Source organism: Pantoea sp. C1E2 (assembly GCF_056491465.1).
Genome location: NZ_JBSZHT010000004.1, coordinates 572,050 through 629,720, shown reverse-complemented (window position 1 = coordinate 629,720; position 57,671 = coordinate 572,050). Strand labels below are relative to the sequence as shown.

Here is a 57,671-nt window from a genome sequence, read left to right as displayed (position 1 = left end):
TATCCGCTCAACCCGCAATTTTGATTGATCCGCGGCGCGGCACTCCTTGTCGCGCCGTTTGAAGGAGTCAAACCATGAATTATCAATGGCTCACCTTATGGCGCTATGCCGATACCTTTCTGGAAGCCGCATGGCTGACATTACAGGTGACGCTATTGGCCTTCGCGCTGGCTGTAGCTCTGGGGCTGTTATCGGCGTTGGCAAAATCTTCACCCGTCGCGCCACTACGCTGGATCAGCCACTGCTACGTTGAATTCATTCGCAACACCCCGGTGCTGCTGCAGATTTTTATCATCTTCTTTGGCCTGCCCTCTCTCGGCATCACCATGAGTGCATTTACCGCGGGCGTATTGGCGTTAGGCGTTAACGTGGGCGCGTATTTATCAGAAACCTTTCGCGCCGGGATTCAATCGGTGCCAAAAGGCCAACTGGAAGCTGCTTATATTCTCGGCATTCCGCGTCGGCAGATCTTTCTCAGCGTGATATTGCCGCAGGCAGCGCGCGCCGTATGGCCCGCAATTATCAATAACCTGATTCAGCTGCTGCTCGGCACCTCGCTGCTCTCCGCTATCGCGCTGCCAGAACTAACCGGCACCGCGACGGTGATCAACGCTCGTACCCTGCTCTACATTCAGACGTTTAGCGTGGTGGCGCTGGTGTATCTGGTGCTGAGTAATCTGTTCTCCTGGCTGGGCACAATAGCAGGACGGCATATGTTCCACCCGCCGCTGGTGACCCCGGTAAAAAAGTCCGCCTGGTGGTGGGCAAAAAAATGGCTGACTAATCCAGTGAAACGGGAGAATGCGTTATGAGCGAGTTAATCATCAGCTCTTTCCCCATCCTGCTGAAAGGGTTGGGTATCACGCTGTTACTGTCTATCGCCGCCATTATTGGCAGTACTTTGCTCGGTCTGCTGACTGCTGTGCTGCGCACCAGCCGTCTGCCGGTCGCCAAACAGATTGCTGTGATTTATACCGAACTGTTTCGCGGTACGCCGGTGTTGATCACGCTGATGTTTATCTACTTCGGCGTGGCTTACTTCGGTTATGAGATCAACCTGTTTGCCGCCGGGATCCTGGGTTTGAGCATTTACCAAGGCGCTTATATCGCGGAAGTGTTCCGTGCCGGGATTGAAGCGGTGCCAAAAGGGCAATGGGAAGTGTCGTGGATTCTCGGCCTTTCCAAACGTCAAACCTTTATGAGCGTGATTCTGCCACAGACCCGCGGCATCGTGTTGCCCCCGCTGGCTGGTCAGTATCTTTCGCTGATTAAAGACACTTCGATCGTCAGCATGATCGGCATGTCCGAACTGATGCATCAGGGTCAGGCAATCGTTGATCGCATCGGCCAGCCGGTGGTGATTTACGGTCTGGTCGCCCTGCTCTATTTCGCCATCTGCTTCCCGCTTTCTCGTTGGGTTCAACATCATCAAACCAGGAGCCAAATATCATGAGCCAATCCGCGATTACGCTGAGCCGCATTTCAAAATCGTTTGGCCCGACGCAGGTGCTGAAAGAGATCAGTCTGGAAGTCTCACCTGGCGAAGTGCTGGTGTTGATTGGTGCATCCGGTTCAGGAAAAAGCACCGTACTGCGCATTATGAGCGGTTTAGAAACCGCTGATGGCGGCGAAATCTGGGTCAATAAAGTGCCGCTGCACGACCGCAAACGCAGCAGTGAAATCTGTGGTCACGTCGGCATGGTGTTCCAGCAGTTCAACTTGTTCCCCCATAAAACCGCGTTAGGCAATGTCACGCTGGCGTTGATCAAAGCGCAAAAGCTGTCTGAAGCGGAGGCCAGCAAACGTGGCATGGCAGCCTTAACGCGTGTCGGGCTGGCCGAGCGTGCACATTATTATCCGGCGCAACTTTCTGGTGGTCAGCAGCAGCGCGTAGCGATTGCCCGTGCACTGGCCGTGGAACCAAAAATCATGTTCTTCGATGAAGCCACTTCCGCGCTCGACCCGGAATTGGTCGGTGAAGTGATGGAAGTGATGCGCAGCCTGGCGCGTGAAGGCATGACCATGGTGGTGGTCACCCACGAAATGGGCTTTGCCCGCAAAACGGCGGATCGGGTGGTGTTTATGGATCAGGGCGTGATCGCCGAGCAAGGTTCGCCGGAGCAAATCTTTGTCAATCCGCAGAATCCCCGCACTCAACAATTTTTATCGCGCGTGCTTGAGCACTAACAGGAGCCATTATGTCGATTCGCTTTCCGCTGTGCGCGGACGGTTTACTGGATGCCCTACTGCCCGCGCCACGTTTCAAATCGGTGGCGGGTGCAGGCGATCGGCCGTTAACGCCGGGCAGCAATGTGTTTACCAGTGACGAGGTCTTCTCACCCGTGATGGTGATGAAGCAGTCTGCGCTGGAAAACAATCTCCACCAGCTTGCCGCTTTTTGCCAGGAAAACGGCATCATGCTGGCGGCACACGGTAAAACATCAATGTCGCCTGCGATTTTACGCCGGGCTATCAGCGAAGGTGGTGCGTGGGGTTTAGGCGCCGCCACGCCAGCGCAGGTGCGCGCGCTGCGTCAGTTTGGTATTCGCAACGTATTTCTCGCCAATGAACTGGTCGATCCGGCAGGCATTCGCTGGATTGGGCAGTGGCAGCAACAGCATCCCGATCACGGCTTCCTTTGTTATGTGGATTCACTGCAAGGCGTCAAACTGCTGGAGCAGCATCTCGGTGATGCACAGATTTCTGTGCTGCTGGAGATGTCGGTGAGCGGCGGACGCACCGGCTGTCGTTCACAACAGGAAGCGTTAGAGATTGCCAAAGCGATTAAAACCAGCGCTTCATTAGAACTGGTGGGCGTGGCCGGTTATGAGGGCGCGCTGGGTGCCGGTCGCGATGCGGCGGGTGTGCAGCGAGTAAAGGATTACTGTGCAATGATGATCAGCACCGCCGCATTACTGGCAGAGAAGCAGCTGTTCAGTAGCGATCACATTATTCTCAGTGCCGGCGGTGGCGCATGGTTTGACGTGGTGACAGAGTGTTTTACCGCCGCGAACTTACCGCTACCAATGACACCTTTGATTCGCTCCGGTGCCTATATGGCACATGACAGCGGCTTGTATGCGCGCATTGCGCCGTTTGCTCAACCGGGCGCAAACCACCACTTCGATGCGGCGCTGGAGATTTGGGGTCGGGTGTTATCTCGCCCTGAGCCAGGATTGGCGTTTGTCGATTTTGGTCGGCGTGATGTGCCGTTCGATCAGGATCTGCCCAATCCGCTGTGGATACGCAACGCAGACGGCAGTGAGCCGCGCGCGGCAACGCATCTGCGTATCAGCGATGTGAACGATCAGCATGCGTATTTGCTATTGCCCGATGATGAAACATTACAACCGGGTGATTGGGTAGGATGTGGTATTTCACATCCTTGTACCGCATTTGATAAATGGCGCTATCTGCCGCTGATCGATGACGATTATTGCGTCACTGATTCACTGGAAACAGCATTTTGACCACAAAAAAGGCTGCCAACTTATTGGCAGCCAGTTCTGGCACATCCTTGTACGACCATGTGGGGTCAGACGTTGTGCCTTCAATGAACAAATAATAACACAAATTATAATTAGCAGGCTAGCTACTTTCCGCTAAAGCTAGTTTCACCGCATCTTCCGCGTGAATTAATGTGGTATCAAACAGTGGCACGCTGGCATCCTCAGCCTTCACCAGCAAGGTAATTTCGGTGCAGCCCAGAATGATCGCTTCAGCACCCTGCTCCACCAGCTGAGCGATTACCTCGCGATAACGCGCTCGTGACGCTTCACGAATAATGCCGAGGCATAACTCCTGATAAATGATGTCATGCACCGCTTTACGGCCCGGCGCATCCGGCACCAGCACATCAATACCAGATTGCGCCAGACGACCTTTGTAGAATTCCTGCTCCATGGTGAAAGCGGTGGCTAACAAGCCCACGCGCTTCACGCCCGCAGCCTGAATACGCTGCGCAGTCGCATCCGCAATGTGTAACAGCGGGATATCCACCGCATCGGTAATCTGGTTGGCGACTTTGTGCATGGTGTTAGTACAGAGCACGATAAAATCCGCTCCACCCTTTTCCAGACTGCGCGCGGCATCAGCCAGAATCTCACCAGCTCGTTGCCATTCACCCGCTACCTGCAGCTTTTCGATTTCCTGAAAATCGACGCTGTACATCAGGCTGCGTGCTGAGTGCAGTCCGCCGAGTTGCTGCTTCACCTGCTCATTAATGATGCGGTAGTAAAGCGCCGTCGATTCCCAGCTCATTCCACCGATCAAACCGATCATTTTCATTTGCGATTATCCTTTTTCAAGCCTGTTCAGCACTGTACGGGATTTGGCCTTGCAGCGCATGCACCCAACGCGAATACCCGCTTCACTGCACACTTACAGGCCAGACTCCAGTGTCGCGTTTTCCGGCCAGCGCGCTGAGGGAAACAGCGATAAGCGGATATTGAACAAGTGGAACATCGGTGCAAACAATGCCTGCTCCTGCTGCGTTCGCGCCTCTAGCCTTAATAACAGCCGATTTAGCTCCTGCAGCAATGCAGGATGTGGTTGAGTCTGCAGGGATTTGAGTCTTTGCTTCAGGAATACGCTCAGCTCATGAAACATGGCTGCGCTCTCAATGCCATTCGCAGTCAGCAGCGCTTTGTGCCGCGTGTAATAGTCGTAACAGTTGGCGCCAAGCCAGGCCTCGGCAATCAAATTGCCGCCGGAAACCAGATCGGGTGACGGATCGACGCGTTTGCGTGGCAGGATGATGTTGACCTTATCCAGCGTGCGCGCCACAAATTGCTGACGCGCCGTCATCGTCACCGTGTTGAGCCGTAGTGTCGCGATAAACTGCAGCAGATCGCGGATCCCTTTGCGCACCGCGCGTTTCGCCGTCCACGATGGACGTTTGTTGCGGATCAGCAACGTCAGCACCAGAGCGATGACAATGCCCACCAGCGTCGAAAGCATGGCGTTCACTATAAGCAGAAGATCTGGTTTGAAATGGTGACTCATGCCAATCAACCCCGGTATCTGCGTGGCGACGATCAGGCCAATCAGATTGGTCGCCGGGTTAGCGATCACCAGGCCCAGCGCAAATAATCCGGGTGCGAGGCAGATGATCATCGCTTCGAAAGTCACCGCCTGCGGTATCAGCACCGTGACGTAAAGCAAACTGATCGCCATCGAGATCAATACGCCCTTGAGGAACAACTTCATTGGCGCGATGGGGCTATCCAACCCGGCAAAGAAGGAGCAGAGTACCGCCGCCATCATCGGCGCAGTCGAGCCATCCTTCCAGCCGCTGCCTATCCAGAACAAGCAGGTGGCGAAGGTAGCAAAAAACGCGGTGAAGCAGGAGAGCAGCAATAAACCTTTATCGACGTGCTTATGCGCACGCACGGTTTTGCCCGGCTTAACGGTGGGTGTCCACTCACTGACGCGCTCACTGACACTGTGATAAGCATTGGCGATGCGCACGAAGTTGAGTAAACGCTCCAGCAATCCAATCAGCAAGATACTCTCTTCACTGTTGAGTCGCCCTTCCTGCCAGGCCTGCTTCAACTGCGCCTGTGTAACGCTGAGGACATCGTGCACCTGAACCTGGTCATCGCCGTTCAGCCATAACAAAAACTGCTGGAACGCCTCTGCAACATAGTCCGGAAAACGGATTTCCTGCTGCGCCAGTAAATTTAGCCGCGACTCAATCGCCGTTAACGTCGGAATCAGGTAAGAAAGATGTTGATACTGCACGCTAACCAATCGCACCAGACGCCGGGCCGCATCGCCTTCATAGACGCAGTGCGTAATAAGCGTCTCAACGCTGAGCGGATAGTTAGCCATCTGAATCAAAATATCTTCACGCTCCACTGATTTTTCAGCCGGCATAGCGGTAACTAACTCGCTACACAACTTGCGCGCATTTTGATACCACTGGCTGACGCTTTGCTCCAACAAACTGCGCATCGACACCGGCATGATTAATCGGTGCACCAGGCTGCTACAGATGATCGCCACCGTGATCTCTTCAATACGCGAAATCACCGTGTAAGTGATGGCTGAGGGTGACGTGACGTCGGGAAAGCCCATGATTGCCGCACTGTAACCGGCGAGCATAAACACATAGCTTTTCGGCGTACGGTCATGCAGCGACAGGTAGAGACACACCGCCACCCATAAAGAGATACACAGACTAAACAGCATCGGTGACTCAACGGTGATCGGGTAGATCAACAGCGTAAACAACCCGCCCAACACGGTGCCAAAGAAGCGAAACACCGATTTCGATACGGTCGAACCCGAATAGAGTTGGGAGGCAACGTACACTGTAGTCAGTGACCACGCCGGTTTATCGAGATTGAGTTCCAGAGCAATGTAAAAAGCCAGAAAGGCGGCAAGACAAGTTTTGGCAGAAAACAGCACTGCGCTTTGTGAAAACCACTTCATAGAGCGAAAGAAACCCATAGCAGGCAACGTAAGTGCCTATCCTGACAGAAGCATATCGATATGACATTTTGATTTGTTATACAAATTATTACCGTGCTAATTATCTGGGCATCTATGCAAATTGAGATGACATACTGATTACAGTGAATGATCTTGATCACAAAAAATTAGGTTATAAGCGATCGAAATTAGTTATTTATTGGTTATATAAGCGCTTTGCTATGGTGAGAAAAAATCCACGAGAGACTCATCATGCATACAAAAATTCCTGTTCTGAGCGCGTTGGCGCTGAGCTTTGGCCTGTTTTCTGCGCACGCTTTTGCTGCTAACCCAGAAACCGTGACCATTGGCTATCAAAAAGCCAATATTTTTGCGCTGTTGAAATATCGCGGCACGCTGGATGAAACCTTCAAGAAGGAAGGGATCAACATCCGTTGGGTGGAATTCCCGGCCGGGCCGCAAATGCTGGAAGGCTTGAACGTAGGCAGCATCGATTTAGCCGCGACCGGCGATGCCCCACCCGCTTTCGCGCAGGCTGCCAAAGCGGATTTGATCTATCTCGGTCACTCCCCTGCTAACCCCAAAACTGAAGCGATTGTAGTACCAAAAGATTCGCCGATTAAAAGCGTGGCGGATTTGAAAGGTAAGCGCGTTGGACTGAATAAAGGATCGGACGTTAATTATCTGTTGGTGAAAGCGCTGGAAGATGCCGGTCTGAATTATAAGGACGTGAAGCCGGTTTACCTGCCGCCGGCTGATGCGCGCGCCGCCTTCCAGAAAGGGGCGATTGATGCGTGGGTGATTTGGGATCCGTTCCTTGCCGAAGTAGAAGCGAATGCCGATGCCCGTGAAATCCGCAATGCGGAAGGTTTGGTGCCGCATTACACCTTTTATCTCGCCAGCCGTCCGTTTGCTGAAGGCCATCCTGACACCGCGAAACAGGTGGTGGATGAATTGAGCAAATTGAGTGACTGGGCGAACGCCAATCAGGATGAGGCTGCCGCGATTCTGTCCAAATCGACCGGATTAGATAAGGCGATTTGGCAGACGACGTTGAAACGCCTGCCGTATGGTGCCACGCGCATGACGCCACAGGTGTTTGATGAACAGCAGGCGTTAGCCGATACCTTTACCCGCGTTGGATTGCTGCCGGTGAAAGTGGATGTGCGCAGTGCGACCTGGTCGCTGGATAAGAAGTGATCGGTACCCATTAGGTAGTGAGCGGCCCAACGGCCGCTTACTGCTAAACCGTAATAAACACTCTACCCAAACGCCCACGGGTTTCTGCTCGTTGATGAGCAGCTACCACTTGCTCCAGCGGATAAGTGCTATCGATGGGAATGGTCAACTCCCCTTTCGCTGCCATGGACATCAGCTCGTTAACTAACTCACGGGCAATGGCTTTCTCACCCCATTCCGGGCCCAGTAGACACCCGATCAGCGTGATACGGTGCAGCAGCAGATATTCCGCATCAACCATCTGATTACGTCCGGCGAGGATACCGATCAAAATCGCCGTCCCGCCGTCTTTTAACACTTCAATGCCATCGGACAATGCTGCACCGCCGATGGTATCGATCAGCAAATCCACTTTATTGCCGCCCAGTAATTCCCGCACCTGCTCGCCAGCCTGTTTGTCACCCACCACAATGGCGTCATTGAGGCCAAACTCACGTAACTTCTCCAGTGATTCTGGACGCGTACCGGTTCCAATTACCCGGACACCCATTCGGGAGGCCAGTTGGACCGCTGCCATGCCCACACCACCCGCCGCGCCGAGAATCAGTACGGTTTGGCCAGGCTGCAGTTTACCTAAATGAAACGCCCATGCCGCGGTGCCTGGCCCCACCGGAATGGCAGCAGCAATGCGCAGATCCAGGCCTTCTGGAACAGGAAAGCAGTTATATGCGGCGACAGCGCGGCGTTCCGCATAGGCTCCTCGCCAGTTGAAGGTTGCCACTTTCTGACCAATCCTGAATCCCGTCACGTTTGAACCGATATCAACAATGGTTCCCGCCGCCGCATAGCCTAAAGACTCACCCGCTTGTAAGTGCTGACTGTTGCGCGAAATGATATCGCCACCCTCAACACTAATGGCTTCTACCGCCACCAGCAGCTCATCCTGCGTAATCGAAGGTTCAGCGACATCCACCAGCTGTAAAACTTCTGGACCACCGGGTTGGGGGTAAGTTACTGCTTTCATCTCTGCTCTCCACATTTCTGAATACGAATAATGATTGGTCCTTAAAGCGTAGCGAAGCCGATGATATGTTGGTAGGCTGCATTCACATGTATCAGACATAATCCCATCATGATATCGGACAATTTTGAACCCGCACTACTTCGTACTTTCGTTGCAGTCTGTCATCACCGCAGCCTGACACGCGCTGCCGAGCAAGCAGGACGCGCGCAATCCGCTCTCAGTGCACAAATCCGCCGGCTGGAAGAACATACGGGCCAACGTTTGCTGCGCCGAACCGGGCGAGGCGTGGTGCCAACCAAAGAGGGAGAAGTGCTGCTCAGTTTTGCGGTGCGAATTCTCGCGTTGGGTGAGATGGCGGTAGCGCAACTGAGTGAAAGCACACCTGTCGGAACAATTCGCATCGGCATGTCCGAAGATGTGGCGTCCAGTCTGTTGCCGTTCGCTCTCGGACGGCTAAGACGCTTATGTCCAGACTTGCATATTGAGCTTTCGATCGAGAGCGATCATATTCTGGCCAAACGCTGGCAGGAGAATGCGTTTGATATGGTGATGGGCCTCACCGCTGGCTTTAGCGAAGACCCGTTGACCCGATGGGAAATTGATCTGCACTGGGTCTGCGGTATCGATTACCCCTGGGATAGCACGCAGACAGTGGATGCCATTGTGTGTGCTGAACCTTGTTCATGGCGACGATTAATGTTTGATGCGCTGGTTGAGGCAGGCAAGGAGTTTAGAATTGCGGTAACCAGTTCGAATCTTGGCGCGATTATACCCGCCGTAGAGGGCGGGCTTGGTGTTGCGATGCTGCCGGCTGAGCTTATCCGCCCTGACACCATGCGTTTGGTCCATTTCGACCATGGCCCGGTGAAAGTGGCTTATGGGCTGTTTGTCACACGACGCCCGAGTGTCAATGTGACCACCGCTCTGAAAGTGATTCGGGAAAGTTTGAATACCTTGTATTGAAAGTGGGCGGCTGAACTGCAGCCCACTTCTGCAAAATATCAGCCTTCCCCGCGCCCAATCTGCCAAATCCCGGTCGGCGGCGTGCCGTTGACCTTCCAGTTACCAATATCGCGCGCTTTATAAATCACAGGATTGTGTGACGACACCGTACGCGCATTACGCCAGTGGCGATCCAGCGCTTTACTTATGCGCGTATCCGATGCGCCCAGCGCATTAAACAATTCGGTTGCGGCACGCGGCACCAGTTCACTGGCGATCACCTGTGCCTGACCCGCTTCAGCTTCGGCCAGCGCATTCACTGCCAAAAGTTGCGCTTCGTCGTTACTTAAATGAGCTTCATACGCTGATTGCAGTGAATGTGCGGCGCGGATCACTGTCGCTTCCACCGCAAACGCCAGACTGGTGATTTCGCCGATCACCTGGAGTACCTGCACATCCTCGCGTGAAGTTGCGCCATTGCTGTGGCTGTAGATTCGGTTACGTGCGGCCACTGCCTTTGCGCCATCGCGGGCCACGGCACGCCCAATCCCCGCCAATGTCGCCAGCAGCACATGCTGATAGAACGCGGTTTGATAGCGGAAGCGCGTAGCGAAATCGAATACGTGTTCCAGTTCGACGTGGGCATGGTCAAAGCGCGTGGTGCCGCTGCCGGTCAAGCGTTGGCCGAAACCATCCCAATCGTCATCACGCGTTACACCCGGTTGGTGAGTGCTTACCAGAGCGATGACATCGCCCTGGTTGTCGTTGCGGCGGGCATACACATCAATCCAGTCTGCGAACAGTGTTCCGGTGCTGTAAAACTTCTCGCCGCTGAGCGTCCAGCCATTTGCGGCTGGCGTGACGCGGGTAATCACATCACCGAGCTTCACCGTGCCAATTTCTGTCCAGCCGCTGCCCACCAGCTCGCCATCGCTAAAGCGGCGGAACCAGCGATCGCGCTCTGCGCTTGCGGGCTGGTTCAGGCGGTCTTCGACAAATGCAAAGTGCGCGCGTAGCGCTTGAGGCAGATTTGAATCCGCTTCAGCCAGTTCAGTGAGCAACTGGAACAGCTGCGGCAGCGATGCCCCCCAGCCGCCCTGCTCTTTTGGAATGCGCACGGTGCCGAAGCCCGCTTCTTTTAACCATGTTATCGCCTCATGCGGCAATGTGCGGTGGCGTTCGCGTTCCACTGCACCTTTAGCGATACGGTCGAACAATGGACGGAAATGCGCTGCCAGTTTCGAGTAGTTGGTTCCTGTTGAAAGTAAGCTCATGGTTGCTCCTGATGAGAAAGATCGTCGATGTCGTGGCGCGTTGGTTCATGACGCACCGCGAGCAGGAAGAAGATCGGGATGATGGCGGCAAGCGACACCACCCAGAACATATTGGTGCCCAGCGCCGCTTGCAGAATCGGCAGAATAAACAGCGCCAGCGCGCTACCAATGCCTGACAGCGCACGGCTGAAGCCCACACCAGTTGCGCGGATGGAAGTCGGATAGGAGAGCGCCGGATAGACCATCAGCTGCGCGCCCGGACCAAAGCCTTCGGCAAACAGCCACAAGCCGAGCATCAGCACCGCAAACACAATCCCCGCAATGGCTTCTGGGTGCCCAATCAGTGCCAGCGCAATCAGCGCGAAGAACTGCAGTGCAAATCCGGCAATCGCCACATGGCGTGATGGATATTTCCAGGCCAGACGCATACCCAGCAGACCGCCGGTGAAAGCAAACAGCGCATTCAGGCCGAGCGACGCAGAGATAGTTTCAAATACGCCCGCGCCGAGGAACTGCGCAAGGATCGAAGGCAGGAAGAAGGCGATCGCGGTGTATTCAAATGAGATACAGATGTTCATCACGCCGGCCACGATGGTGCGCTCACGCCAGGGTTTCTGGAACAGCACGCGGAAACTCACTTTGGGTGCCGCTTCCGCGGGTGGCGCTTCCGGTTCTGCCTCATGAGCATGGATGCCGTAAGAGTCACGCAGAATGCGCACCGCAGATTTAAGATCGCCCTGATTGGCTGCCCACAACGGTGATTCGTTCATGAACTTGCTGCGTACCGCGATGATCAACAACGCGGGAACGGCACCGAACAGCAGCGATGCGCGCCACAACCAATCGAGATGATCCTTCGGTAACAGGAAGTAGAGAGCGAAGATCAGCAGGAAGCACACCGTTGAGGCGGCGTACCACATCGGGCACCAGGCGGCGAGACGCGCGGCTTTATTGCCTTTGCCAGCAAATTTCGAGAACTCTGCCAGATAGGACATCGCCACCGGCAAATCGATCCCCACGCCAATCCCCATCAGGAAACGTGCGCCAATCAGCACCCAGACATTAGGGGCTAATCCTGCTGCGATGGCGGAGACCACGAAGAACAGCATATCGGCCATAAACACCGAGTAGCGGCCATATTTGTCAGTCAACCAGCCACCTACCAGGTTACCGACGATGGTGCCGACCATAATTGACGAGGTCACCAGTCCGGTGATGAGTGGGGAAAGCTGGAACTCGCGTACCACATCGTCGATCCCGTAGGAGAGCGTGGTGAGATCGTAGGCATCGAGGAAGACGCCGCCGAGCGCGAGGAACACAATCATGCGCGCATAATTGTTTTTGTCACTGCGAGTGTTGATCAGCCTTGCCACATCACTGACCGAACGTACCGGTTCTGACGCCGGTAAGGTGTTTTCTAAAGAAACGGAACTCATAACGCCTCACGTTGTTTTTTAGTTGTGCAGGTGAGGTTGTTATAAGCGCTTAGCCTTCAGGTCCAAAGCAACAAATAGTGATATTTAATTGTTATAAATCAATAATATAATATATTTTTTAAACACAAAAACCCGGACGCGCATCGCGAGACCGGGTGAGGGGTAAACAGTAGGAAGTTAGTCTGCAGAGACCGGCACTAATACGCCTTTAACTAACGGATCATCCGTCGTTTTCAGCCACTGCTGGACGCGAGGATCGGAAAACGCCTGCTTTAATTTCACAATGTTCTCCTGCTCCAGATAGGGCGTACCAATCACCAATTGTGAGGCAAAAGTACGCGGTGCCGGAGGGAACAGAATGCCCTTATCACGCGTGACTTTTCCGGCATCAAATTGCGAAACATAACCAATCGCCGCATCCACCGAATTCAACGCACGTGGCATGGTCAGCAAATCGAGTTCTTTAAAGACGAAGCCATGCGGATTACCGACAATGTTTTTTAATTTGGCGGTACGCGGTTCAACGTTAGGATCGAGCGTGATCAACCCCTGACGCGCCAGCAGCCACAAGGCTTGTCCCTGGTTCGCGCCGTCATCCGGCACCACAATGGTGGCCCCCTGCGGCAGGTCGGCAATGGATTTATAGCGATCGGAGTAGACGCCAAATGCCCACTGGAACAGCGGTAAGGCGGAGGTGAGCTGGAAACCGTTGGCATCCACCACCTGCTTTAACCACCACTGATGCTGATAGACGGTTGCCGCATATTGCCCTTGTGCCACGGCGCGATCCGCCTGCACCGGATCCTGTACGCCCACCGCTTCCAGTTTCAGGCCATAATCGGGCGCGATGTGTTCACCCACATACTCAATCAATTTCTGTTCTCCCGCCATCGCCGGTTCAAAGTGAACCTGCAGCGTGGTGCCAAAGACGACCGCTTGTGGCTGCTGACTGCGCCAAAACCAGGCGGCAGCGGCCAACGCAATGACCACTATAATCAGCAGGAACCATGGCCAGCGCCGCGTTTTACGTAACTCAAATTCTTGTGTTGTCATCGTGATATCCCCTGAGGATGGCGTAGAACCGCGACTAAACGGTCGCCGATAAATTGAATGGTTTGTATCAAAGCGATCAGCACCACGATGGTGGCGATCATGATGTGGTTGTCGAAGCGCTGGTAGCCGTAAACCACGGCTAAATAGCCGATACCGCCCGCGCCGATGGTGCCTGCGATGGCGGAGTACTCGATCATGGAAATCAGGTTGAGGGTGATGGCGGCAACAACAGCGGGTAAGGCTTCACTGAGCTGCGCCGAACGGATGATCTGCCAGCGCGAACCACCGCACACCAAACCCACCGCGGTCACTTCACCTGGCAGCTCTCGCAGCGCGTTATCCACCAGACGGCCAAAGAATGGTATCCCCGCTGCAATCATCGGGACTACCGCCGCAGGAATGCCGATGGTGGTGCCGGTCAGCCAGAAGGTGAACGGGATGATTGCGGCCATCAACACCAGAAACGGCAACGAGCGCCCCATATTCACAATCCAACTCAGCACCCGGTGCACGCCGCGATGAGGAAACAGTCCTCGTGTTGAGGTGTTAAACAACACCACGCCAACGATACCGCCGAAGCTCACCACGAACAGCATCACGATGCCTACCATCAGCGCGGTCTCACCTATCGCAGGTAACATCAATGCCGGAATCTCCAGCCACGGCGTGTCCTGACTTATCACGGAAACGCTCATACCGCCTCCCGCAGCTGATGTACGCTGCCCGAGACGCTGGCAACCAGTCCAAACTGTTCAAGTTGCGCCAGCAATCGCGCCAGTGGCACACGCTCTTGCTGGAAGTGAATTCCCACCTGCAAGCGACCCGCCTGGATACCGTTGACCAGCTCAACGTGCGCTCCGAGCAGATCGATGCGCAGATTGAATTGCACGCTCAGACGCGAGATCCAGTCGCTGATGACAGGTACATCTGTGCGATAACTCAGTTGCAGAATCAATTCCGCCACGCCAGGTTGCGCCACCAGGGGAAACAAACGTTGCCCCAGTGACGAATCGGGCTGCGCCAGTAAATGCTTCACCACGCCATACTGCACAATCTGCCCATCGCGAATTTCGGCAACCGCATCCGCCGCCTGACGCACGGCATCCATCTCGTGGGTGATCAGTACAATCGCCAGCTTGTAGTCGTCACGCAGTTTCTTTAGCAAATCCAGCACAGCCACCGTGGCTTCAGGATCGAGGCCAGAAGTCGCTTCGTCGGCTAACAGCACGGTAGGGCGCAACGCCAGCGCACGCGCGATGCCAATACGTTGACGCTGTCCCCCCGAAAGCTGGTCGGGATAGGCTTTGGCTTTATGGCTCAGTCCAACACTCTCCAGCAGCTCACCGACACGCGCAGAAATATCCCGCTCGACCACACCGAGATAACGCAAAGGCAGCGCGATATTTTCCCAGGCGCTTTTTCGCTGCAGTAAGGCTGAGGATTGAAAAACGGTACCAATCGAACGGCGCGCGCGACGCAGTGCTTCGCCATTCAACCGCGAAAGATCGCTGCCATTGACGCGAATGCTGCCCGCATCAGGCTGCTCCAGCAAACTGATGCACTTCGCCAGCGTGGATTTTCCCGCGCCGCTGGGCCCAACAACGGCGGTGATATTGGCCTGCGGTACCTGCAAATTGATGGCTTTCAGCACCTCGGTGACGCGCCCGTCAGCGGTGCGGTAATGTTTGCTCAGTTGGTCAATTTCGATCATATGACCTCCTGCTGCGCCGCGCTTTTCACCCGATAGCCCACGCCTGGATGCGGTGCGGTCAACTGTGGCCCGGCGTTAAACAACTTCTCGCGCAGCGTCCCTTCCGCATACTCCTTTTTGTAAACGCCGCGCTTTTGCAGTTCAGGGATCAGCAGTTCAACCACGTCTTCAAAGGTTTCATGCGTTAATGCGTAAGCGAGGTTGAACCCATCAACGTCAGTGTCTTCCACCCAGCTTTGCAGTTCGTCGGCCACGGTTTCTGCACTGCCGACAATCAACGGGCCAAAACCACCAATACCCACCCAATCCGCCAGCGCTTTCACCGTCCACTGACGATCGGGATCGGCGGTGGAGAAGGTTTCGACGGCTGATTGGATGGCGTTGGTGTGCAGGTACTTCAGCACCTGATCTGGCTGATATTGACCGAAGTCGATACCCGTCCAGCCAGATACCAGCGCCAGCGCACCCTCGTAGCTGACATAGCTTTGGTATTCTTTCCACTTCGCCTGCGCGGCGGCATCGGTCTCCCCGACAATTACCGTTTGCAGATTGAAGATCAGGATGCTGCGTGGATCGCGCCCTGCTTCTTCTGCTCGGCGACGAATATCCGCTACGGTTTTCTTCAGCAGCACTTTCGACGGCGCGGCAACAAACACGCATTCCGCGTGCTCAGCGGCAAACTGTTTGCCTCGGCTCGATGCACCCGCCTGATACAACACCGGCGTGCGCTGCGGTGACGGCTCACACAGGTGAATGCCCGGTACGTTAAAGAAGGTGCCCTGATGATTGATGGGGTGAATTTTGCGGGGATCGCTGAAGATACGCCGTTCACGATCGCGTAATACAGCATCCTGTTCCCAACTGCCTTCTAAAAGCTTGTACACCACCTGCAAATATTCATCAGCGTAGTCGTAGCGGCTGTCGTGATCGCTCTGCGCCTGATGGCCAATATTGCGCGCCCCGCTCTCGAGATACGAAGTCACAATATTCCAGCCGATGCGCCCTTTGGTGAGGTGGTCGAGCGTCGATAAACGGCGCGCGAAGGGATAAGGATGTTCAAACGACAGCGATGCGGTGAGGCCAAAACCCAGATGCTCCGTCACCAGCGCCATTGGGGTGATTAACGCCAGCGGGTCGTTGACCGGCACCTGCGTCGCCTGCCGAATCGCGGCATCACCGTTCCCGTCAAGCACATCGTAAATACCCAGCACATCGGCGATAAACAAGCCGTCAAATTTGCCACGCTCCAGCAGGCGCGCTAAATCGACCCAGTACTCCAGATCTTTGTATTGCCAGGAACGGTCGCGCGGATGCGCCCACAAACCCGGTGACTGGTGTCCGACACAGTTCATATCAAAAGCATTCAGGCGAATTTCACGTTGCGATGGCATAGCAATCTCCATAGCGAGGCCGTGATCGTGCGACGACCCGGCGTTCGTTAGTGTGTTTTTAGGATGTTTGAGAGATTAAGAAGCGTAAGGGGGACATCGCTCGTCTTGAGCGATATTAAGTTCCTTGAGAATTTGCTGAGCAACGGCAGCAGCGTGATCGGCTACCTGTGGTAACCCCATCAACTCACCGAAACGTGCGCGTGCAGCGGGGCCCACCACTAACAGGCGAGCATTGGGCAGGCCTTGCTGATTAAGTGCGTGTGACTGCGCGTCCACATCGAGGCCAAAACCAAGCTGGTCACCACGAATCAGGCCTTGTTCGCTCAGCGAACGCAACAACGGCTGACTTTGAGTCAGCGCATCATGCCCCGGTCCCGTGGTGACGATCAGATGATCAAGCAGGCGCGTTTCCGTTTCACCCTGCCGGGTGCGCAGAGTGATTGCCAGCTGATGGCCCTGTGCAGTGATGGCGTCCAGTCTGGCTGCCAGCACCTGCAAACTACCCTGCTGTTCTCGTCTGGTGATTTCTGCAGACACCTGCGGCGCGATGCGATAACGATGTACATCCCACCACGAACGCAGATGACGCACAAAGCGCTGCTGCTCGCGCAACGGCAACGATTGCCAGATGGTTTGGCCCTGTGCGCGTACATCGTCCAGCACGCGCTGCCAGGGTAATTGCTGCCGTGCCGCACGGGCAACCTCATCCCTGATGTGATGCAGCCACAGACGCACGTCAGGGACGTTCTGAGGCGCTAACGTCCATTCAGGCCACTCACCCTGCAGATTAGCGCGTGAGAGCTGCCCACGGCGCGAGAAGGCGGTTAATGGGCCTCGATGGTGGCGGGTGCCTAATGAGGCAACCACATCCGCCATGCTCAGGCCGGTTCCGATAATAGCTACAGCGGCGTCAGGATCTATCACATCCAGCACGCCGGCTTGCCATGGATTGGCAATGAGCGCTGGGTGATGGGCAAAGGGTTGCAGCGAATGAGGCAATGATGGCGGCGGGTGACTGATCGCTAACGCCAGCACATTGCCTTGTAGCGTCTCGCCATTGCTGAGCAATAGCTGCTGCCCTTCCCACGCTATGGCGCTGGCCTGGACGTGTCGTAGCTCAATCTGCGGATGCCGTTCTGCCGCGAGGGCAAACTGCTCTGCCAGATAGCGACCAAACATACCGCGCTGCGGATAAACTGAGCCGTCTTCGCAATGGGCTGCTGAATCCAGTGAACACTCCGGCTGCTGACGATACCAGCGGTCAAAGGCGCCCTGCTCATCACCGCTGAGTTGCATGCGCGAAGCCGGTACATTGATGCGATGCGCTGGTTCCTGCGTGGAGTAGGCCACCCCACCGCCCAGTTGCTCACGCGGTTCGACCACTGTAATCAGTAATGGAGAGGACGATTGGCGTGCGAGATGAATCGCCAGCGCCGTTCCGCTGAACCCGCCACCCGTGATGATGATATGTGGTCGTGCCATCGTCTTCTCCTGCATCAGCTGGCGCTCACCTGCTTTGAAGGGCGCTTATCACCACCAATGGTTTCACCGAATGGCCCGGTGTTGATAGTGCGCGAACGCTGCTGCTGACCATTCGCCAGCGGTAACAGCGGCAGCAGCAATTCTGCCACACGATGCGCTTCTTCCAGATGTGGATATCCCGACAGGATGAAGTTGGTCACACCTAATGCCTGATATTCACGAATACGTTCTGCGACCTGCTCAGGACTGCCCACTAATGCCGTTCCTGCTCCACCGCGCACCAGACCGACGCCTGCCCATAAGTTTGGCGAGATATAGAGATTATCGCGGGAACCTTTGTGCAGCGCGCTCATACGCGCCTGGCCTGCTGAATCCATACGCGCAAAGATCTTCTGCGCCTGCGCGATGGTGTCTTCATCCAGATGACCAATCAGTTTCTCCGCCGCCGCTTTCGCTTCCTGTTCCGTTTCACGCACGATGACATGCAGGCGGATGCCGTATTCCAGTTTGCGTCCGCGCGCAGCTGCACGTTCCTGGACCACCGCCAGCTTCTCTGCGACCTGCTCAGGGGGCTCACCCCAGGTCAGATAGGTATCGATTTGCTCAGCGGCGACATCGATCGCTGCCTCAGACGAACCGCCAAAGTAGAGCGGTGGGCCATTTTCCTGAACGGGCGGGAACAACACCTCAGCGCCTTCAACGTGAATATGCTGCCCTTCATAGTCAACCTTCTCTCCGCGCATTAAACGGCTGTAGACATCAAGAAACTCTTTGGTGACTTCATAGCGCTCACTGTGATTGAGAAAGATGCCATCGCCTTTATTCTCAACCGGGTCACCGCCGGTCACCACGTTAATCAGCAAACGTCCTTCAGAGAGGCGATCCAGGGTTGTGGCCATGCGCGCAGCCAGTGTGGGTGGTTGAAGTCCAGGGCGAACGGCGACCAGATAGCGCAGGCGCTTGGTGATGGGTGCCAGTGCAGACGCGACCAGCCACGAATCCTCGCAGCTTTTACCCGTGGGAATCAGCACGCCGTAGAAACCGAGATTGTCGGCAGCTAATGCCACCTGCTGTAAGTAAGCCAAATCAACCGGGCGCCCACCTTCCGTGGTGCCCAGATAGCGTCCATCACCGTGCGTCGGGAGAAACCAGAAGACATTAATATTCTTGTTTGCGGATTCGGCCATTATGCTTTTCCTATATAACTTTATTTAAAAATGGTCATTTCGGACTGCTTATTTAGTTATATGGCTATTAGCGAAAAGCGTGCCAGTTTTGGCTCTGGTGATTATTGCGGTATTTCAGCAGGTTAAGGAGTTAAGCCGTATTCGGGTAGTTGCATCGGCAACTTACCGCCTACAGCTATTGCTGCATATGCAACTGCTTATGCTTTTTTCCTGCTGTTAACAGTGAACAGCAAAGTTTAGCGTGTGCTGATTCTCCTTAGCGGAAATCAAACTATGCTGACCAACTATAGCAATTACGCCGACTCACCGCGTTTAGTCGACCCGGCTTCTCTTGCTTTTCAATCACTCCTCGATAAATTCGCTCCCACGGATGCCACTGTGCTGATTGTAGGCGAAACCGGGACGGGAAAAGAGGTGGTCGCGCGTTACCTGCATCATCATAGCCAACGCCGTCAGGGCCCCTTCCTCGCCGTTAACTGCGGCGCTTTGACGGAAAGTCTTGCTGAGGCCGAACTCTTTGGTCATGAGAAAGGGGCATTTACCGGCGCGACACAGGCGCATCCCGGTTGGTTTGAATCCGCGCAGGGCGGCACGCTGCTGCTGGATGAGATTGGGGAATTGAGTCTCTCATTACAGGTTAAATTGCTGCGCGTATTGCAGGAACGCGAGATTACACGTGTGGGTTCGCGCAAGCCAATCCAAGTGGATGTGCGTGTCATCGCTGCCACCCACGTAGATTTGGCACAGGCGATCCGCGAACGACGATTCAGGGAAGACCTTTACTATCGTCTCAACATTGCGGTGGTGCCGCTGCCGCCATTGCGTCAGCGTCGTGATGATATCCCGCTACTGGCGCAGCATTTCCTTTCACTCTATGCACGTCGCTTAGGTCGACCGGCACGCCGCTTATCTCCAGATGCTTTGGAAGCCCTGCTTGAGTACAGCTGGCCGGGTAATATTCGTGAGCTGGAAAATACGCTACATAATGCAGTGCTCCTCAGCCGGGAAGAGACGCTGACGCCAACCCAGCTGCGACTGGCGGGACACAGTGAACAGGGTTTCAGCAGTGCGGAGGAATCAACGCTTGATAGCTTCGTGCGTCAACAACTCTCCACCAAGCCCAATCAGCTGTTTGATCGCGTAATTGCCAGTCTGATTAATAACGCGCTGGAATTCACCGATCAAAATCAGACGCAGGCCGCGACGTTACTTGGCATCAGCCGCCACACGCTGCGTACTCATCTTGCTCATCAGGGAATGATAAAAGGACGGCGTAAGACGGCGAGTCACATTGCAACTGCCTCTTCTCTTGAGCCTAATCAGGAACGAGAGTTACGTATTGGGTATCAGAAATTCGGTAATCTTGGCGTGTTAAAAGCACGGCAAAGTCTTGAGCAGTGCTTTGCACAGCAGGGCGTCAGCGTGTTGTGGAGCGAATTTCCTGCCGGGCCTCAACTGCTTTATGCATTGCAGAATAATGAGATTGATTTTGGTACCACCGGCGAAGTCCCGCCTATTTTTGCCCAAGCGAATGGCAATGCCGTGACTTACATCGCCTGGGAACCGCCAGCACCAAGCAGCGTGGGGATTGTTGTGCCGGTCGATAGCGATATTCGTAGCATTGCCGATTTACGCGGTAAACGCATTTCGGTCAATAAAGGTTCTAATGTTCACTGGTTACTGCTGCAAGTGTTGGAAGAAGCGGGTATCGCCCTTGATGAACTGAAAGTGGTGTATGCGCCGCCAAAATATCCGCTGACCGCGAGTGATAATCTCGCTGTTGATGCCTGGATGATGTGGGACCCTTTGCTCAGTGCGGCAGAGAGCAATTCTGAATTGCGCGTACTTGCCAATGGTGAGGGACGTGTCCGCAACCACCAATTCTATCTGGCACGTCGCAATTATGTAGAAAAACATCATGACGTGGTCCAGCAGCTGGTAGATAGCTTGCAGCAGACTGGCATTTTTATTGATAGTCATCGCCATGAAGCGGCTGGTCTGCTCGCGCAGGAATTAGGTCTTGATATATTGGCTGTCGAGAGGGCATTGACCCGACGCAGTCATAAAACGCGTTCAATGGCGTTTGAGGTGATCAAAGAGCAGCAGATTATCGCCGATCGGTTTTATGCCTTGGGTCTGATAAACAAACCTGTTCGCGTTCGGGACGCTGTCTGGCAATCTTTCAATGCCTTGTCGCTAACGGCCTGACTTCGCCAGTAAAGTTATCCACCTTTTCTGTGGATAAATCACTGAATATCATCTGGCTAAACCGGGTTAGTTTCGTTGATGAAGAGCTGAAATTCGCTGAAATACTGGCGATTTCAGCCTGAAATTAAATCATAAAACACTTTAAATTCAACAAATTAATCGTGAAATTGCGTTGGCGAACTTAGCGAATTTCAGAACATCCGCAGTTTAAAATCCTCCTTTAAATAACCTTTGTCGATTTCCTATCCAGCTGGTCAATTTGCCTCCATCACTGATTCACAAAACTAAGTCGCAAGAGATTTTAGCAAAGGGACACGATGAAATAATTGGCGATTTCAGCCTGAAATTTCCACGTAGGTTAGATATTTTTCATACAGTTAGCGATGAAATAGCAGTGGCGAAAAGCTGAAATTCAGGCAAAAAAAACCGCCCGAAGGCGGCATTTCGCTATTGATTGAGATATTTGTTGAGTGTCTCATTTATCACTCTATCTAACTCATCCTGAAGCTCTTTAGACTGACGATTAAATTCGTAGCTGAACATGCGACCTCGCGTTTTCTTGCGGGCATAGCGATCTTTATCTGCAAACGACCAGAGAGGTGTGGCGACAGCTTTATCCTTAGCTGGCGACTGGATTAGCGTCTGGCTGCCATTGCGTACCAGACGCAAAATACCATTTTTCACTTCATCTTCAGCCAAACCATCTCGAGCGCAGACTGTATCTACATCCATGCCGATAGTGTCAATTAACGCTTCAACCGACTGACCAATCTCCTGCAGCTTCTCATAAGCCTGCAGCAGCGTTTTGTAGTCCGGGTAAGTTAACTCGGAATGATTGGGGAACAAAGTCACCAGCTCCAGTGGCACGCTCGCTGCCTGTAATGCACGCGTCACTTTCGCCTGCGAAAGACCTTCGCTCTGTGCAATTTCTTTCTGTGACAGGCCACTGTCCTTCAATGACAGTAAACGCATTCCTACTTCACGCAGATTATGTTCGCGCGCGGTTTGGATGTCCTGTGCCAGACGACGAGCTTCATCGGCTGTGATGGCAACCTCGGTGACCAGCACATCCAGCCCAGTTTTGCAGTGGAGAGCCGCCGCGCGACGTCGGGAGCCATCCAGGATTTCGATACGGTCGCCCTGTTTCACACCAATAGCAGGGAAGAACTGCTGTAATTTGATAGTGCGAATGATGTCGCGCAGCGATTCTGGCGTCAGGCCTGACTGATCGCGGCCATTGGTTTCCATGACGACATAGGTTTTTTCTTCGATTTCCTTCGCCGTAATGTGCTCAAGCGTGAACAGGGCACGCTTACCGGTCGAGAGGATGAAGGTTTGAGAATGTCCGTCGGAAGCATCCTCTGTCTGCAAAGGTGTCTGGCTGAAGGTACGGCCAATCGTGATTCGTTTTGCGCTCATAGTAACCTCAGTTCAGGCGAATAAATTCAATGCGATCAAATACGGCTTTAGCGAAATCTTCCGCTGCCGAACGCGCATTCTTCAAGGCTTCGGTGCTGCCCACATATGTCGATGGATTCGCAGAGATCACCGTATCAAATGACTCTCCGCAACGTTCAAAGCCGTCCAGACGCGGTAATGCAGCATCCAGCATGTCGCCGCCAAAGATCTCTTTCGCCAGGCTGTGACAGAGCTTATGATCCGCTTTATTCGATAGCTTCGACATAAACCCGATGTTGCCTTGCAAGCGGCAGGATGCGCCCGATTCCTCAATGATGCCAATCAGTTCCGGCAGGCGCGTCAGATACTTCAACGTTGAGTGGAAATCGACTTGAGCGGGAGGAACCGGCGTCATCAGTAAATCAGACGCTGCGATAGCATTCTTCAGGAAGGCGTCCAGATGTGGGCCACTGTCGATGAAGATGAAGTCATAATCTTTCTTCAATTTTGCTACGACGTTGTCATACAGAACCGCATGCACATTCTGCGTAGGCAGATGCTCAGCACACAGTTCTTCCCAGCGTGAAGCAATGAAGGCGTCATCAATCGAAGCTGGCAGAACGTCTACGCCGGGAATAATTGATGGCACGATGAATTCGTTCAGCAGTTCTTCGCGACCGACGTTTTGCAGCATTGCTTGAGCCGCTGTGGCTTCGACCAGTCCAACCGAACGCTCATGATTAAGGAACATGGTGGCAGAGGATTGTGGGTCGAGGTCGATGACTAAAACACGCAGATCTTCAAACAGCAGATGCGGATGCGCACGTAACGCATGGGCCAGTGAGACCGTCGATACGGTTTTTGATACGCCGCCTTTGAGATTACCCACAAAAAGCGTGAACGCATCTCCATGACGATCGCGATACTTTGGAACACCACGGTGATGATAGATATCAATGATGTTCTGAATCGACATCGCATACTTAGTCGAGCTGCCCGCAGCACGTTTATCAAATGGATAGCCGTTCTCTTCCATTTCATTCACGGCGTAATCAACGCTCGCACGCGTCAATTTAGGGAGTTTGGCTAACGCCGCTTTAGCGTAAACCTGATAAAAAGTGTTTTCTTTCAACTCTTCTTTCTGCGCCTGAATCTGTTCCGTCAGGCTCATCAGCATCTTTTCTGAACGTTGTGCGACTTTCAGAACTTGCTTCTCATCGTTAGCCATACTTGCTCCACACATGTAGGATTTATGACTTTATACCGAAATCCTGCACATGAGGCAAATCTATCTCATCTAATACGAAACTCTTAGGTTTATGAAAAGACCTTGAGTAAGAGGATGTTAGTGCAAACGTTCACTGTAATCAGCGATGCTGTTTTAACCAGAACATAATAAAAGGTGAAAGTGTGACCAAAGCCGCATTCGCCGATTTGCTCCAACATTCACTGTAATCAGTATTTGGAGTGTCTGTTGCACGAGATAAAAGGGCAGGGTATTGCGACTGAAATCACGTTCTGCGTTCACTGCAGTCAGCTAAACATTCACTGTAATCAGCAAACGTTCACTGCAATCGGCATAAGATTCACTGTAATCAGCAAGCATCGGCGTAACGTTCACTGTAATCAGCATGACTTGTTTATTACGCTGCGCTTTGAATGCCCTGGGTAGTCCATGGCGGAATCAGTAGTGGGCGATTCAGTTTGGTCCGCGACGGCTGAGTTCCAATATGAGCATTCACTGTAATCAGTAGACTGCGCTTGGGTAACCTCGCTTCTTACCAAGTGTTCACTGTAATCAGTAAACGACACCTCGTATGACTCACAAGCATTCACTGTAATCAGCAGTTTGTCTAAGTCGCATTCAAACGTTCACTGTAATCAGTAAGCCAAATCGTTCGCTAAGCGCAGCGTTCACTATAGTTAGTAATTTCGTTCTGAATGGAATCACCATTATCGGTGAGAGGGGGCGGGTAATAGACAGAACGTTCACTGTAATCAGTGAATGAGTCAGGAGTCAGGAGTCAGGAGTCAGGAGTCAGGAGTCAGGAGTCAGGAGTCAGGAGTCAGGAGTCAGGAGTCAGGAGTCAGGAGTCAGGAGTCAGGAGTCAGGAGTCAGGAGTCAGGAGTCAGGAATGAAAAAACGGTCTGGAATGGCGATCAACATTCACTGTAATCAGTAACCCATGTTGAGTGGTCAGTTGCGGTTAATGACTCCCGAGTGATGGTTACGTGTTCATGGGTGAGAGAGGATGAAAATCATTGAGGACTCATGGCTACTTACTCATGAGTTAAAGCTGATAAGTGGTTAGTGGTTAGTGGTGACTCATGGTGAATAGAAGATAGCTGATGCAATGACTGGCGAGTCCTGGAGGGTTAATGATGCTCAGTGGAAGAGTTGTGAAGACAGTTGAAAGGCCAATCATGCTCAATGGGTGAGGGTTGAAGAGCCATGTTCGATGAGGAATGAGTGGGGGGGAACGCCTCGGGAAGTATGCTCGGTTTGAGCTTTGAGCTTTGAGCTTTGAGCTTTGAGCTTTGAGCTTTGAGCTTTGAGCTTTGAGCTTTGAGCTTCGAGCTTCGAGCTTCGAGCTTTGAGTTTCGAGATGAGAGATGAGAGATGAGAGATGAGAGATGAGAGATGAGTATTTTAGCCGCCTCAATTACAGGCTCAACGCGAAAAACAATGTCTGCCTGTGAACTCAAACGTTCACTGTAATCAGCAAACCACTTATGACCGTCTTCCTGATAACACCGAATCCACAGCCAAAACATTCACTGTATTCAGTAACAGCTCATCGGCAGACAGACCATTAACGTTCACTGTAATCAGTAGAATGATCCTCGGCGGCCATAGCGGTCAGGGAGAGATGTGCATCGGAAGAGGGGAGGGCAGTTGAGCATTCACTGTAATCAGTGACAGCGTGACGCCCTGGTTCGCCTCCTTGAATCCATCATCAATCTCAGTGGCATAACGTTCACTGCAATCTGCAATGAGGGCGAAAATTCACTGTAATCAGTGAAGGTGACCAACCCTGTCACTTTTACTGTTTACTTGTACAGCCATTAAACTGATTACAGTGAATGAATGACACATTCCATAATATTAACGATAAAATTCATAAAGTTAACCTAATTCATTCACTGTAATCAGTTGCCCCTTCACAACCAACATTCACTGTAATCAGCATAAGCTTCCCGCATTCCCAATGTTCACTGTAATCAGCAATCGATACCAATAGTGAGAGATGCCCGAGATAAATACCCACCTGGTAAGTACTCACTATCAATTAATAGCCCAATGAATCGTCGATTATAAGAGCGTTATAAGTGAAAGTGAGATTAGCGAGTCGCAGGATACTGTTTACAGTGAACGTTACTGATTACAGTGAATGTGTGAAGGTATGCTGATTACAGTGAACAGTGTGAAAGAGGTGAGTGTCACTTTTGGCGGTAAAGTGACACTCACTCAGGAAGGGTGCTGATTACAGTGAACGCGAAAAATCAGTCTTCAAACTCGATGTCATCGAGGGAATCAATGCTCTCAAGATTGCTGATACCATCAAGCTTCGGCGTCCTGCTGTGAATAATAAAGAACACAGAACGTCCACGCTTCACTTCAGAATAGTCGAGGTAGCCAATCTCTTTGAGCTGCTCCATCGCGCGTCGGACCACGTGGTTTTGTGTGGTGGTCTTAGACCCTAAGTTTAAGCGCATACGCAGACGCGCTAGCGATATAGGCGCGGGATTGGTTGGCAAGCTTTCAAGGTAGGTATACAGCGCCTGCGCCGATTCCTTACGTTTGAGGCGAGAGATGGCTCGCAGCTGAAGTAAGACTTTGTGGTCAAAGTTATACAGCTCAAACAGCTTAGGATCAGCCTGGATACGCACCAGATCCTTTTCGCGATCGTAATACGCCGACTGCACAAGGTGCGTATGATACGCTTTGCCATTACCTTCAAAGGACAACGTGTTGGTTGCGATGCGTCGTAAAGAGGCATCCAAACGCTTACGTAAAGCCGCTGATGAGTTTGCCGAAGGGATCCCGCACATTTTCACGAAATCAATAAACGGCAGCGTCACCGTGTCGCCCTTTGAGGGATAACGCGAGAAAGACTGAATAATGCCAGCCCAGGTTTTGAAATCATTATCCATATCCAGCCTTGCGCCAGTAATGGTAATCTTTTCATAGCCTTCAGATTTAACCAATGAAAGGTTCTTGAGCTCTTTTGTGGCGTCCGTTGAAGCCATCGCGCCCGATTTCCCACGCGCAGTAGACTTTAGTGTCGGAACAAACAGACCCAGGCGCATCAAGGCGACCGGTTGTACGGTGTTATTTTTATTGGGATGAAGCTGAATAACCTCACCACTATTTTTTGTCACCGACAGAAAAGGTTCTAGTAACGCTTTGTTTTCACTCTCTTTATCTGCCATAGCCTGAGATCTTCATTCTGTGGATGAAAAGGATCGATTTCTGATTACAGTGAACATTAACACTGTTTATAGTGAACATTCTACAGTCTATAGTGAATATTATGCTGATTGTAGTGAACGTTTTTCTGATTATAGTGAACGCGATCACCTTCTCAGGCCTTGTGGGGTGCGGCTTACAGCGATCGGGGATCTCTTAGGATCTCTTTAAGATCTCTCTATGATCTTTCTTTAAGATCTATTCACTGTATAACTGCATAACCCTATGAAGAATCAGCATCTGCCATCAAAAACTGTCGGAATATGTAAGTCAGTAAGATTGATCCCATCAATAGCGTTAAAACATTAATTCTTTGCGAATAGCATCCTAAGCTTTCATCAGAAGAGAACAACTTCCTCACTATTATTCATTTTTCATCAATCTTCTCTGAGCGTAAGGTGAAAGCCATATTCACACCCTACAACTCATGACGAAGGCATCTTATGACTGACAACGTTATTTCACGTAATCCTACCACTGGCGAAATCATCGCAACCTATCCACTTCAGAATGCAGCTGAGCTTGAAGCTGCGTTGCAGACCAGCGCTGATGCTTTCACACAATGGCGCGCCACCAGTATGGCTCAGCGGGTCATCGTATTGCGTCAGTTAGCAGAACAGATCCGTCAGCGTCAGGATCAACTCGCCACAATGGCGACATTGGAGATGGGGAAACCCATTGCACAGGCTCGTGCTGAAGTCCTGAAATGCGCGAACCTTTGTGACTGGTATGCAGAACAGGGTCCGGCCATGTTGGCAGACAAACCCACGCTGGTGGAAAATCAGCAAGCCTGGCAGTCGTTCCGCCCGTTAGGTGTGATCCTCGCCGTGATGCCGTGGAACTTCCCTTACTGGCAGGTGCTGCGCGGCGCAGTCAGTATGCTGCTGGCAGGGAATACCTATGTGCTGAAGCACGCCCCAAGTGTGATGGGTTCAGCGCATCTCATGACGGAACTATTTGATGCGACCGATCTGCCAAAAGGTGGCTTCACCGTGATTAACGTGGATAACGACGGTGTTTCAGCAGCAATCAAGGATCCTCGTATTGCTGCTGTTGCAGTGACAGGAAGTGTGCGAGCAGGTGGAGCGATTGCGGCGCAAGCCGGCGCCGTGTTGAAAAAAACCGTGCTGGAACTGGGTGGTGCAGATCCTTTTATCGTCTTTGCCGATGCGGATCTCGATGCAGCAGTGGCTTCAGCGGTCACAGGACGCTACCAGAACACCGGACAGGTGTGCATGGCAGCCAAACGGTTCATCATTGAAGAAAGTGTCGCAGAAGCGTTTGAGGCGCGTTTTAGCGCGGCTGTGCAGGCACTGAAAATTGGCGATCCGCTGAATGAAGAAACTTATATCGGACCGATGGCGCGTTATGATCTGCGTGATGAGCTGGATCAACAGGTGCAGCAGACAATTAAACAGGGTGCGCGCCTGGTTATCGGTGGTCATAAGATCGATGGCGTCAGTAACTACTATGCTCCAACCATCCTTGCTGACGTGACACCCGACATGATCGCTTTCCAGCAGGAGATCTTCGGCCCTGTGGCGGCGATTACCGTGGCACGTGATGCGCAGCATGCCTTAGAGCTGGCAAACGACAGCGAATTTGGTTTGAGTGCCACCGTGTGGAGCGGTAACGAAGCGATGGCGAATGAGCTGGCAGAGAAACTGGAAACCGGCGCCGTGTTTATCAATGGCAACGGTGCTTCTGATCCCCGTGTGGCGATTGGCGGCGTGAAGAAGAGCGGCTACGGTCGTGAACTTTCCAGCTTTGGTGTCCACGAATTCTGTAATATCCAGACCGTCTGGAAGAACCGTCGTTAAGACTCTAAGGGCGTGCAGTGCACGCCCTTATTCCTCGCTATATCTCCCGCCTTGCTGTTAATTCTCGGTTAAAATTGTTGTGGAGTAGCTCAAAGAATCCACTAATGGTATTACAAAGGTATTGTTAGTGGTGTTAGATTGGCCTCACCTACACCGGGGAGTCCTATTTAAATGAAAACAACAATCCCAAAATTATCCTTCATGATGTTTCTCGAGTGGTTTATCTGGGGTGCATGGTTTGTGCCGCTCTGGGCTTTTCTCAGCAAAAACGGCTTTTCGCCGGTTGAGATCGCCTGGTGCTATGCCTGCACGTCGATTGCCGCCATCCTGTCGCCGATCCTCGTTGGATCACTGGCAGACCGCTTCTTCCAGGCGCAGAAAGTGTTATCGCTGCTGATGATCGTCGGTTCCATTCTGATGTATTTCGCGGCACAGCAGACGCACTTCAGTGGTTTCTTCCCACTGCTGCTGTTGTATGCACTTACTTACATGCCGACCATTGCGCTGACAAATAGTATTGCTTTCTCACATGTCAGAGATGTCGAACGTGATTATCCGCGCGTGCGTGTAATGGGCACCTTAGGGTGGATTGCGTCAGGCATTGCCTGTGGTTTCCTGCCGCCGCTGATGGGCTATGGCGATATATCGGCGAGTAACATCCCACTGCTTATTACTGCTGCCAGTTCACTGGTGTTGGGGATCTTTTCGCTGATGCTGCCGGCAACAGAGCCGAAGAGTACCGGCAAATTCAGCCTGCGTGTGGCGCTGGGGCTGGATGCGCTGCATCTCCTGAAAGATCGCAGTTTCCTTGTGTTCTTCGTCTGCTCATTCCTGTTCAGCATGCCGCTGGCGTTTTACTACATCTTTGCCGAAGGCTACTTAACGGAAGTGGGCCTGCCGCACGCCACCGGTTGGATGACGCTGGGGCAGGTATCGGAGATCTTCTTCCTGCTGGCACTGCCGTTCTTTATCAAGCGCTTTGGCATCGGCAAAGTATTGCTGCTTGGCTTAACGACCGCAGCCTTGCGCTACATATTCTTTGTGTTCGGCGGCGATCAAAATGCCCTGACGATTGGCCTGTTGTTTATGGGCATCCTGCTGCACGGCGTCAGTTATGACTTCTACTTCATCACGGCTTACATCTACGTCGATAAAAAAGCACCAGTGGCGATGCGTAACGCGGCGCAAGGTCTGATCACGCTGGCATGCCAGGGGATTGGCAGCTTATTGGGCTATCGTCTGGGTGGGTATTTGATGCAGGAGATGTTCGCTTACGACCAGCCACGCAATGGTCAAACGTTCAACTGGGCGGGCATGTGGATGTTTGGCAGCGTGATGATCATCATTATCACCATCGCCTTCATCGTCCTGTTCCGCGATGGCAAAAAACGCAGTGAAGAATTAACCGCTTTCGAGCAATCAGCCACCGCTGATAGCCATAAATAAGAGATGTAATGATGACAATGACACTCCAGGAAAAACGGATTTTAGGCGCTTTCTATGGTCAGGCACTGGGCGATGCGATGGGCATGCCATCGGAATTGTGGCCGCGCAGTCGCGTTAAGCAGCATTTTGGCTGGATTGATGGTTTTTTGCCGGGGCCTGCTGAAAACAATGCCGCCTGTTATTTTGGCCGGGCTGCCTTTACTGACGATACTTCAATGGCGCTGGCTTTGGCCGATGCGATAGTCACACATGATGGCGATATCAACGCTGAGACCATTGGTGCCAATATCCTGCGTTGGGCAGAGGAGTTTGATGCCTTCAACAAAAACGTGTTGGGACCCACATCCAAAATAGCCCTGAATGCACTGAAAATGGGGACGCCAGTGACGCAACTTGAGAACAACGGCATGACCAATGGTGCGGCGATGCGCGTTTCGCCGCTTGGATGTCTGTTACCAGCCAAAGATCTGGACGCCTTTGTTGACGCCGTCGCACTGGCATCCAGTCCCACGCACAAGTCTGATGTCGCCATCGCGGGGGCAACGGTGATTGCCTGGGCTGTGTCACGTGCCATTGACGGTGCAAGCTGGGCATCCATCCGCGATGAACTGCCTGCTATTGCGCGCGCTGCGCAGGAAAAACGCGTCACGACCTTTAGCGCGTCCATGGCCGCGCGCGTTGAGCTGGCGCTGAGCGTTGTGGCGCAGGGCAGAGGCGTGGAGTCAACGATGCAGCAGATTTATGATTTGGTGGGCACCGGGACGGCCACCATCGAATCGGTTCCTGCCGCAATTGCGATGGTTGAACTGGCCAACACCGATCCGAATCGCTGCGCCATTCTCTGTGCCAATCTGGGGGGTGACACCGATACCATCGGCGCGATGGCGGTGGCCATTTGCGGTGCGCTTCATGGCATTGATGGGATTGATTCACAGCTAAAAGCCGAACTGGATGCTGCCAACGCTCTGGATTTCACTCGCTATAGCAACGCATTCATGCGATTCCGCCAGCAGCGTGAGGCCGTTTATGCTGACACCTGATGACCTGAACCGGCTGGAGGGACGTCTGCCGGTGTGTGTGATTGGTGCAGCTGTGGTGGACGTCATTGCCGATGCTTATTCGTTACCGCATCGTGGAAGTGACATTGAACTCCACCAGCAGGGCGTCAACGTGGGTGGCTGTGCGTTGAATGTGGCGATCGCGTTGCATCGGCTGGGCATTCCGTCCATCAACGCGCTGCCGCTGGGTAACGGCATTTGGGCCAGTATTGTGCGGCAGAAGCTGATGGAATATGGCATTCACAGCGTGCTGGAAACCAGCAAAGGAGACAATGGCTGGTGTCTGGCACTGGTGGAGCCGGATGGTGAGCGCACTTTTCTGTCAGTCAGCGGTGTCGAAAACCTTTGGGATGCTGAACTGCTGGGCACATTGCCACAACCTGCACACCGTTGGATCTACTTGTCTGGCTATCAACTGACCAGCAAAAGCGGCGATGTGCTGATCGACTGGCTTGAGCAGCAGGCGCAGAACTATCAGTTGTTAGTGGATTTCGGTCCGCGTTTGGCTGACATCGGTGCGAGTCAATTTGCCCGCATTATGGCGCTAAAACCACTGATTACAGTGAACAGGCAGGAAGCGGAATTATTGTGGCAGGAGCGTTTAAACCAACATGAAGCCTTTGATGCCCGTGAGTTAATGGCTCAATGGCAACAACACTTTGGTGCTGCATTGGTGGTGCGTTTAGACAGTGATGGCGCGGGTTATATCGATGCGGATTCGCAAGGCTGGATCCCTGCTCTGGCAACGCAAGTAGTCGACACGATTGGCGCCGGTGACAGCCATGCGGGGGGAGTGTTAGCCGGTCTTGCTTCGGGTTGGTCACTGGCCGAGAGTGTGGCATTGGGTAATGCCGTGGCGTCTTATGTGGTGTCGCAACGCGGTGGTGATTGTGCACCCGATCGCGCCACGTTACAGAGCTATTGGCAGCAAAGACTCACTTAGCAATAAACACGTACATGTCGCTGCGGCAGTAGCTGATGCTGTACTCCAAAGGATTGCCTTGCGCGTCAAGTGCCAACTGTTTAATCACTAACACAGGAACATTGGCGGGCAGGGCAATCTGCTGCTGAAGCGCTTCGTCAGGCATGCGGGCACTCACTCTACTTTGGGACTTAACAGGTAAAATCTGTTGCTTGTTAAAGTAGTCATACAAAGAAATCCCAATCTCATCGGCATCCGCAATAAAGTGTGCCGGCACCCAGGATTCTTCTACCGAGACCGCTTGCTGATCGACATAACGAATACGCTTCAGCAAGTAAACCTCGCTACCTTTGCTTAATCCCAGTTTTTCACCGATCTCCGCGCTGCATTGAATTTTACTCTTATTGATCCACACCGTATCAGGCTTTTTACCGCGTAAAACCGCCTGCTGTGACAAACCTTTGGGCTCTTTCAGCGAATACTCAAACTGGCTACAAATCTGTGTACCGTAACCGCGTGAACGGAACACCACCCCCTCTTTTTCCAACTCATCCATCGCTTTACGCACTGTAATACGCGAAATGCTAAGTGACTGGCTGAATTCACGCTCACCGGGCAGGATCTCTTCATGCACCAGGATGCCATCGCGCACCGCTTCTTTGATGGCGGCGGCAAAGCGTTTGTACAACGGCGTACGGCTCTCTTCAGCCAGGGTGGTGGTAAGCCGCGAAAACAGCGGATTCTGTTCAGTCATAGCGGGCTGAGACACTCAATTGGGTTAGCTAGGGGTGAGATATGATACTGAATTTTATAGCTTACAAAGTAGTTGATTCTGCGAGCATGGGCGACCTTTAGGACGCCCAATCGTCAATCACCGCTCATCAAACGGCACGCCGCCTTTAGATTTATGATGCTTCGGCGTTTCAATGATTGAGACCGTCACTGAATTGGCATCAATCTCAAACGAGTCCGCGACTGCGGCAGTGACAGCTTTCAGCAACTTCTTCTTCTGCTCAACCGTGCGGCCTTCCGCAGCATAAACAACGATCTCTGGCATTTCCGTTTCTCCTTGAGGGTTCAGATTCGGTTTCAGCATAACCCAGTCACGCCCGAGCATGCAGTGTCAATTTGTCATAAACACCCGCGCAAACCGTTTATCCCCGCAGGCAATCTGTGTTTAAATGTGTATTGTTATGTTATAACGTAATTTCTCTGGGATTTTTGTAGCGGTATTTTTCGGAAACCATAATGAAATCAATGAAAAAATTGCTGATCGCCACGGCGCTCGGCCTGGCTTCGTGCGCCTCTTTCGCGGCGCAGCATCAGGAAAGCACGGTGCGCATTGCCGCTCCGTTTGAAATTAAAGGTGCCGATCCGGCGCTTTCCGGTGACATCCTTCTGCGCATGGATGTGGTGGAAACGCTGGTGGAAGTGAACGAACGCGGTGAACCGATCCCGGCTTTGGCAAGGAGTTGGCAGGTCTCGGAAGACGGTTTGCGCTGGCAATTACAGCTGCGCGATAACGTGCGTTTCCACGATGGTTCGCCACTGGATGCGGCAGCGGTAGTGAAATCACTCAACACTGCGCGGAGCAAAGCGGGATTATTGGATAAAACACCCATCACTGAGATCAGCGGGGAAGGGCAGGTGGTGACCATCACACTGCGCGAGCCTTTCACACCACTGCTTTCCGTCCTGGCTGAAAGCCGCTCACAAATACTGGCGCTATCCAGCTGGGATGCACAGGGCAACATTACGCGCATCATCGGTTCTGGGCCCTTTATGCTGACTGCCTTCCAGCCGCCGCAGTCGTTAGCGGTAAAACGTTTTGAAGCGTACTGGGGAGAAAAACCGCACATCGCCGCAGCCAGCTATCTCTCTTCTGGCCGCGCGGAAACCCGCGCGCTACTGGCAGAAAGCGGTGATGCGGATTATGTGTTCAATCTTGATGCAGCCAGCCGTCAGCGTCTGGCACGTAAGCCTGCGCTGCAGCTTCCCGCCATTTCTGTGCCGCGCACGCTGATGTTGAAGCTCAATCTGGGCGATCCGCTGTTAGCCGAACAACCGGTGCGCGAAGCGATCAGCATGGCGATCGATCGCAACGCGTTGGCAATGGCGGTGTTGCGCTATCCGGGTGCTGCCAGTCAGTTGTTCCCGCCGAACATGGGTGAGTGGCACAACGCGGCACTGCAACCACTGGCCTATCAGCCCGATGTGGCTATCACTCTGTTGCAAAAAGCCGGCTGGCAATCAGGATCAGACGGCGTGCTGACACGCAACGGTCAGCGATTTAGCCTGACGCTGCTGACATTCCCGGATCGCCCTGAACTGCCTTTGATGGCAATGGTGATCCAGCAACAGCTGCGCAAAGTTGGTATCGAAGTGAAGATTAACTCAACCAATGCCAGCGAAATTCCTGCCCAGCATCACAGCGGGAAATTACAACTGGCGCTGTTCTCACGCAACTTTGCATTAACGCCCGATCCAACCGGCACCTTGCTGCAGGATTACGCCGAGAAAGGCGGGGACTGGGGAGCGATGAACTGGCATCCGACGGGATTCAGTGGCGCACTGCATACCCTGACGCAATCCACCGATGCCTCCGCGCGTGCCCAGGCTCGAACGTTGATCACTTCGGCGCTGCAACAGGATCTGCCGGTGATTCCAATCGCCTGGTATCAACAATCGGCAGCGATCAACAGCCAACTGAAAAACTTCGCGCTCGATCCGTTTGAACGTCACTTCGGCCTGCGCCAGCTGCGTTGGGAGCCGTGATGATCAAACAACTTTGCTGGCGTCTAATGCAGGCGTTTTTTGTCGTGCTCTCAGTGGGTTTACTCACCTGGTTTCTGGTCCGGTCACTGCCGGGCGATATGGCGTGGCGTATTGCCAGCGGTCGCTACGGCTATGATCGGGTTGATGCGGATGCTGTCGCGCGCGTGCAGCAGGAGTTAAACGGTGCAACCGATCAAGGCAGCGCCTTACTGCACTGGCTGTTCAATCTGCTGCAATTCAACTTTGGCCGTTCGCTGGTCTCCGGCGAACCGGTGATGGACGAACTGCGATGGCAGCTAAGCCAGACGCTGGCCTTAGCCGGTGTTTCATTGCTGTTGACGCTGGTTATCACGCTGCCACTGGGTATCTGGGCCGGCTGCCACGCCAATGGCAAACTGGATCGTCTGCTATTTTGGCTGACGTCATTGCTTAAATCCGTGCCGCATTTTGCGCTCGGCATGCTGCTGATTGTGTTGTTCGCGCTGCAACTCGACTGGCTGCCGAGTGCGGGACACGGTGAGCTGCGCCATTTCCTGTTACCGGCGATGACGCTGGCCTTGTCGCTAAGCGCGGTAGGTGTGCGCGTGGTGCGCGAAGCCACCCGGCAGGTGGTGCATGCGGGCTATTACCAATGGGGTGCGCAAAAAGGTCTGGCGCCCGCCACCTTGTTGCAACGTCACGGTTTACGCAATCTGGGAACACCGGTACTCACCTGGTTCGGCATGCAGTTTGTTTGGCTGGTGGAAGGCGTGGTGGTGGTGGAGACATTGTTTGCCTGGCCAGGTATCGGTCATGCACTGGTTCACGCCATCTTCGCCCGCGATGTGCCAGTGATTCAGGCCAGTGCCATGACGCTCGGCCTGCTGTTTGTCCTGCTGAATATGCTGGTGGATGCTGGCTGCCATCTGCTTGATCCGCGAGGGACGCGCCCATGAAATTGACTTCACGTCACTTTGGCTTACTGCTGCTGGCTTTGCTACTCAGCTACGCCTTTTTGCTACCACTGTTTCATCATGGCGATCCCCTGCAACAAGAACTGCTCAACATGTTGCAGCCACCGAGCCAGGCTAATCTGTTAGGTTTCGATTACCTGGGTCGTGACATGCTGCCGCGCCTGAGTGCGGCGCTGCGCCTGTCACTGGGTCTGGCTGCACTGTGCGTGATCAGTGCGATGCTGGTCGGTGTGCTGGCTGGCGCGTTCAGTGCGCTTTATGGCGGTGTGCTGGACCGCTTAATCAGTATGCTGAGTGATATGTGTCTCGCGCTACCCGGCTTGCTGCTGGTGCTGTTACTGGCGGCGATTGCCCCTGATTCGCCGCAGATGCTCTGGCTGGGGATCTCACTGGTGCTGTGGGTGGAATTCTTCCGCGTAACGCGCGCCACCTTACGTCCGATTGTGCATTCACCAGGCATGCAGGCTTCAAAACTGCTGGGTTTTGACGCGTTTTACCGTTTTCGTCGTCACCTGTGGCCGGCACTCGCACCGGTACTGCTCACGGTCGCGCTGTTCTCGTTCAGCAGTGCCATCATGGCCGTATCGGCGCTCGGTTTTATCAGCGTGGGTGTGCGTCCACCGACGCCGGAACTGGGTTTGATGATGACGGAACTGCTGCCCTTTGCCTGGGAAGCCCCCTGGTTACTGTTGCAGCCCGTTGCCGCGCTGTTTTTATTGCTGATTAGCCTCAACCTGATGATGAAAAAGGAGAGCAAATGAAAGGATTACAGGCCATTGGCCTAACGGTATCAACAGCAGATGCCACGCTGGTGGAACCGGTCGATTTTCACTTGCAACCTGGCCAGCCGCTTACCTTGTTAGGTGAAACCGGATCTGGAAAAAGCCTGTTGGCACAAGCGGTGATGGGAATATTGCCGGAGACCTTGCAGGCCAGCGGAACCTTGATCATCAACGGTCAACGCTATCAGTTACCGCAGGATCGTGATGTGATACGTAGCTTGTGGGGAAGGACTATGGCCTCGCTGCCACAAGAACCCTGGCTGGCGCTGGATCCCACCATGGCGATTCAGCAGCAGATCGCAGAAGGTTATCGCTATATTCGAGGGCATTCCGCGCCGCTAAGCATGGCGGCTGCGCAGGATGACCTCGCACTGCTGGGATTACAGGCTGCGGCACAGAAATTTCCGTGGCAACTGTCCGGTGGCATGGCCCAGCGCGCGGCATTTGCAGCGGCGCGCTCGGGTGGTGCGGAGATCCTGATAGCAGACGAACCGACCAAGGGGTTGGATGTGTCCCGACGCGATGACGTTTCTGCCTTGCTACGTCGTGAAGTGGCTGAAGGCGGAACGCTGTTGACCATCACGCACGATATCGCGCTGGCGCGTCAGTTAGGCGGCGACGTGATCGTCATGCACAAAGGCAAAGTGATCGAGCAAGGTACAGCGCAGCAGGTGTTACACACCCCGCAGCAGAGCTATACCTGCGAGTTGCTGGCCGCCGACCCCGTTGCCTGGCCGCAACGGCAAAGCACGGTAATCCGCAGCAAACCTGTGGTGAGCGTGCAGGGAATAAAACTGCAGCGCGGCGGAAATACGTTGGGCGTGCCAGAAAACTTCACCCTGCATGCTGGTGAAATTGTCGGTTTATATGGCGCCAGCGGCAGTGGGAAAAGCAGTTTTGGCGACGTATTACTGGGGTTACTTACTCCACAGCAGGGCAGTATTACACGCCATGTTGCGGCGAGCGCGCTGAAGTATCAGAAGATCTATCAGGATCCCTCGGCGTTGTTTCCCCCTATGCGCACGCTGTCACAAAGCCTGGAGGATGTGCTGCGCCGTCATCGCATTGAACGGTCTAAACGCGACACGCTTATGGAGCAATTGGCGTTAGATCCTTCATTACTTACGCGCTGCCCGGATTCCCTCTCGGGCGGCGAGTTACAGCGCTTTTCTCTGTTACGCGTCATGCTGCTTGAACCGGTTTTCCTGTTCGCCGATGAGCCAACATCGCGACTCGATCCGCTGGTACAGCAGCAAACCTTGCAGCTGATAACTCAGATGGCGCGTCACCAGCAGTGCGGCGTACTGCTGGTGAGCCACGATCGCGAACTGCTGGAGAAGGGGACAGATCGCGTGATCGCGATGCAGGCGGCTTAACGCTCTGGCGGTTGGCTATCACCGACACCCAGTGAGCGCTGCATCACGACGGTGTCGAGCCAGCGGCCATGTTTGAATCCCACCGATTTCATCACGCCGGTGTGCTCGAAGCCGAGCGCCCGGTGCAATCCCAGCGATCCCTGATTGGCGCTATCTCCCACGATGGCGATGATCTGACGAAAGCCTGCTGCTTCTGCCAGCGCAATCGCTTTTTGCAATAACGCTCGCCCGACGCCACGCCCGGTTTGTTCATGGTCGAGATAAATCGAATCTTCCAGCGTGAAGCGATAGGCATAGCGCGGTCGATAAGGCGCCAGATAACAATAACCTAATACCTGTTCATCCTCCTGCGCCACCAGCCAGAAGCCACCGCGCTGCTGCACATCTTTAACGCGGTTAAGCATTTCGCTTTCGCTGGGTGGTTCGGTTTCGAAGGTGGCGGTGCCGTGGATGACGTGCCACGCATAGATTTTCTGAATGGCGGCAGCGTGGTGCGGTCGGGCGGGAATAATATCCATATGTTCCTGATAATCGGCTAGCGAAAAACACAGCATGCCACTGTGTCCCGCGCCGATCATCGGGTTTGAATATAGGAAATTGTTATGACTAATTTTGCTCTGAAAGCTGCACCGCCATGGTATTCGCTTCCAGCGCTTCGAAGATGTGCGGTTCGTCAGCAGGGTAGCAGATGTAGTCGCCTGGATGAAGTTCTACCGGCGAATCGGTAGGCCCAACCAGGGCGCGACCTTGCGCGATGATAATGTGTTCAACTGAACCCGGTGGATGTGGATGAGAGGCGCGCGGTGCACCCGGCTGGCTGGTGATCAGATATAAATCACGACGACCGCCCGGCGGGCAGCTGGCAAGTAACGCGGCCTGGTAATCCGCGAGTTCAGCCGACACCATCATGCCCTCACCGCGACGGATCACCTGTAAACGCTTCACTTCCGGTTCCATCAAACGGGCGAAAGGAATATTGAGCGCCACGCACAGTGACCATAACGTCTCAATACTGGGATTGCCGTTGCCCGCTTCCAGTTGGGAAAGCGTGGATTTCGCGATACCGGCGCGGCGGGCGACTTCGGTTAAGGAGAGTCCGGCACGCTGGCGTTCGCGCACTAATCCAGCAGAGATAAGATCGATCGGTGGCGTCACAATTACTCCTGTTCTTTATATCGAACGTTTTGTTCATCTTGTAAAACAATTCGGGCGCGTTCATTATAACGGCTTTCCTGTTCGATATGAGATCAAATTGTGATGCGTCTGGGTGCAGTGCCGCTTGATCGCGGCGTATTAAAAGCGATTTTCCTGGTTTGCCTGGCCGACGGTATTGTCGGACTTTCTTACGGTTCGCTGGCGGCGGCGGATGGTTTTCCGCTATGGGTGCCCATCGCGCTCTCGACGATGGTACTGGCAGGCGCATCCGAGTTTCTTTTCATCGGCATTGTGGCCGGTGGTGGCAGCCCATTAACGGCAGCGGCGGCAGGTTTGCTGGTCAATGCGCGTCATTTACCTTTTGGTATTGCGGTGAAAGATCTGGTCGGGCAGGGCGGACGCAGTTTGCTGGGTTGCCATATCATGAATGACGAAAGCGTGGTGTTTGGCATTTCGCAAAAGACGCTTTCCCAGCGACGCGCCGCATACTGGGTGTGTGGTTTAGGGATTTTTGCTATCTGGCCGCTCAGCGTGGTGTGCGGCGCATTTATCGGGCGCTTCATTCCTGATGTCTCGGCGATTGGTCTGGATGCGGTTTTCCCTGCCATTCTGATCGCGCTGATCTTTCCCGCTTTGCGTCAACGTCGCACGCGTATTCCGGCCACGCTGGGCACCGCATTATCAGTGCTCGCCACGCCGTTTGTCCCGGCGGGAATGCCGGTATTGTTTTCTTTATTGGGCTTGCTGAGCTGGCGGGAGCGCAAAAATGCACAATAACCTCGTGATTGCCGGGATCGTACTGCTGGCCGTCGGTACGTATGTGATGCGTTTCGCCGGTTACCGTTTGGGAAGCCGTATGCCGATGTCAGAATCGGTGCGTAATATGCTCTCGGATGCTGCTACTGTGCTGTTGCTGTCGGTTGCCGTCACCACCGCACTGTTTGAAGGCAGCCACTTTGCGGGTATCGCGCGTATAGCCGGCGTGTTGTTTGCCGTATTTCTCGCCTGGCGCCGTACGCCGTTGATTTTAGTGATTGTTGGCGCGGCCGTGATGACGGCATTGCTGCGTTATTTTGGTGTGCCTTAAGCCAAAAAGAACAAACGTGCGGCAAGGGTTTTGCTAATGTGGGATTTCCTTATTCATCACACAGAGAAGAATCCATGACACCGCGCTTAGCGCTTCCACATGAAGCCGCCGACTTGTGGCGTATTCGCAATCTCGCGATTCGCGATGGCTGCCAGTCAGTTTATCCGCCTGAAGTGATTGCCGCATGGACGCCTGACGCGTTGCCGGCAGGTTACTTTGAGGCGATTAAGGGCAATCCTTTCTATGTGATCGACGATCCTGAGTTGGGCGCTGCCGCTACGGGCTTCCTCGATCTCAAAAGCGGCAGCGTAGAAGCCATTTTTACCCTGCCAGCCTGCAACGGAAAAGGCTACGCCAGCGCCATTATGAACGCGATCATCGCGGAAGCCCGCCAGCGCGGTTTTCGGCACCTCACTTTAGCCGCAACGCCCAATGCCAGCGGCTTCTATCTGCGCCATGGCTTTAGCACGGTGCGTGAGGCCTTATATCCTTCCGCTTTAGCGAAAGCCGATCTCCCCTGCGTCGAAATGATACTGACACTATGATTACGTAAGTGAAAACAACATGGACAGCGCCAAAATGGTGATTAACTGTGTGGCTTATCGCCACGGCAAACGTGAAGAGCATGTCGATGTCGCCGACATCAGCGAAGTACTTAAAGATGAGAGTGCCTTTATCTGGCTGGGATTGAATCAACCTGAACCGGGTTTTATGCAGACGTTGCAGGAAGAGTTTGGACTGCATGAGTTATCGATTGAGGATGCGCTGGTGGCCCATCAGCGCCCGAAGATTGAGCAGTACGGCGAGTCAGTATTTATCGTAGTGAAAACGGCGCATCTCGACGATCAGCAGCGCATTAGCTTTGGTGAAACCCATTTTTTCCTCGGTAAAAACTTCCTGATCACCGTCCGCCACGGTTCGTCTGAGGGCTATGCGGCGATTCGCGCCAGGGCAGAAAAAAACCACACCATGTTGTGTCAGGGACCGGGTTACGCGTTTTACTGCATCCTCGACTTTATCGTTGACCACTACAGCAAAATAACCGAATCACTCAGCGAACGTATCGGTACGCTGGAAGAGGGCATGTTTACCACCCGTTTTGACAGCAAAACGCTGGAGGATGTCTATCATCTGAGGCGCGAACTGCTGGCACTACGTAATGCCGCGATGCCGGTGACGGAAATTTGTGCCCAGCTGGCGCGTTTTCACGAGGACATTATCCCGAAGAACCTGCGTGCTTACCTGCGCGATGTTCAGGATCATGCACATCACGTGATGATTGATGCTGAAGACATGCGCGAAATGCTGACCAGCGCGATGCAGGTCAATCTGGCGCTGGTGTCGGTTCAGCAGAGCGAAGTGAATAAAAAGCTGGCGGGCTGGGGTGCGGTGCTGATCGTTCCGACGATCGTCTTTAGCATGTACGGCATGAACTTCTCAGACATGCCCGAACTGAAAACCCACTTTGGTTATCCCGCGGTGCTGATCGTGACGCTGGCGATCTGCGGCCTGATGTGGTCGCGCTTTAAAAAAGCAGGATGGCTGTAATCTTTTTATCAGATGACTTTATTATCACTGCGCTGGTGATAGCGGCGCAGTGAACTGAGATCCCCATCCACACATTTCCCTGAGCGATTCACCTGCAACTGAGTCACTGAGCGGCTTGTCGCGCAAAACCTTCATCCAATTGCCACGGGTTTGTCATTTTGCTGTTTTTTTCATCATCATCTTTTCCTATATCAACACCAGATTAAATACAACATATCCCACATTAACCACACAACCCGGTCTTGCTTCATTCGCCAACTATTGCCACTATCGCTGGATAGTGATGCCAGAAATGTAGAGTGTAACCATGGCGGTGGAGCAGAATTTATCTAACTTGATGCCTGATGTTATTGGCGCGGCGCAGCAGATTCGTCGCGGTGATATCAGCAGTGAAACGCTGGTGGGGAATTGCCTTAAGCAAATTAAAACCCACAATCCCACATTGAATGCCTTTGGCGATGTTTACGATGAGCAGGCGTTGGAAGACGCTAAAAACTGCGACCGCGAACGTCAGTCTGGCAAGAGTCGGGGTCCACTGCATGGTGTGCCGTTCGGCGTAAAAGATCTGTTCTCAACGGCTGGGTTACGCACGACCAAAGGTTCACTTACCTCACTGGATAACATGCCAGAAAGTGACGCGCCAATTATTGAGCGATTGAAGGCGGCGGGAGCGATCATTATTGGCAAAACTGCGACCACCGAGTTTGGCTGGACCGGATCAAGCTATTCACGAGTGTTCGGCCATGGGCGTAATCCGTGGAACCCGGCGTTAACCAGCGGCGGTTCCAGTTCGGGATCGGCAATCAGTGTGGCGGCACGCATGGTGCCCGCGGCGTTGGGCTCTGACGGTGGCGGATCGGTGCGTATCCCCGGCGCCTTTTGTGGCATTTTCGCCCTTAAAGCCTCGCTGGGACGCATTCCAACCTGGCCGTGGTCTGCAACTGAAATGCTCAGCCATGCCGGACCGATGACGCGTACGGTTCGTGATAGCGCGCTGCTGTTTGATCTGCTATCGGGACCGGATGCGCGCGACCATCAGGCGCTGCCAGCCAAAAATGAATCCTGGCTTGCACGCTGCGACCAGCCGTTGCCTGCGCTACGTGTGCATTACAGTCCAACGCTGTTTAACACACCGGTCGATGATCACATTGCGCGTTGCGTCGAACAGGCGGTAGAGCAGATTGCCCATTCGTTACCGGTTAGGCTCACGGCACGTCCTCTTGACTGGTCATCACCTTTCGAGACATTTGACACCCTATGGAGCGGCGGGCGCGGTGTGGCTTATGGAGCCGCACTGCAGCAGCAGCTCGACCAGCTCGATCCGGGCTTTGCCGCGCTGATTGAGCGCGCGCAGCGCCTGAATCTGGCTGACTACCTGGCAGCGCAAAAACAGCGTGCGGCGTTTGCCGGGCAGGTGCACGCCTTACTTGACAGCGTGGATTTACTGATCACGCCTACATTGCCGGTTATGCCGTTCGCGGCCGATCGCCACGTGCCGGAAAACCAGGTGCCGGGCGACAGCGGAGTGGAGTGGGCGCGCTGGACGCCTTTCACCTGGCCGTTCAATTTGAGTGGTAATCCGGCGGCGACGATTCCCTGTGGTTTCACCCCACAAGGTTTACCGGTGGGCTTGCAGGTGATCGGCCGACGTTATGCGGAAGGCGACGTATTGCAGTTCTGCGCGGCGCTCGAAGCGCTGATGCCGTGGGACCAACATCAACCTTCTCTGTAAGGCGCGGCCTTGAGACCGTCCGAAAGGTATACTGCGGTTTTGGCCTCTAAAAACAGAAGGTAAGCATGATTAATCAGCCACGACTGGATGAAATAAAACGGATTTTACACCACGACAAACGGGTGCGCGTGACGGAACTGGCGCAGAAATTCGTGGTGTCAGAAGAGACGATTCGCCGCGATCTTAAATATCTGGAAGAGCAAAGCGTGTTACGGCGTGTGCACGGTGGTGCCATTTTACCGGTTCCCAGCGAGGAGCAGCCTTTACAGATTCGCAGCCGTATCAAGCCGCGTGCTAAAGCGCGTATAGGTCAACTGGCAAGCGAATTAGTGGAAGAGGGGATGGCACTGTTTCTGGATACCGGCACCTCAACGCTGGCACTGGCACAGCAACTGACCCGCTTCTCGCGTTTGAAGGTTTTTACGAACTCAATGGATATCGCCGCGCTGCTAACGCAGCAAAGCGACAACGCTGTCACGCTAACACCAGGGCGCGTTCGGCGAAATGATAACGCACTGATTGGCCCCCATACGCTGGAGTTCGCGCGCCAATTCCACTACGACATTGCCTTTATGGGCATTGGTGCGGTGGATCGGGACAACGGTTTTATGGATTACGAAGAGCCTGAGGCGTTATTAAGGCGCGTGCTGAGCACGCACTGTCGCCAGAGTGTGATTCTGGCAGATGAAGGCAAATTTGGACTGCGAACCTTTGTGAATACGCTGCCGTTTAGCGCGGTCGATACCTTAGTGACGAATGCGCGACCCGCGGCAGCTTTTGTAATGAGTCTGGAGAGTGCCCATGTCAACATCCTCCATCCCGGTAATGCCGCGGATGACACCGCAAGATTATCAGGCGTTTGATGCGCTGTTTGCCCTGAGCAGCAGTATAGGTGCAACGCCAGCAGGCGGCTTACACCGCCTGACGGCTTCCGCTGCGGATAAGCAAATGCGCGATGCTTTTTGTACCTGGCTGACGCAACAAGGTTTCCACATTCACGTGGATGAAATTGGCAATATCTTTGGTCTGATGACGCTTTGCGAAGGCGCGCCATGGGTGCTGTGCGGTTCGCATCTGGATAGCCAACCGCTGGGTGGACGTTTTGATGGTGCTTACGGTGTGACCGCTGCGGCGGTGACCATTGCTACGCTGGCTCGCCAGCTACGCGGCCAACCGAAAACCGCGCAACGTAACCTCGCGGTGGTGAACTGGACCAATGAAGAGGGCGCGCGCTTTCAACCCAGCCTGACCGGCAGTTCAGTGTTTACCGGTGCACTCTCGCTGGAGCAGGCTCTGGCGTGTTGCGATGGTGAAGGCATCTCGCTACAAACGGCTTTGCAAAGCATTGGTTATTGCGGAACGACGTTACCGGATCTGACAGTGGCGGCCTATTGCGAACTGCATGTTGAGCAAGGTCCACATCTTGAATTGCAGCAGAAACAGATAGGCGTAGTGACAGAAACCTGGGCGGCACTCAAATGGCAGGTGACGTTTCGCGGAGAGCAAAACCATACCGGCCCGGCATTGATGGATCGCCGGCGGGATGCACTGCTGGCGGCAGCGCACACCATTGTGGCGGTGCGTGCCGAGGCCGAACGTTATGGCGAAGCGCTGCACACCTCGGTGGGACGCCTGGATACCGCGCCTAATTCGCCTAATGTAGTGACTTCCGAGGCCACCTTATTTATAGAGTTTCGTTCTGCTGATGAAGCACTGTTGAGCCAATTGCGCGACAGCTTCAGCCAGCAAATGCAATCGATTGCGCAGATCACTGCCACCGATGTCAGTCTCGACCGCGCACAGTATCGTCCACGGCAGCAGTTACATTCGGCATTCAGTGAACTCGCCTTAGCGCAGGCGGAAAAACTTGGGCTGAAAGCGATGCCAATGCGTTCGGTGGCAGGTCACGATGCGATTAGCATGAGCTATCACTGCCCAAGTACATTGCTGTTTGTCCCCAGCGCGGGCGGCCTTTCGCACAATGAACGTGAATTCACCGCCATCGCCGACCTGCATCGCGGTATCGATATGCTGATGGCACTGCTGAGTGAGCTCTGCCTGAAAGGGGAGGACGCCTTATGTTGATACGTCTACAGCAAGCGCTGACGAGTTGGCAGCCGGCGCAATCGTTCGATATTCAGCTCGGTACCGCAGGCGTGGCCTCGCCGCATCGGCTGGCGACGGAGTGGGCCGGATTTCGCCTTAAGTCAGCGGGTCAAACCTATTACGCCAAGGTGCTGCTCGATGATCAGAAGGCATTGATTGATTTCCAGCGCAGCGCCGAAACGAGTCGGCAGGCAGGTGAGTTGGGCATCGCCCCGGCGCTGTGTCACGCCGATCCGCACAACAGCGTACTGATCTTTGCGGCGCTGGATGACGGCTTCCGCTGGGCGCGATTGGATGACTTACGCAATCCGCATCACTTTGCCAGCCTGACCCGCACGCTGGATAAATTACACCACTCAGGTTTGCCGCTGCCATTACACAGCCGCCAGAAGGATATGTTGCAGCTTCGTTTGCTGCTGGAAACGCACGGCGTGCACCAGCCAGAAGAGCTGCAGTGGATGGGTGAATGTGTCGATTTGGCGTGGGAAGCACTCAATGCCGCGTCCTATATACCCGTGTTAATCCACGGCGACAACATCGCCAGTAACTGGATGGTCAACGCTCAGGGTGAATGGCGCTTACTGGACTTTGATTACGCTGCACGGGGCGATGCCTGGCACGATATCGCGACGCTCATCCACGAACAACTGCCCACTGACGATCGCTGGCGTGATGCCATTCGTGCGTGGCGTGGTGATTGCAGCGAGGCCGATGTGGCGCGTTGTCGCTTGTATGCGCTGGTTGATGATTACCACTGGACGCTGTGGGGCGTGCTGAACGGTGCCACCAGCCCGCGGGGTCTCGAGTTTGCCAAGCTCGGTCAGTGGATGCTGTTACGCTGCCGCCAGAGCCTGAGCGATCCCCGTTTTGAACGTTGGTTAAACCTGACTGCGGAGCAGGCAAAATGAGCAGATCTCTGGGTGAAGCGCAAAGCTGGCAGGAACAGCGGGTCGAACAAGCCATCAAGGCGATGCCGGAATGGCAGGGCAGGGCGGTGCAGTATCGTCCGGTAAGTGGGGGTATTTCCAACGCCAACTGGCACGTGGCGGTAGAAGGCGCGCCTTGCGCTTATTTCGTCAAGATTCCCGGCGAAGGCACCGAGCGCTTTATTAATCGTGACACCGCGCATGAAGCCAGCCTGAAAGCCGCGCAAACCGGCTACGGCGTGCCGGTGGTGGCGTATCTGTGCGATCTTGGCGTGGAGGTATTTGAGTTCATTGATGGCTGGCGCGCCTCGTCAAACCTCGACTTCCAGTAATCTGCGATTCGCCATCGTGCGTTGCAGGGCTTGAAAAGCTTCAACGATCAGCCATTGCTCAAGCAGAATAAAACGGTATTCGACATGCTAAACGAACATATTGAGCAAGTCAGTGCACTCAATGTCCCGTTTTCTGCTGATTCTGCCTGGTTGCACAAGCAGGCACAGCGCGCGCAGCAGGCGTTAGAAGCGGCGGGATTAGATTTGGTGCCGTGCATGAATGACACGCTGGCGGGTAACTTCATGCTTAACGCGCAAAACGATGTCCGCCTGGTCGATTTTGAATACGCATCAAATAATGATCGCTGTTATGAATTAGCGCTGTGGTTTGGCGAAATGTTTTTTACCCCGAAAATAGAACAAGAATTACTGGAGGACTATTTCGGCAAAGTGGATGCGGCATTATTTGCTCGCGTGCAAATTCATAAATATCTGGCGGATATGAAATGGTCAACCTGGGCCATTATTCAACATCATGTGGCCGATATCGATTTTGATTTTTCGAAATATGGTGCCTGGAAGCATTTACGTGCGCGCAGCGTGCTGAATCATCCCGACTGGGAAAACTGGCTGCGCGCGTTGTAAGTACCACCTAAAGAGCTTAAGTCCTTGTAAGATAGTCTGTAACACTATCCGTCCGTCGTATTTTCGGACAGTGCTTTTTGCTGTCTGCTGTTGAGGTTACACCAAAGGGGAAATGCTGATATTCAGCAGGTAAAGGAGTGCGCAACCGTCAAGTAATATTGAGGAGGTTATTATGAGTTCGATGGTCATGGCGCAGCAATTACGCGCCCGCATAAGCATTAAAAATAAAATCTTCGCCCTATACCTGTTGGCATTATTGCTGCTGGCACTTTGTCCACCGCTTTATTTAAGCGTCAGCGGAAGTAGCGCGTTATTACTGGGGATACCTCTGCCGATCGTTTATTGGCTCGCGATTGCGGTATTCCTTGGTGTGGGATTATGGGTTATGTATCTGGCGGAATGCGCGTTTGGCGAAATTCCGGATGATGAGGAAGTCGCATGAAAATCAACGCAGCAGAACCCCATTATTTAATTACCTTTGGCATGATTGGCCTGTTCCTGGCGATCATGATTGCCGTGCTGTATGCCACCAACCGTAAAAGCACCTCATTTTCTGATTACGCCGTCGGCGGTCGATCCTATGGGCCGTGGTATATCGCCATGAGTTATACCAACTCGTGGTGGCCGGGAGCGACCTTCACCGCTTTCTTCTCACTATCGGTGAGCGGGGTGATCGGCTTCTATGGCGCGGTGTACTCGACGCTCGGCGTGACGGCCATGTATTTAATGGCGCGCCGCGCATGGAAATGGGGCCAGCACTTTAATCTGACGACGCAACCCGATCTGCTCGGTATGCGTTTCAATAGCCCGGCGGTGAAACGTGTGGCGTCGATTATCGGCATCATCTGTGTATTCCCGTGGGTAGTGATGGGCATACAGGCACTGGCGTTGTTGGTTGAGTTTGCCAGTTTTGGTCGCTGGAGTGTCACCACCTGCCTCATCGCGGGCGTGTTGCTGATTCTGGTGCGTCAGTACTGGACTGTCAGCATGGGCATGCGCGGTTTGATCATGACGGATATGTATCAGGGCATCATCGCTTATGGTTTGGGCGCGCTGGTGTGCGTGGTGCTGCTGTTTGGTGGCGATCATGGCTTCGGCCAACTGGCGACGTTGCCACCAGCGATGCTGCAGATTCCGGGCGCGGAGGGTTCGCATTATGGTCCCTGGTATATGTTCAGCCTCATCTTCACTGGCGTGATTGGGTCAATGTGCTGGCCGATGAGCTTCCAGCGCATTTATACCGCCAGCGGCATCCGTGCGGTCAAGAAAGGCACCTTGCTGACGATTCTGCTGGTGGGCGGTTTCTATGCCATCTTGATGCTGTTCGCCACGGCGGTCAGTCAGGATCCTAACGTGCAGGCCAATCCACAAAATGGTTTCTTCACGGCGCTGTTTGATCAAGGCGGCCCGTGGTTGCTGGCGTTGGCGCTGGTGATTGTTCTTGCTGCCAGTATTGGTCACGTTGATGGATGCGTGCAGGTATGTGGTACGCAGTTTGCCAACGATCTGGCGACCTGGAATAAACCGCGTAGCGATCGTCAACTGACGGTGCTGGCTAAATCGGGCATGGTGGTATTTATTGTCGCTGCCGCGCTCTTGGCGTACTTCACCTTCAACTATTCCCGTTTACAGCTGCTGGCGCAGATCTCCTATCAGGGGATCATTCAGCTGGCGGTGCCATTGTTCTTTGGCATCTTTAGCCGCTTTGGTAACAAACAAGGTGCGCTAATGGGCATGATGACCGGGATTATTATCGCTATCGTGCTCACCGTGTTCTTCCCGGATGACATACCGGCGCTTGGCTCGCTGACCAGCGGCATCGTTGGCCTGGCGGGTAACGTGGCGGTGTTTGTGGTGTGTGGTGTGCTGATCCCGGTTGACGACAAAGAGAAAGCCCGTGTCGAAGCTTTGTTCGCGCTGGCTGATGGCGTGAAAGCACCGGTGGCAAAACCGCTGATGAATTAACCCGTTGCATTCATTTTCGTATCAAGGCCATGATAACGCTCTGCCCCCTACTCGGAGCCTATTATGGCCGTCTCTTCGCCGTTCAATATTGGTCTGCTGCTGTTCCCTCATCTCACTCAACTCGATCTCACCGGTCCGTGGGAAGTCTTTGCTCGCATGCCCGGCGTGAACAATTATCTCATCTGGAAGGATCGGCAACCGGTGATGTCCGACCGTGGTTTAGCCATTGTGCCGACCACAACTTTTTCCGAGTGTCCTCCTCTGGACCTGATCTGCATCCCCGGCGGTCCGGGACAAATAGCGCTGATGGATGATGAAGAGACGCTGGATTTTGTGCGGCAAAAGGCCGAACAAGCCCAATGGGTGACATCGGTATGTACCGGTTCACTGGTGCTAGGAGCCGCGGGTTTATTGCAGGGATATCGTGCCACTTCGCATTGGGGATCGCTGGATCAGCTCAGCTTGTTGGGTGCAACGCCGGTGGCTGAACGCGTGGTACGTGACCGAAATCGGATAACCGGCGCGGGTGTCACGTCTGGGATCGATTTCGCCCTCACCGTAGCGGAAGAACTGTTTGGCCGCGACGTGGCGGAAAACATTCAGCTGCAGATGGAGTACGATCCCGCGCCACCGTTTCATGCGGGTTCACCGCGCAGCGCCTCGCCCGAACGACTGGCGCAGGCGCAAAAGCAGATGCATGACTTTATTACTCGCCGTCGCGAGGCCACAGAAGCTGCTGCCGCCAGGCTTAAGCGCTAACTAACTGCCCCAGTTCCAGCTTCAAACAGCGATCGGCGAGGTGGAAATAGCGATCGTCATGAGTGATCACCAGAACGGTTTTTCCTCGCGCTTTCAGCGCGGGGAGCAGCTGGTGGTAAAACACCTCGCGAAACGCCGGATCCTGATCGGCGGCCCATTCATCAAACAGATAAAATGGACGATTTTCCAGCCACGCCACCAGCAGCGCCAGACGTTTACGCTGCCCGGTGGAGAGCGCCAGCGTAGAGAAAGTGCCTTCCACCAGCGTCACTTTGCGGGTTAATTGCAGGGCATCCAGCAGGCCGTGCGCCTCGTCATTCCAGCGCGTGCTGTCGATGCCTTGCAAATCCTCAAACAGATGAAAATCATTAAACACGGCAGAAAATAGCTGACGAAAACTGGCGCGATTGCTCTCATTGATCACTTCACCGTCCAGCAGCAGTTGGCCGCTATCCGCCTGATATAAGCCGGTGAGCAGTCGTGCCAGCGTGGTTTTACCGCTGCCGTTGCCGCCCGTCAGATACACCAGCTCACCGGGACGAAACTGCAATGAGAGTGGGCCGAGCTGAAATGCTTCATGCTGAAAGGTGATGTCGCGCAGTTCCAGCTGATGGAAACTGAGCGGCGGTGCAGCAAAGGTTGTTTGCTCAGGGGGCAACTGTTGCTGCATGGCTTGAATGCGTTTGAGTGCAACCTGCGTTAGGGTCAGGCCGGGCAGGGCGGCGAGCGCTGTCTCAATCGGCACGATCATATAAAGAAATACCATTGCGAAACCTGACATCGCCGTGCCGTGCAGATCCAGCATGCTGGCGAGTAAAAACATCACCACGCCAATGAAGGCAAAAAAGAAGACGCTGGCCCAAATGTTGGCCAGTGCATACAGCACGTAACCGCGCGTACGCTCCACGCGCACCTGCTCGATGGTAATGAAGAGTTTGTTATGCAGAAATGCCTGTTTGCGCAGGGCGTGTAAGCGCAGTTCTTTCGCGCCGCTGAACAGCGCGCTTACCTCACCAGTCAGCGTCTCTTCACGCTGACGTGACTGGCGCATCAGTTGTAAGGCGCGCCGATGCACTCCACTGTAACCGAGTGAGCCTATCAACACCGTGATAAGTGCAATGACCATCACGGTCAGCGACAGATAACCGAGATAGCCCATGCAGCCGATGATTACCGCCAGCGACATGACAAAACCCGGCAAGGCAATAAAGAACACCACCACCTGGTCGAGATCCTGCGTCAAAACGCTGAGGGCACGCGGCATGCCGTGCTGTTCCAGATCGGCATAACCGGCATCCGCTACTTGCTGGACCAGCTTGCGGCGCAACTCGGCTTTGCAGCGCTGACCCATTGCCATAAACAGGGATTGACTCAGGGTGCGCGTGCCCAGCATCAGCAGCGCCAGCAGGGCAAACTGCCACGCCAGTTGCCAGCGTTGCGCATCTGTTGCGCTTAATCCCTGATTGATCAATGCCAGCAGCGCCGCATTGCTCAAGCCACCGATCACGCTACAGGCCAGCGCGACAAAAAACAGCGCACCGGCAGTGCGCAGTAACATCAAATAAATCGACACCTTATCTCCTAAGAGCTTGTGCTATTCAACGGCCGCCACAGCAACAATGCCAACCAGGGTCCACCCATCAGGGTTGCCATCAGGCCGGCAGGAATTTGCCGTGGATAGAGCAGGTTGCTGCCCGTCCAGTCGGCGAGCATCATCAAAATGGCGGCGATCACCGCGGCGAAGAGCATCTGTTCCATGGGTTTACGCGCGCCCAGCTGGCGGACCAAGTAAGCCGATAAACGACAGTGGCCCGACAATTAAGGTGGCAACACCGGTCATCGCCGCAGCCAGCAGCATCAGCAACAGCCGGGATTGAGTAACGTTCAGCCCAAGCGAGGAGGGAATCTGCTGCAGTGGCAAAAGCAACATCGCTCGTCGCAGCAGGGGAGTGAGTGCCAGCAATAACAGTGCGAGGGTGAAAGCGATCAGCGCAATCGGCGTGCTGACGTAATAAGTGGATCCGGTCATCAACTGGCGCAGCATCGCGGCTGCTACACCGTTGTTGCTGATGATGATGGCGGCAACGGACTGGAAAAGCGCAGTAATGGCCAGCCCGCTTAGCAACATGCGTTGTGGATTGAGAGCATAGTGACGCGCCTGCCACAACGTTATCCCCAGTGTGATCAACGCACCTGCCGCACTACTGGCGATCATCACCGGCATAGCTGCCATCGGCCAGAGTAAAAGTTGCACGGTAATACCCAGTGAGGCGCCAGCGCCGATACCGAGCAGTTCCGGGCTGGCCATCGGATTGCGGCTGATGCGCTGCAAAATAACCCCGGCCGCTGCCAGCAGCACACCGGCGGCGATAGCGGCCAGCAGGCGCGGCAGGCGAAACGGCAACATCACCTGGATCTCTGCGAAAGTGTTCCAGCGCCAGCCATTTACCCCATGAGCAAAGGCAAGCGCGACAACCAGCATCACGATAAACAGGGCTATCACCGGAAAGCGGGTGAAACGTCGGGCCGGGAAGGGAGCAGGTTGAGGCTCGTTTACATCGGGCTGGAAAAAATGGCGCAGGCGCGGCAAAAACCACAGTAACAGCGGTGCACCTGCCAGCGCGGTCATCATCCCGGTGGGGATCAGCAAGCCATCAATACCATTGAGGCGACTGACCCACTGATCGGTCAGCCACAGTAAACCGGCGGCCAGCAACGGTGACCAGAGAAGCTTCTGGCGCAGGTTTTTTGCACCAACCAGTGCCGCCAGATGGGGCGCAGCGAGCGCGATAAAACCGATGACGCCCACCACACTGATCACCAGGCTGCTGATCAGTAATGCAGAAAGTATCGCAATGCCACGCACCCATCCGGCAGGCAAGCCGATAGAGCGGGTAACCCGTTCATCCAGTGCCAGCAGGCGTAATGGACGTAGAATCAGTAGCACGGGAAACGCAGCGAGCAGCAAGCGAGGCATTAGCCACCACAATGCGTGCGTATTCTCCTGCGCCAGCGAGCCGCCACCCCAGATATACACGGCGGACAGCGAACGATCATAAATGATCGACAGCAGTAGATTGGCAGCACCGCAATAAAGGTTCACCAGCATACCCGCCAGCGTCAAAGCCAGCGGAGTAAATCCCTGACGTAAACTGAGCAGAAAAACCAGCGCAAAGGCGATGATGGCGCCGCTGAGCGCAATCCATTCACGGCCCACCAGCAGCCATGCAGGTGCCATCAAGGTGGTGAGGGAAAGCGCCAGGGTTGCGCCTGAAGCAATGCCCAGCGTCATCGGTTCGGCTAACGGGTTGCGTAGCGCTTGTTGCATCACCACACCGGTAAAGCCCAACGCCAGGCCGCATAAAATCGCCATACCCTGACGCGGTAACCACATCAGCGTGAAGACCTGTTGTGCCAGCGTGGGCATTGCGGTGCGGTGCAGCGCTTGCCAGGCATCGCGCCACGGCAATTGGTGCACCAGCTGCTCAAGGCAAAGGATCAGCGCCACCGCAAACAGTAATAGCGTCAGTGAGGCGGGATGACGGTTCATGGATGAGCCTCATTTAACGCGTTAACCAGCGCTTCGGCGAAGCGCACGGCGGTGAGTACGCCCCCTTCCGTTGAGAGGCCATCCGGTAACACCAGGAGCCGATGCCCATCCGGCCGTGTCAGCGTATGCCACAACGGAGATTGCAACACAGGGTTGAGGTCAATTTCTGGCCAGGAAGGAAGCAGCGCCAGCCAGCCTGGCGGCAACTGCGTGAGCTGATCCAGTTCCAGCGTGGCATAGCCCTGAGCGCCCACCGCAAACGGCGTGTGATGCGGCAGGTCAAGCAAGCCCAGCACATCTGAAAACAGGCTACCCGCGCCCAAAGCCAATACATGCAGGGTATCCAGTGGATGCAGTAAATAGATGGGTTTGTCTTTGAAGCGAACGGCTTGTTGTCGCGCTCTCTCCAGGCGTTGCAGCAAACCTGCCATCACTTCGTCAGCGCGAGTGCGGATATCTGCCAGCTGTGCCAGCGCATGCAGATTCTGCTGCGCCAGTTGCCACGGATGGGGGCCACTTGTCGAAAAGTAAGATAACGGAGCAATGCGGGATAATTGGGCTTCGGCCATACGGTGTGCCGGCGTGACCAGCAATACGTCTGGCCGCAGCTCAAACAAGGTTTCGTAATTGGGTTGGAACAGCAAACCCACGTCGGCGACCTGCTCGGGAAGCGGAGGCTGGCTAAACAGGCGGCGATACCAGTCGGGGGCGGCAATGCCAACCGGCGTGATGCCTAATAGCAGGGCCATTTCGGTGATCCCCCAGTCGAGGATCACCCAACGCGGCGTGGTTTTTGCCTGCAGCGGAAACGGAAAAAGGGCAGCGCCTGCCAGCGCCCCCTTGATCAGTGTTCGACGACTGATTACCACTGATAACTTACCGTGGCGATCAATTGACGCCGTAAGCCAAAGTGACAGCCTAGATCGTTACAGTTGCTAATGTACTGCTTATCGGTCAGGTTTTGCAGATTCAGACCGAGCTGCCAATCCTGCCAGCGATAGCGCATCATCGCATCGTAGATCATCGCCGCCGGCACTTTCAGGCTGTTGTCGCTGGTGGCATAGCTGGTACCCACATAACGACCGCCGCCGCCAATCGTCAGGCCATCGAGCACTCCCGGCAGGGCATATTCAGTCCACAGTGCAGCAGTCTGGCGGGCAATCGACACTGGCTGCTTACCTTGCGTATCGTCATTGGCCGACAGCACTTTCGGGTTAGTCAGGGCATAGGAGGCGTTGACCAGCCAGCGTGAGGTGACATTGGCTTTCGCCTCCAGCTCTAATCCTTGCGAACGGATTTCTCCGGTCTGAACCGAGTAATTTGCGTGATCCGGATCGGCCGTCAGCACGTTGGTTTGGCGCAGATCGTAGAGAGCAGCACTTAACAGCGCATTAAAGCCGTTTGGTTGATACTTGATCCCCACTTCCGACTGTTTGCCTTTGGTCGGTTTAAACGGATCGCCGCCAAAGGAGGTACCCGCCTGTGGCTGGAATGACGTGCCGTAGCTGATGTAAGGAGCGATGCCGTTATCAAAGTGATACAGCAAACCTGCGCGGCCGGTGGTGGCGTAATCATTCAGCTCAGTGCGCGTTCCGCTGACCCAGTTCTGGCTACGCGTTTGCGCTTTGTCATAGCGGCCGCCCAGGTTTAGCACCCAGTTGTTCCATTTCATGCTGTCCTGCAGGTAGATACCTTGCTGGGTCATGAAAGAGCGGCTGTGATAATCGATCGACGGCGATTCTACCGGCGTGCTGTAATCCGGATTGAGGTAGCTGATATCGGAAGCGCTGCCATAGCCGCTGTTCTGCCGCAAATCATCATGCACAAAATCGACACCCAGCGTCAGCGCGTGATTAATGGCGCCAGTATCCAGATTGCCCTGCAGGTTGGTATCCACATCGAAGGCGTTGAACGATTCGATAACCCGCATACTGTCGCGGCTTACGGTGGCCGATCCATCGGTGAGGGTCGCAGTGGGATAAACCATCTGATAATCGCTGCTAGTATGCAGGTAGCGCAGGTTCTGATGAACGCTCCAGACGTCATCGAACTTGTGCATAAAGTCATAACCGATACTGGCCTGCTCACGACGGTAATAATCAAAGCCGGGCTGACCTCCGTAGAATTTGTCAGAGTAGTTACCCTGCGCCAGCTTGATCAGGCTGCCTTCCAGCGGTAGCTGGTTGTAGAAACCGGTGTAAGGATCTTTGCGGAACTGACCGAGTAACGTCAGGCGCGTGTCGTCATTTGGCTGCCAGGTCAACGCTGGCGCGATATCGTAATGCTTGTATTTGGTGTAATCGACTTGCGTGTCATTTCGCGACCAGGTTCCGGTGATGCGGCCCAGCCAGTGTTCATCGCTATCCAGGGCGCCAGAGAGATCGAGTCCGGTTTCGAACAGATTATGGCTGCCAGTGCTAACAAAAATCTGGTGAATGGGTTCGGCAGTCGGACGCTTACTCATCAGATTAATCACGCCGCCAGGGCTCGCCTGGCCGAACGTCACTGAACTCGGGCCCTTGACCACTTCAACACGATCCAGCAGGAAAGTGTCGTAATTCGGACGCGACCAATAAGTCACCGTTGGCAGGCGCAGGCCATCCAGATATTCATCGGCGGCAAATCCACGAATATAGATATCGTCGAACCGGTAATCTGCACCACCGCCTTCCGCGCCGATTCCTGCGTTGTAACGCAGTGCTTGTGGCACATTCAATGCCCCCTGCGAAGCCATTTGTGCCTGAGTGATCACTGAGATGCTTTGTGGCGTTTCGATAATTGGCCGTGTGCTTTTTGTGACAGAATCTGCTTTCTTCGCCACCTGATTCCAGCTGTCAGCATCTGCGCTATCGCTATCGACGCTATTGGCTGTCACGGTGAGTGTGGCGTTCGAATTATTATTATTTTCAGCAGCCCAACCTGATGCGCTGCTGAACAGCATCAGCAGCAATATGCTCAGTGGCTTGCGCTTAAAGGTGCGATGACCCGGCATTTATTTTCCCCGATATGTTCCAATGGCCCCAAATAGTGATACAAATGATAATCATTACTATCTTATTTGATAGCGTCCTGCTGGCGGGTTTGCTTCTTCTGAATCGCAAATAGCGCAGAGCAGACATCAATCGGCAATTTAACGGGATTGGGTGAAAGGGTGTTGCAGAAACCACTTGCGGCGGAAATGACGCCAGCACTGCCATTACTCGCCACGCGCGAAATGCATTATCAGGCTGGTCGTGAAGAGCGCTTGCATGCGCATGAAGCGGCGCAGTTGGTGCTCTGTTTGCAAGGCGTGATGCGCGTGCAAACGCAAACCGCTTCCTGGACTTTGACGCCAGGTCGCGCGCTATGGCTGCCGGGCAGTGTACCGCATGCGTTGACGGCTCTAAGTGATATTCGTAGCTCGAGTTTGTATCTCGATCCCAAACTGGCGCGGGCATTTTGGCCGCAGGCACGCAGCATGTTGATCTCACCGCTGTTACAGGCATTGATGAAAACGCTGGTTGAGATTGAACTGCAATCTCAACCAGAGGTTGCGCGTGTGGAGTTGATCTCGCCGTTGTTACTGGATGAGATCCGCCGTGCATCGGATGGTCCGGTGTGTAA

51 protein-coding genes and 1 pseudogene (2 of these 52 only partly in view) are annotated in these 57,671 nt (G+C 54.1%); 30 read left to right on the top strand and 22 right to left on the bottom strand.

Annotated elements, in window-relative coordinates; genetic code table 11:
- The 5 genes in view from ACXI0A_RS24500 to ACXI0A_RS24480 are tightly spaced (at most 50 nt apart) and all read left to right on the top strand, a layout consistent with a single transcriptional unit that may run on beyond the window.
- Positions 1–24 carry the final stretch of a transporter substrate-binding domain-containing protein gene (locus ACXI0A_RS24500; protein ID WP_476146472.1) on the top strand. The gene continues 813 nt to the left of window position 1, outside the view, so only the last 24 of its 837 coding nucleotides appear in the window; its start codon lies off the left edge, out of view; the stop codon is at positions 22–24.
- Between the two features lie 50 nt (positions 25–74).
- Positions 75–812 (top strand): amino acid ABC transporter permease, encoded by a 738-nt coding sequence (locus tag ACXI0A_RS24495; protein ID WP_224932812.1) that lies wholly within the window; start codon positions 75–77, stop codon positions 810–812.
- Entirely contained in the window at positions 809–1,453 is a 645-nt protein-coding gene (locus ACXI0A_RS24490) for an ABC transporter permease subunit (protein WP_476146475.1), read from the top strand. The genes ACXI0A_RS24495 and ACXI0A_RS24490 overlap by 4 nt, the downstream gene beginning before the upstream one ends.
- On the top strand, positions 1,450–2,187 hold the full coding sequence (locus tag ACXI0A_RS24485; protein ID WP_476146477.1) for an ATP-binding cassette domain-containing protein: 738 nt from the start codon (positions 1,450–1,452) through the stop codon (positions 2,185–2,187). Before ACXI0A_RS24490 ends, ACXI0A_RS24485 begins: the two co-directional genes overlap by 4 nt.
- Positions 2,188–2,198: 11 nt before the next feature.
- Positions 2,199–3,470 (top strand): alanine racemase, encoded by a 1,272-nt coding sequence (locus tag ACXI0A_RS24480; protein ID WP_476146479.1) that lies wholly within the window; start codon positions 2,199–2,201, stop codon positions 3,468–3,470.
- A gap of 118 nt (positions 3,471–3,588) precedes the next feature.
- On the opposite strand, the gene ACXI0A_RS24475 is transcribed toward ACXI0A_RS24480, so the two are convergent.
- On the bottom strand, positions 3,589–4,287 hold the full coding sequence (locus ACXI0A_RS24475; RefSeq protein WP_476146481.1) for an amino acid racemase: 699 nt from the start codon (positions 4,285–4,287) through the stop codon (positions 3,589–3,591).
- A gap of 93 nt (positions 4,288–4,380) precedes the next feature.
- Complete coding sequence (locus ACXI0A_RS24470; protein ID WP_476146483.1) at positions 4,381–6,435, bottom strand: FUSC family protein; 2,055 nt, start codon at positions 6,433–6,435, stop codon at positions 4,381–4,383.
- 252 nt (positions 6,436–6,687) lie between these two features.
- Between ACXI0A_RS24470 and ACXI0A_RS24465 the strand changes: the two genes are divergently transcribed.
- Positions 6,688–7,635, top strand: coding sequence for an aliphatic sulfonate ABC transporter substrate-binding protein (locus ACXI0A_RS24465; RefSeq protein WP_476146484.1), 948 nt, complete (start codon positions 6,688–6,690; stop codon positions 7,633–7,635).
- 43 nt (positions 7,636–7,678) lie between these two features.
- On the opposite strand, the gene ACXI0A_RS24460 is transcribed toward ACXI0A_RS24465, so the two are convergent.
- A complete protein-coding gene (locus ACXI0A_RS24460) occupies positions 7,679–8,638 on the bottom strand; it encodes a zinc-binding dehydrogenase (RefSeq protein WP_476146486.1) in 960 nt (319 codons plus the stop codon).
- Positions 8,639–8,746: 108 nt separating this feature from the next.
- Here ACXI0A_RS24460 and ACXI0A_RS24455 point away from each other — a divergent pair, with 108 nt between their 5' ends.
- On the top strand, positions 8,747–9,601 hold the full coding sequence (locus ACXI0A_RS24455) for a LysR family transcriptional regulator (protein ID WP_224932803.1): 855 nt from the start codon (positions 8,747–8,749) through the stop codon (positions 9,599–9,601).
- A 38-nt stretch (positions 9,602–9,639) separates the two neighbouring features.
- Here the strand turns inward: ACXI0A_RS24455 and ACXI0A_RS24450 are convergent, their stop codons facing one another.
- The 8 genes from ACXI0A_RS24450 to ssuD form a co-directional block, all read right to left on the bottom strand.
- Complete coding sequence (locus ACXI0A_RS24450) at positions 9,640–10,854, bottom strand: acyl-CoA dehydrogenase family protein (protein ID WP_476146489.1); 1,215 nt, start codon at positions 10,852–10,854, stop codon at positions 9,640–9,642.
- On the bottom strand, positions 10,851–12,290 hold the full coding sequence (locus ACXI0A_RS24445; RefSeq protein ID WP_476146491.1) for an MFS transporter: 1,440 nt from the start codon (positions 12,288–12,290) through the stop codon (positions 10,851–10,853). Before ACXI0A_RS24445 ends, ACXI0A_RS24450 begins: the two co-directional genes overlap by 4 nt.
- 177 nt (positions 12,291–12,467) lie before the next feature.
- On the bottom strand, positions 12,468–13,343 hold the full coding sequence (locus ACXI0A_RS24440) for a MetQ/NlpA family ABC transporter substrate-binding protein (RefSeq protein WP_476146492.1): 876 nt from the start codon (positions 13,341–13,343) through the stop codon (positions 12,468–12,470).
- On the bottom strand, positions 13,340–14,038 hold the full coding sequence (locus ACXI0A_RS24435) for an ABC transporter permease subunit (RefSeq protein ID WP_476146494.1): 699 nt from the start codon (positions 14,036–14,038) through the stop codon (positions 13,340–13,342). The genes ACXI0A_RS24440 and ACXI0A_RS24435 overlap by 4 nt, the downstream gene beginning before the upstream one ends.
- On the bottom strand, positions 14,035–15,054 hold the full coding sequence (locus ACXI0A_RS24430) for an ATP-binding cassette domain-containing protein (RefSeq protein ID WP_476146496.1): 1,020 nt from the start codon (positions 15,052–15,054) through the stop codon (positions 14,035–14,037). Before ACXI0A_RS24430 ends, ACXI0A_RS24435 begins: the two co-directional genes overlap by 4 nt.
- On the bottom strand, positions 15,051–16,445 hold the full coding sequence (locus tag ACXI0A_RS24425; protein ID WP_476146498.1) for an NtaA/DmoA family FMN-dependent monooxygenase: 1,395 nt from the start codon (positions 16,443–16,445) through the stop codon (positions 15,051–15,053). The genes ACXI0A_RS24430 and ACXI0A_RS24425 overlap by 4 nt, the downstream gene beginning before the upstream one ends.
- Positions 16,446–16,520: 75 nt before the next feature.
- Complete coding sequence (locus tag ACXI0A_RS24420; protein ID WP_476146500.1) at positions 16,521–17,927, bottom strand: FAD/NAD(P)-binding protein; 1,407 nt, start codon at positions 17,925–17,927, stop codon at positions 16,521–16,523.
- Positions 17,928–17,941: 14 nt separating this feature from the next.
- Positions 17,942–19,114 (bottom strand): FMNH2-dependent alkanesulfonate monooxygenase, encoded by a 1,173-nt coding sequence (ssuD, locus tag ACXI0A_RS24415; protein WP_476146502.1) that lies wholly within the window; start codon positions 19,112–19,114, stop codon positions 17,942–17,944.
- A 276-nt stretch (positions 19,115–19,390) separates the two neighbouring features.
- Between ssuD and ACXI0A_RS24410 the strand changes: the two genes are divergently transcribed.
- Positions 19,391–21,322, top strand: coding sequence for an aliphatic sulfonate ABC transporter substrate-binding protein (locus tag ACXI0A_RS24410; protein WP_476147142.1), 1,932 nt, complete (start codon positions 19,391–19,393; stop codon positions 21,320–21,322).
- Between the two features lie 447 nt (positions 21,323–21,769).
- On the opposite strand, the gene ACXI0A_RS24405 is transcribed toward ACXI0A_RS24410, so the two are convergent.
- From ACXI0A_RS24405 to ACXI0A_RS24395, 3 genes are all read right to left on the bottom strand, one after another.
- A complete protein-coding gene (locus ACXI0A_RS24405; protein WP_224932793.1) occupies positions 21,770–22,741 on the bottom strand; it encodes a ParB family protein in 972 nt (323 codons plus the stop codon).
- 7 nt (positions 22,742–22,748) lie between these two features.
- Positions 22,749–23,948 carry an AAA family ATPase gene (locus tag ACXI0A_RS24400; protein ID WP_224932792.1) on the bottom strand — a complete coding sequence of 400 codons (1,200 nt, stop codon included), beginning with the start codon at positions 23,946–23,948 and terminating at the stop codon, positions 22,749–22,751.
- A 2,276-nt stretch (positions 23,949–26,224) separates the two neighbouring features.
- A complete protein-coding gene (locus tag ACXI0A_RS24395; protein WP_100700356.1) occupies positions 26,225–27,154 on the bottom strand; it encodes a RepB family plasmid replication initiator protein in 930 nt (309 codons plus the stop codon).
- Between the two features lie 480 nt (positions 27,155–27,634).
- On the opposite strand from ACXI0A_RS24395, the gene ACXI0A_RS24390 reads away from it, so the two are divergent.
- The 4 genes from ACXI0A_RS24390 (at position 27,635) to ACXI0A_RS24375 (ending at position 32,458) form a co-directional block, all read left to right on the top strand.
- Positions 27,635–29,011 (top strand): aldehyde dehydrogenase family protein, encoded by a 1,377-nt coding sequence (locus tag ACXI0A_RS24390; protein ID WP_476146505.1) that lies wholly within the window; start codon positions 27,635–27,637, stop codon positions 29,009–29,011.
- 171 nt (positions 29,012–29,182) lie between these two features.
- On the top strand, positions 29,183–30,457 hold the full coding sequence (locus tag ACXI0A_RS24385; RefSeq protein WP_476146507.1) for a nucleoside permease: 1,275 nt from the start codon (positions 29,183–29,185) through the stop codon (positions 30,455–30,457).
- Positions 30,458–30,468: 11 nt separating this feature from the next.
- Positions 30,469–31,497 carry an ADP-ribosylglycohydrolase family protein gene (locus ACXI0A_RS24380; protein ID WP_476147143.1) on the top strand — a complete coding sequence of 343 codons (1,029 nt, stop codon included), beginning with the start codon at positions 30,469–30,471 and terminating at the stop codon, positions 31,495–31,497.
- Positions 31,484–32,458 carry a PfkB family carbohydrate kinase gene (locus ACXI0A_RS24375; protein WP_476146508.1) on the top strand — a complete coding sequence of 325 codons (975 nt, stop codon included), beginning with the start codon at positions 31,484–31,486 and terminating at the stop codon, positions 32,456–32,458. The genes ACXI0A_RS24380 and ACXI0A_RS24375 overlap by 14 nt, the downstream gene beginning before the upstream one ends.
- Here ACXI0A_RS24375 and ACXI0A_RS24370 read toward each other — a convergent pair.
- Together ACXI0A_RS24370 and ACXI0A_RS24365 are read right to left on the bottom strand one after the other, a co-directional pair.
- Positions 32,451–33,191 (bottom strand): UTRA domain-containing protein, encoded by a 741-nt coding sequence (locus ACXI0A_RS24370; RefSeq protein ID WP_476146510.1) that lies wholly within the window; start codon positions 33,189–33,191, stop codon positions 32,451–32,453. The two genes, ACXI0A_RS24375 and ACXI0A_RS24370, sit on opposite strands and share 8 nt — an antisense overlap.
- Positions 33,192–33,308: 117 nt before the next feature.
- Positions 33,309–33,494: a tautomerase family protein gene (locus ACXI0A_RS24365; protein WP_034822328.1), complete on the bottom strand. Its 186-nt coding sequence runs from the start codon at positions 33,492–33,494 to the stop codon at positions 33,309–33,311.
- A gap of 191 nt (positions 33,495–33,685) precedes the next feature.
- On the opposite strand from ACXI0A_RS24365, the gene ACXI0A_RS24360 reads away from it, so the two are divergent.
- Genes ACXI0A_RS24360 through ACXI0A_RS24345 form a run of 4 tightly spaced genes read left to right on the top strand, consistent with a single transcriptional unit; the run spans position 33,686 to position 38,323 of the window.
- Positions 33,686–35,212: an ABC transporter substrate-binding protein gene (locus ACXI0A_RS24360; protein ID WP_476146512.1), complete on the top strand. Its 1,527-nt coding sequence runs from the start codon at positions 33,686–33,688 to the stop codon at positions 35,210–35,212.
- Positions 35,212–36,147, top strand: coding sequence for an ABC transporter permease subunit (locus tag ACXI0A_RS24355; RefSeq protein ID WP_476146514.1), 936 nt, complete (start codon positions 35,212–35,214; stop codon positions 36,145–36,147). The genes ACXI0A_RS24360 and ACXI0A_RS24355 overlap by 1 nt, the downstream gene beginning before the upstream one ends.
- Positions 36,144–36,926 (top strand): ABC transporter permease subunit, encoded by a 783-nt coding sequence (locus tag ACXI0A_RS24350; RefSeq protein ID WP_476146516.1) that lies wholly within the window; start codon positions 36,144–36,146, stop codon positions 36,924–36,926. Before ACXI0A_RS24355 ends, ACXI0A_RS24350 begins: the two co-directional genes overlap by 4 nt.
- Positions 36,923–38,323: an ATP-binding cassette domain-containing protein gene (locus ACXI0A_RS24345; protein WP_476146518.1), complete on the top strand. Its 1,401-nt coding sequence runs from the start codon at positions 36,923–36,925 to the stop codon at positions 38,321–38,323. Before ACXI0A_RS24350 ends, ACXI0A_RS24345 begins: the two co-directional genes overlap by 4 nt.
- Here ACXI0A_RS24345 and ACXI0A_RS24340 read toward each other — a convergent pair.
- Together ACXI0A_RS24340 and ACXI0A_RS24335 are read right to left on the bottom strand one after the other, a co-directional pair.
- Positions 38,320–38,841: a GNAT family N-acetyltransferase gene (locus tag ACXI0A_RS24340; protein ID WP_476146520.1), complete on the bottom strand. Its 522-nt coding sequence runs from the start codon at positions 38,839–38,841 to the stop codon at positions 38,320–38,322. The two genes, ACXI0A_RS24345 and ACXI0A_RS24340, sit on opposite strands and share 4 nt — an antisense overlap.
- Before the next feature lie 88 nt (positions 38,842–38,929).
- Positions 38,930–39,478, bottom strand: a complete 549-nt coding sequence (locus tag ACXI0A_RS24335) for a helix-turn-helix domain-containing protein (protein WP_224932783.1) — start codon at positions 39,476–39,478, stop codon at positions 38,930–38,932.
- Positions 39,479–39,580: 102 nt separating this feature from the next.
- On the opposite strand from ACXI0A_RS24335, the gene ACXI0A_RS24330 reads away from it, so the two are divergent.
- From ACXI0A_RS24330 to ACXI0A_RS24270, 13 genes are all read left to right on the top strand, one after another.
- The gene (locus ACXI0A_RS24330; RefSeq protein WP_097117625.1) at positions 39,581–40,255 is read left to right on the top strand and encodes an AzlC family ABC transporter permease; all 675 of its coding nucleotides are present in this window, start codon (positions 39,581–39,583) and stop codon (positions 40,253–40,255) included.
- Positions 40,245–40,565, top strand: a complete 321-nt coding sequence (locus ACXI0A_RS24325) for an AzlD domain-containing protein (protein WP_476146523.1) — start codon at positions 40,245–40,247, stop codon at positions 40,563–40,565. Before ACXI0A_RS24330 ends, ACXI0A_RS24325 begins: the two co-directional genes overlap by 11 nt.
- A 74-nt stretch (positions 40,566–40,639) precedes the next feature.
- Positions 40,640–41,110: a GNAT family N-acetyltransferase gene (locus ACXI0A_RS24320; protein WP_224932781.1), complete on the top strand. Its 471-nt coding sequence runs from the start codon at positions 40,640–40,642 to the stop codon at positions 41,108–41,110.
- A 34-nt stretch (positions 41,111–41,144) separates the two neighbouring features.
- Positions 41,145–42,113 (top strand): magnesium/cobalt transporter CorA, encoded by a 969-nt coding sequence (gene corA, locus ACXI0A_RS24315; RefSeq protein ID WP_476147144.1) that lies wholly within the window; start codon positions 41,145–41,147, stop codon positions 42,111–42,113.
- A 337-nt stretch (positions 42,114–42,450) separates the two neighbouring features.
- Positions 42,451–43,845: an amidase family protein gene (locus tag ACXI0A_RS24310; RefSeq protein ID WP_476146525.1), complete on the top strand. Its 1,395-nt coding sequence runs from the start codon at positions 42,451–42,453 to the stop codon at positions 43,843–43,845.
- 65 nt (positions 43,846–43,910) lie between these two features.
- Positions 43,911–44,708: a DeoR family transcriptional regulator gene (locus tag ACXI0A_RS24305; RefSeq protein WP_476146527.1), complete on the top strand. Its 798-nt coding sequence runs from the start codon at positions 43,911–43,913 to the stop codon at positions 44,706–44,708.
- Positions 44,647–45,930, top strand: coding sequence for an allantoate amidohydrolase (locus ACXI0A_RS24300; protein ID WP_476146529.1), 1,284 nt, complete (start codon positions 44,647–44,649; stop codon positions 45,928–45,930). The genes ACXI0A_RS24305 and ACXI0A_RS24300 overlap by 62 nt, the downstream gene beginning before the upstream one ends.
- Complete coding sequence (locus tag ACXI0A_RS24295) at positions 45,924–46,859, top strand: phosphotransferase (protein ID WP_476146531.1); 936 nt, start codon at positions 45,924–45,926, stop codon at positions 46,857–46,859. The genes ACXI0A_RS24300 and ACXI0A_RS24295 overlap by 7 nt, the downstream gene beginning before the upstream one ends.
- Positions 46,856–47,209, top strand: a complete 354-nt coding sequence (locus ACXI0A_RS24290; protein ID WP_476146532.1) for a protein kinase family protein — start codon at positions 46,856–46,858, stop codon at positions 47,207–47,209. Before ACXI0A_RS24295 ends, ACXI0A_RS24290 begins: the two co-directional genes overlap by 4 nt.
- A 21-nt stretch (positions 47,210–47,230) precedes the next feature.
- Positions 47,231–47,794: a phosphotransferase family protein gene (locus ACXI0A_RS24285; RefSeq protein WP_479485302.1), complete on the top strand. Its 564-nt coding sequence runs from the start codon at positions 47,231–47,233 to the stop codon at positions 47,792–47,794.
- Between the two features lie 172 nt (positions 47,795–47,966).
- Positions 47,967–48,236, top strand: coding sequence for a hypothetical protein (locus tag ACXI0A_RS24280; protein WP_034822302.1), 270 nt, complete (start codon positions 47,967–47,969; stop codon positions 48,234–48,236).
- Positions 48,233–49,759: a sodium:solute symporter family transporter gene (locus tag ACXI0A_RS24275; protein WP_476146537.1), complete on the top strand. Its 1,527-nt coding sequence runs from the start codon at positions 48,233–48,235 to the stop codon at positions 49,757–49,759. The genes ACXI0A_RS24280 and ACXI0A_RS24275 overlap by 4 nt, the downstream gene beginning before the upstream one ends.
- A gap of 63 nt (positions 49,760–49,822) precedes the next feature.
- The gene (locus ACXI0A_RS24270) at positions 49,823–50,518 is read left to right on the top strand and encodes a DJ-1/PfpI family protein (RefSeq protein WP_476146538.1); all 696 of its coding nucleotides are present in this window, start codon (positions 49,823–49,825) and stop codon (positions 50,516–50,518) included.
- Here ACXI0A_RS24270 and ACXI0A_RS24265 read toward each other — a convergent pair.
- The 4 genes and pseudogenes from ACXI0A_RS24265 to ACXI0A_RS24250 all read right to left on the bottom strand — a co-directional run bounded on the left by ACXI0A_RS24265 (position 50,508) and on the right by ACXI0A_RS24250 (position 57,060).
- Positions 50,508–52,091 carry a cyclic peptide export ABC transporter gene (locus ACXI0A_RS24265; protein WP_479485301.1) on the bottom strand — a complete coding sequence of 528 codons (1,584 nt, stop codon included), beginning with the start codon at positions 52,089–52,091 and terminating at the stop codon, positions 50,508–50,510. The genes ACXI0A_RS24270 and ACXI0A_RS24265 overlap by 11 nt on opposite strands.
- 8 nt (positions 52,092–52,099) lie before the next feature.
- Positions 52,100–54,068: pseudogene (fhuB, locus tag ACXI0A_RS24260) on the bottom strand (Fe(3+)-hydroxamate ABC transporter permease FhuB).
- The gene (locus tag ACXI0A_RS24255; RefSeq protein WP_476146542.1) at positions 54,065–54,937 is read right to left on the bottom strand and encodes an ABC transporter substrate-binding protein; all 873 of its coding nucleotides are present in this window, start codon (positions 54,935–54,937) and stop codon (positions 54,065–54,067) included. Before ACXI0A_RS24255 ends, fhuB begins: the two are co-directional and overlap by 4 nt.
- Positions 54,931–57,060, bottom strand: coding sequence for a TonB-dependent siderophore receptor (locus ACXI0A_RS24250; protein ID WP_476146544.1), 2,130 nt, complete (start codon positions 57,058–57,060; stop codon positions 54,931–54,933). Before ACXI0A_RS24250 ends, ACXI0A_RS24255 begins: the two co-directional genes overlap by 7 nt.
- A gap of 159 nt (positions 57,061–57,219) precedes the next feature.
- Between ACXI0A_RS24250 and ACXI0A_RS24245 the strand changes: the two genes are divergently transcribed.
- Positions 57,220–57,671 carry the 5' portion of a helix-turn-helix domain-containing protein gene (locus tag ACXI0A_RS24245; protein ID WP_476146546.1) on the top strand. 331 nt of this gene lie beyond the right edge of the window, so only the first 452 of its 783 coding nucleotides appear in the window; its start codon is at positions 57,220–57,222; the stop codon falls past the right edge of the window.

Bases quoted from the DNA above. Each gene is read 5' to 3' on its own strand.
- ACXI0A_RS24485 (WP_476146477.1), top strand. From the start codon at position 1,450: ATGAGCCAATCCGCGATTACGCTGAGCCGCATTTCAAAATCGTTTGGC.
- ACXI0A_RS24430 (WP_476146496.1), bottom strand. From the start codon at position 15,054: ATGATCGAAATTGACCAACTGAGCAAACATTACCGCACCGCTGACGGG.
- ACXI0A_RS24345 (WP_476146518.1), top strand. From the start codon at position 36,923: ATGAAAGGATTACAGGCCATTGGCCTAACGGTATCAACAGCAGATGCC.
- ACXI0A_RS24330 (WP_097117625.1), top strand. From the start codon at position 39,581: ATGCGTCTGGGTGCAGTGCCGCTTGATCGCGGCGTATTAAAAGCGATT.
- ACXI0A_RS24270 (WP_476146538.1), top strand. From the start codon at position 49,823: ATGGCCGTCTCTTCGCCGTTCAATATTGGTCTGCTGCTGTTCCCTCAT.
- ACXI0A_RS24360 (WP_476146512.1), top strand. From the start codon at position 33,686: ATGAAATCAATGAAAAAATTGCTGATCGCCACGGCGCTCGGCCTGGCT.
- ACXI0A_RS24350 (WP_476146516.1), top strand. From the start codon at position 36,144: ATGAAATTGACTTCACGTCACTTTGGCTTACTGCTGCTGGCTTTGCTA.
- ACXI0A_RS24425 (WP_476146498.1), bottom strand. From the start codon at position 16,445: ATGCCATCGCAACGTGAAATTCGCCTGAATGCTTTTGATATGAACTGT.
- corA (WP_476147144.1), top strand. From the start codon at position 41,145: ATGGTGATTAACTGTGTGGCTTATCGCCACGGCAAACGTGAAGAGCAT.
- ACXI0A_RS24480 (WP_476146479.1), top strand. From the start codon at position 2,199: ATGTCGATTCGCTTTCCGCTGTGCGCGGACGGTTTACTGGATGCCCTA.
- ACXI0A_RS24370 (WP_476146510.1), bottom strand. From the start codon at position 33,191: ATGACTGAACAGAATCCGCTGTTTTCGCGGCTTACCACCACCCTGGCT.
- ACXI0A_RS24420 (WP_476146500.1), bottom strand. From the start codon at position 17,927: ATGGCACGACCACATATCATCATCACGGGTGGCGGGTTCAGCGGAACG.
- ACXI0A_RS24290 (WP_476146532.1), top strand. From the start codon at position 46,856: ATGAGCAGATCTCTGGGTGAAGCGCAAAGCTGGCAGGAACAGCGGGTC.
- ACXI0A_RS24385 (WP_476146507.1), top strand. From the start codon at position 29,183: ATGAAAACAACAATCCCAAAATTATCCTTCATGATGTTTCTCGAGTGG.
- ACXI0A_RS24445 (WP_476146491.1), bottom strand. From the start codon at position 12,290: ATGAGTTCCGTTTCTTTAGAAAACACCTTACCGGCGTCAGAACCGGTA.
- ACXI0A_RS24280 (WP_034822302.1), top strand. From the start codon at position 47,967: ATGAGTTCGATGGTCATGGCGCAGCAATTACGCGCCCGCATAAGCATT.
- ACXI0A_RS24450 (WP_476146489.1), bottom strand. From the start codon at position 10,854: ATGAGCTTACTTTCAACAGGAACCAACTACTCGAAACTGGCAGCGCAT.
- ACXI0A_RS24465 (WP_476146484.1), top strand. From the start codon at position 6,688: ATGCATACAAAAATTCCTGTTCTGAGCGCGTTGGCGCTGAGCTTTGGC.
- ACXI0A_RS24460 (WP_476146486.1), bottom strand. From the start codon at position 8,638: ATGAAAGCAGTAACTTACCCCCAACCCGGTGGTCCAGAAGTTTTACAG.
- ACXI0A_RS24475 (WP_476146481.1), bottom strand. From the start codon at position 4,287: ATGAAAATGATCGGTTTGATCGGTGGAATGAGCTGGGAATCGACGGCG.
- ACXI0A_RS24495 (WP_224932812.1), top strand. From the start codon at position 75: ATGAATTATCAATGGCTCACCTTATGGCGCTATGCCGATACCTTTCTG.
- ACXI0A_RS24440 (WP_476146492.1), bottom strand. From the start codon at position 13,343: ATGACAACACAAGAATTTGAGTTACGTAAAACGCGGCGCTGGCCATGG.
- ACXI0A_RS24300 (WP_476146529.1), top strand. From the start codon at position 44,647: ATGTCAACATCCTCCATCCCGGTAATGCCGCGGATGACACCGCAAGAT.
- ACXI0A_RS24390 (WP_476146505.1), top strand. From the start codon at position 27,635: ATGACTGACAACGTTATTTCACGTAATCCTACCACTGGCGAAATCATC.
- ACXI0A_RS24400 (WP_224932792.1), bottom strand. From the start codon at position 23,948: ATGGCTAACGATGAGAAGCAAGTTCTGAAAGTCGCACAACGTTCAGAA.
- ACXI0A_RS24380 (WP_476147143.1), top strand. From the start codon at position 30,469: ATGACAATGACACTCCAGGAAAAACGGATTTTAGGCGCTTTCTATGGT.
- ACXI0A_RS24250 (WP_476146544.1), bottom strand. From the start codon at position 57,060: ATGCCGGGTCATCGCACCTTTAAGCGCAAGCCACTGAGCATATTGCTG.
- ACXI0A_RS24275 (WP_476146537.1), top strand. From the start codon at position 48,233: ATGAAAATCAACGCAGCAGAACCCCATTATTTAATTACCTTTGGCATG.
- ACXI0A_RS24340 (WP_476146520.1), bottom strand. From the start codon at position 38,841: ATGGATATTATTCCCGCCCGACCGCACCACGCTGCCGCCATTCAGAAA.
- ACXI0A_RS24310 (WP_476146525.1), top strand. From the start codon at position 42,451: ATGCCTGATGTTATTGGCGCGGCGCAGCAGATTCGTCGCGGTGATATC.
- ssuD (WP_476146502.1), bottom strand. From the start codon at position 19,114: ATGGCCGAATCCGCAAACAAGAATATTAATGTCTTCTGGTTTCTCCCG.
- ACXI0A_RS24325 (WP_476146523.1), top strand. From the start codon at position 40,245: ATGCACAATAACCTCGTGATTGCCGGGATCGTACTGCTGGCCGTCGGT.
- ACXI0A_RS24320 (WP_224932781.1), top strand. From the start codon at position 40,640: ATGACACCGCGCTTAGCGCTTCCACATGAAGCCGCCGACTTGTGGCGT.
- ACXI0A_RS24435 (WP_476146494.1), bottom strand. From the start codon at position 14,038: ATGAGCGTTTCCGTGATAAGTCAGGACACGCCGTGGCTGGAGATTCCG.
- ACXI0A_RS24355 (WP_476146514.1), top strand. From the start codon at position 35,212: ATGATCAAACAACTTTGCTGGCGTCTAATGCAGGCGTTTTTTGTCGTG.
- ACXI0A_RS24365 (WP_034822328.1), bottom strand. From the start codon at position 33,494: ATGCCAGAGATCGTTGTTTATGCTGCGGAAGGCCGCACGGTTGAGCAG.
- ACXI0A_RS24455 (WP_224932803.1), top strand. From the start codon at position 8,747: ATGATATCGGACAATTTTGAACCCGCACTACTTCGTACTTTCGTTGCA.
- ACXI0A_RS24470 (WP_476146483.1), bottom strand. From the start codon at position 6,435: ATGAAGTGGTTTTCACAAAGCGCAGTGCTGTTTTCTGCCAAAACTTGT.
- ACXI0A_RS24405 (WP_224932793.1), bottom strand. From the start codon at position 22,741: ATGAGCGCAAAACGAATCACGATTGGCCGTACCTTCAGCCAGACACCT.
- ACXI0A_RS24490 (WP_476146475.1), top strand. From the start codon at position 809: ATGAGCGAGTTAATCATCAGCTCTTTCCCCATCCTGCTGAAAGGGTTG.
- ACXI0A_RS24305 (WP_476146527.1), top strand. From the start codon at position 43,911: ATGATTAATCAGCCACGACTGGATGAAATAAAACGGATTTTACACCAC.
- ACXI0A_RS24395 (WP_100700356.1), bottom strand. From the start codon at position 27,154: ATGGCAGATAAAGAGAGTGAAAACAAAGCGTTACTAGAACCTTTTCTG.
- ACXI0A_RS24375 (WP_476146508.1), top strand. From the start codon at position 31,484: ATGCTGACACCTGATGACCTGAACCGGCTGGAGGGACGTCTGCCGGTG.
- ACXI0A_RS24295 (WP_476146531.1), top strand. From the start codon at position 45,924: ATGTTGATACGTCTACAGCAAGCGCTGACGAGTTGGCAGCCGGCGCAA.